Source organism: Pseudoflavitalea sp. G-6-1-2, assembly GCF_012927185.1.
Taxonomy (GTDB): Bacteria; Bacteroidota; Bacteroidia; order Chitinophagales; family Chitinophagaceae; genus Pseudobacter.
This window is the reverse complement of record NZ_JABBGB010000002.1, coordinates 1,326,442-1,384,112: the sequence shown is the minus strand read 5'-3', so window position 1 is coordinate 1,384,112 and position 57,671 is coordinate 1,326,442. Positions and strand designations below refer to the sequence as shown.

Annotated in this window: 40 protein-coding genes (2 of these 40 only partly in view); 22 read left to right on the top strand and 18 right to left on the bottom strand. The window is 47.5% G+C overall.

Annotation, left to right across the window (positions count from 1 at the left end):
• Positions 1-1,224: the 3' portion of an MFS transporter gene (locus HHL16_RS15215; RefSeq protein ID WP_206022440.1), read on the top strand. Its footprint begins 216 nt before the window's first position; only the last 1,224 of its 1,440 coding nucleotides appear in the window; the start codon falls outside the window, past its left edge; the stop codon is at positions 1,222-1,224.
• A gap of 81 nt (positions 1,225-1,305) precedes the next feature.
• Here HHL16_RS15215 and HHL16_RS15210 read toward each other — a convergent pair whose 3' ends face one another.
• The gene (locus HHL16_RS15210) at positions 1,306-3,756 is read right to left on the bottom strand and encodes a TonB-dependent receptor (protein ID WP_346766843.1); all 2,451 of its coding nucleotides are present in this window, start codon (positions 3,754-3,756) and stop codon (positions 1,306-1,308) included.
• A 221-nt stretch (positions 3,757-3,977) separates the two neighbouring features.
• Here HHL16_RS15210 and HHL16_RS15205 point away from each other — a divergent pair, with 221 nt between their 5' ends.
• Positions 3,978-5,024 carry a LacI family DNA-binding transcriptional regulator gene (locus HHL16_RS15205; protein WP_346766842.1) on the top strand — a complete coding sequence of 349 codons (1,047 nt, stop codon included), beginning with the start codon at positions 3,978-3,980 and terminating at the stop codon, positions 5,022-5,024.
• Positions 5,025-5,060: 36 nt separating this feature from the next.
• Entirely contained in the window at positions 5,061-6,086 is a 1,026-nt protein-coding gene (locus tag HHL16_RS15200) for an aldose epimerase family protein (RefSeq protein WP_169426034.1), read from the top strand.
• A 1-nt stretch (position 6,087) separates the two neighbouring features.
• Here HHL16_RS15200 and HHL16_RS15195 read toward each other — a convergent pair whose 3' ends face one another.
• On the bottom strand, positions 6,088-6,993 hold the full coding sequence (locus HHL16_RS15195; protein WP_169426033.1) for a LysR family transcriptional regulator: 906 nt from the start codon (positions 6,991-6,993) through the stop codon (positions 6,088-6,090).
• A 68-nt stretch (positions 6,994-7,061) separates the two neighbouring features.
• Here HHL16_RS15195 and HHL16_RS15190 point away from each other — a divergent pair, with 68 nt between their 5' ends.
• On the top strand, positions 7,062-7,967 hold the full coding sequence (locus HHL16_RS15190) for a DUF1338 domain-containing protein (protein WP_169426032.1): 906 nt from the start codon (positions 7,062-7,064) through the stop codon (positions 7,965-7,967).
• 78 nt (positions 7,968-8,045) lie between these two features.
• Here HHL16_RS15190 and HHL16_RS15185 read toward each other — a convergent pair whose 3' ends face one another.
• A complete protein-coding gene (locus HHL16_RS15185) occupies positions 8,046-8,876 on the bottom strand; it encodes an MBL fold metallo-hydrolase (protein ID WP_169426031.1) in 831 nt (276 codons plus the stop codon).
• A 151-nt stretch (positions 8,877-9,027) separates the two neighbouring features.
• Here HHL16_RS15185 and HHL16_RS15180 point away from each other — a divergent pair, with 151 nt between their 5' ends.
• From HHL16_RS15180 to HHL16_RS15170, 3 genes are all read left to right on the top strand, one after another.
• Positions 9,028-11,793, top strand: a complete 2,766-nt coding sequence (locus HHL16_RS15180; RefSeq protein ID WP_169426030.1) for an outer membrane beta-barrel protein — start codon at positions 9,028-9,030, stop codon at positions 11,791-11,793.
• Positions 11,794-11,810: 17 nt separating this feature from the next.
• Positions 11,811-12,575, top strand: a complete 765-nt coding sequence (locus tag HHL16_RS15175) for a GLPGLI family protein (RefSeq protein WP_169426029.1) — start codon at positions 11,811-11,813, stop codon at positions 12,573-12,575.
• A 138-nt stretch (positions 12,576-12,713) separates the two neighbouring features.
• The gene (locus HHL16_RS15170; protein WP_169426028.1) at positions 12,714-13,466 is read left to right on the top strand and encodes a glucose 1-dehydrogenase; all 753 of its coding nucleotides are present in this window, start codon (positions 12,714-12,716) and stop codon (positions 13,464-13,466) included.
• A gap of 434 nt (positions 13,467-13,900) precedes the next feature.
• On the opposite strand, the gene HHL16_RS15165 is transcribed toward HHL16_RS15170, so the two are convergent.
• The gene (locus HHL16_RS15165) at positions 13,901-14,761 is read right to left on the bottom strand and encodes a hypothetical protein (protein ID WP_169426027.1); all 861 of its coding nucleotides are present in this window, start codon (positions 14,759-14,761) and stop codon (positions 13,901-13,903) included.
• Between the two features lie 420 nt (positions 14,762-15,181).
• Here HHL16_RS15165 and HHL16_RS15155 point away from each other — a divergent pair, with 420 nt between their 5' ends.
• Both HHL16_RS15155 and HHL16_RS15150 read left to right on the top strand, forming a co-directional pair.
• A complete protein-coding gene (locus HHL16_RS15155; RefSeq protein ID WP_169426026.1) occupies positions 15,182-15,760 on the top strand; it encodes a hypothetical protein in 579 nt (192 codons plus the stop codon).
• 955 nt (positions 15,761-16,715) lie between these two features.
• Positions 16,716-17,201, top strand: coding sequence for a hypothetical protein (locus HHL16_RS15150; RefSeq protein WP_169426025.1), 486 nt, complete (start codon positions 16,716-16,718; stop codon positions 17,199-17,201).
• Positions 17,202-17,304: 103 nt separating this feature from the next.
• Here the strand turns inward: HHL16_RS15150 and HHL16_RS15145 are convergent, their stop codons facing one another.
• The 10 genes from HHL16_RS15145 to HHL16_RS15100 form a co-directional block, all read right to left on the bottom strand.
• Positions 17,305-18,111, bottom strand: coding sequence for a DUF4350 domain-containing protein (locus HHL16_RS15145; protein ID WP_169426024.1), 807 nt, complete (start codon positions 18,109-18,111; stop codon positions 17,305-17,307).
• Positions 18,112-18,121: 10 nt separating this feature from the next.
• A complete protein-coding gene (locus HHL16_RS15140; RefSeq protein ID WP_169426023.1) occupies positions 18,122-19,171 on the bottom strand; it encodes a Gfo/Idh/MocA family oxidoreductase in 1,050 nt (349 codons plus the stop codon).
• 59 nt (positions 19,172-19,230) lie between these two features.
• Positions 19,231-20,010, bottom strand: a complete 780-nt coding sequence (locus HHL16_RS15135) for an SDR family oxidoreductase (RefSeq protein WP_169426022.1) — start codon at positions 20,008-20,010, stop codon at positions 19,231-19,233.
• A gap of 33 nt (positions 20,011-20,043) precedes the next feature.
• A complete protein-coding gene (locus tag HHL16_RS15130) occupies positions 20,044-20,898 on the bottom strand; it encodes a fumarylacetoacetate hydrolase family protein (RefSeq protein WP_169426021.1) in 855 nt (284 codons plus the stop codon).
• Positions 20,899-20,931: 33 nt separating this feature from the next.
• On the bottom strand, positions 20,932-21,495 hold the full coding sequence (locus HHL16_RS25055; protein ID WP_169426020.1) for an LUD domain-containing protein: 564 nt from the start codon (positions 21,493-21,495) through the stop codon (positions 20,932-20,934).
• On the bottom strand, positions 21,492-22,877 hold the full coding sequence (locus HHL16_RS15120; RefSeq protein ID WP_169426019.1) for a lactate utilization protein B: 1,386 nt from the start codon (positions 22,875-22,877) through the stop codon (positions 21,492-21,494). Before HHL16_RS15120 ends, HHL16_RS25055 begins: the two co-directional genes overlap by 4 nt.
• A gap of 11 nt (positions 22,878-22,888) precedes the next feature.
• Complete coding sequence (locus HHL16_RS15115; RefSeq protein ID WP_169426018.1) at positions 22,889-23,626, bottom strand: (Fe-S)-binding protein; 738 nt, start codon at positions 23,624-23,626, stop codon at positions 22,889-22,891.
• Positions 23,626-24,390, bottom strand: coding sequence for an SDR family oxidoreductase (locus HHL16_RS15110; RefSeq protein WP_169426017.1), 765 nt, complete (start codon positions 24,388-24,390; stop codon positions 23,626-23,628). Before HHL16_RS15110 ends, HHL16_RS15115 begins: the two co-directional genes overlap by 1 nt.
• A gap of 68 nt (positions 24,391-24,458) precedes the next feature.
• The gene (fucP, locus tag HHL16_RS15105) at positions 24,459-25,697 is read right to left on the bottom strand and encodes an L-fucose:H+ symporter permease (RefSeq protein WP_169426016.1); all 1,239 of its coding nucleotides are present in this window, start codon (positions 25,695-25,697) and stop codon (positions 24,459-24,461) included.
• Positions 25,698-25,709: 12 nt separating this feature from the next.
• Positions 25,710-26,042, bottom strand: coding sequence for an L-rhamnose mutarotase (locus tag HHL16_RS15100; RefSeq protein WP_240966178.1), 333 nt, complete (start codon positions 26,040-26,042; stop codon positions 25,710-25,712).
• A 229-nt stretch (positions 26,043-26,271) separates the two neighbouring features.
• Here HHL16_RS15100 and HHL16_RS15095 point away from each other — a divergent pair, with 229 nt between their 5' ends.
• The 12 genes from HHL16_RS15095 (at position 26,272) to HHL16_RS15040 (ending at position 50,683) form a co-directional block, all read left to right on the top strand.
• Positions 26,272-26,418: a hypothetical protein gene (locus HHL16_RS15095; protein WP_169426014.1), complete on the top strand. Its 147-nt coding sequence runs from the start codon at positions 26,272-26,274 to the stop codon at positions 26,416-26,418.
• A gap of 4 nt (positions 26,419-26,422) precedes the next feature.
• The gene (locus HHL16_RS15090; RefSeq protein WP_169426013.1) at positions 26,423-28,672 is read left to right on the top strand and encodes a glycoside hydrolase family 95-like protein; all 2,250 of its coding nucleotides are present in this window, start codon (positions 26,423-26,425) and stop codon (positions 28,670-28,672) included.
• Positions 28,673-28,700: 28 nt separating this feature from the next.
• Positions 28,701-31,154 carry a glycoside hydrolase family 2 TIM barrel-domain containing protein gene (locus HHL16_RS15085; protein WP_169426012.1) on the top strand — a complete coding sequence of 818 codons (2,454 nt, stop codon included), beginning with the start codon at positions 28,701-28,703 and terminating at the stop codon, positions 31,152-31,154.
• A 47-nt stretch (positions 31,155-31,201) separates the two neighbouring features.
• The gene (locus tag HHL16_RS15080) at positions 31,202-33,754 is read left to right on the top strand and encodes a glycoside hydrolase family 95 protein (RefSeq protein WP_169426011.1); all 2,553 of its coding nucleotides are present in this window, start codon (positions 31,202-31,204) and stop codon (positions 33,752-33,754) included.
• A gap of 6 nt (positions 33,755-33,760) precedes the next feature.
• Positions 33,761-37,021, top strand: coding sequence for an alginate lyase family protein (locus HHL16_RS15075; RefSeq protein ID WP_169426010.1), 3,261 nt, complete (start codon positions 33,761-33,763; stop codon positions 37,019-37,021).
• A gap of 44 nt (positions 37,022-37,065) precedes the next feature.
• Positions 37,066-38,937, top strand: a complete 1,872-nt coding sequence (locus HHL16_RS15070) for an alpha-L-fucosidase (protein ID WP_169426009.1) — start codon at positions 37,066-37,068, stop codon at positions 38,935-38,937.
• A 27-nt stretch (positions 38,938-38,964) separates the two neighbouring features.
• The gene (locus HHL16_RS15065) at positions 38,965-41,517 is read left to right on the top strand and encodes a sialate O-acetylesterase (protein ID WP_169426008.1); all 2,553 of its coding nucleotides are present in this window, start codon (positions 38,965-38,967) and stop codon (positions 41,515-41,517) included.
• 248 nt (positions 41,518-41,765) lie between these two features.
• Entirely contained in the window at positions 41,766-43,331 is a 1,566-nt protein-coding gene (locus HHL16_RS15060) for a glycoside hydrolase family 28 protein (protein ID WP_169426007.1), read from the top strand.
• Between the two features lie 126 nt (positions 43,332-43,457).
• Entirely contained in the window at positions 43,458-46,613 is a 3,156-nt protein-coding gene (locus tag HHL16_RS15055) for a TonB-dependent receptor (protein WP_169426006.1), read from the top strand.
• A 17-nt stretch (positions 46,614-46,630) separates the two neighbouring features.
• On the top strand, positions 46,631-48,352 hold the full coding sequence (locus tag HHL16_RS15050; protein ID WP_169426005.1) for a RagB/SusD family nutrient uptake outer membrane protein: 1,722 nt from the start codon (positions 46,631-46,633) through the stop codon (positions 48,350-48,352).
• Between the two features lie 18 nt (positions 48,353-48,370).
• Positions 48,371-49,513, top strand: a complete 1,143-nt coding sequence (locus HHL16_RS15045; protein ID WP_169426004.1) for a glycoside hydrolase family 88 protein — start codon at positions 48,371-48,373, stop codon at positions 49,511-49,513.
• Between the two features lie 153 nt (positions 49,514-49,666).
• Complete coding sequence (locus tag HHL16_RS15040) at positions 49,667-50,683, top strand: LacI family DNA-binding transcriptional regulator (RefSeq protein ID WP_169426003.1); 1,017 nt, start codon at positions 49,667-49,669, stop codon at positions 50,681-50,683.
• Here the strand turns inward: HHL16_RS15040 and HHL16_RS15035 are convergent.
• Together HHL16_RS15035 and HHL16_RS15030 are read right to left on the bottom strand one after the other, a co-directional pair.
• Positions 50,680-51,930: a glycoside hydrolase family 88 protein gene (locus tag HHL16_RS15035; protein ID WP_169426002.1), complete on the bottom strand. Its 1,251-nt coding sequence runs from the start codon at positions 51,928-51,930 to the stop codon at positions 50,680-50,682. The genes HHL16_RS15040 and HHL16_RS15035 overlap by 4 nt on opposite strands.
• A gap of 32 nt (positions 51,931-51,962) precedes the next feature.
• Positions 51,963-53,507 (bottom strand): hypothetical protein, encoded by a 1,545-nt coding sequence (locus tag HHL16_RS15030; RefSeq protein WP_169426001.1) that lies wholly within the window; start codon positions 53,505-53,507, stop codon positions 51,963-51,965.
• Positions 53,508-53,688: 181 nt separating this feature from the next.
• On the opposite strand from HHL16_RS15030, the gene HHL16_RS15025 reads away from it, so the two are divergent.
• Positions 53,689-55,746, top strand: coding sequence for a hypothetical protein (locus HHL16_RS15025; protein WP_169426000.1), 2,058 nt, complete (start codon positions 53,689-53,691; stop codon positions 55,744-55,746).
• A gap of 70 nt (positions 55,747-55,816) precedes the next feature.
• Here HHL16_RS15025 and HHL16_RS15020 read toward each other — a convergent pair whose 3' ends face one another.
• Both HHL16_RS15020 and HHL16_RS15015 read right to left on the bottom strand, forming a co-directional pair.
• Positions 55,817-56,902, bottom strand: coding sequence for an alkene reductase (locus HHL16_RS15020; RefSeq protein WP_169425999.1), 1,086 nt, complete (start codon positions 56,900-56,902; stop codon positions 55,817-55,819).
• 106 nt (positions 56,903-57,008) lie between these two features.
• On the bottom strand, positions 57,009-57,671 hold the final stretch of the coding sequence (locus HHL16_RS15015; RefSeq protein ID WP_346766841.1) for a glycoside hydrolase family 3 N-terminal domain-containing protein. 1,743 nt of this gene lie beyond the right edge of the window; the window shows 663 of its 2,406 coding nt (coding positions 1,744-2,406); its start codon lies beyond the right edge, outside the window; it ends in the stop codon at positions 57,009-57,011.

Sequence of the window (57,671 nt, the reverse complement as noted above, 5' to 3'; positions counted from 1 at the left end):
GATATGCTCGGCAGAAAGAAAATTTATCTGCTCGGATTTGCCGTATTCACATTGGGGTCTTTGTTCTGCGGATTAAGCTGGAACCTCATTTCGCTGGTAGGTTTCAGAATTGTGCAGGGGCTTGGCGCTGCCATGATCTTTGCAAACGGTCCTGCCATTGTGAGTGATGTATTCCCTCCCGACAAACGCGGTCAGGCATTGGGCTGGATCGGTACCGCCGTTGCTGCAGGCAGCAGCACTGGTCCGGTTGTTGGCGGCATTCTGCTGCAGAATTTCGGATGGGAAAGTATCTTCTATGTGAATGTTCCTGTTGGACTGATTGCCATCTGGAGAGCAGCCGTAACATTGCCTCCATCGATTCCATCAGTTGACAGGCGATTTGATCTGCCCGGCGCCCTATTCTTTTTGTTTGGTGTAACCACGCTGCTGATGGGTGTGGATTTTGGTCCTTCTCCGGCTTATGGATGGACGCATCCGCTGGTGTTATCGCTGATCATAACAGGACTTGTATTTCTCACTGCATTCATCTGGTGGGAGCGGAGGGCGCCTTCGCCAATGCTGCAACTCAGTCTCTTTAGAATCCGTTCGGTGAGTGCTGCATTGGCAGCGGCAGTATCTGGTTTCATTGCGAGCGGAGCAAATCTGTATGTGCTACCTTTCTTTCTTCAACTGATATTGCATTTTGATCCGCAGCATGCGGGTTTCATTATGCTGGCTGGTCCGCTAACACTCAGTGTGGCGGCACCTGTTGGTGGATACCTCTCGGATAAAATAAGTACCCGGTATATTTCAACATTCGGATTGCTGATCACAGCAACCGGATATGTGATGCTGAGTTTTCTGAATGCAGACTGGCAGTGGCATGATGTGGTATGGCGAACGGCGCTGGTGAGCCTTGGCTTCGGATTTTTTCAAAGTCCCAACAGCAGCAGTGCGCTGAATGCAGCGCCACTTCCGCAACGTGGCATTGCCAGCAGTCTGATTGCCTTTATGCGCAATCTCGGATTGGTGTTCGGCATTTCAGTAGGCGCAACGGTATGGTACAGTGTTCGGAATCTGTTTGCTGAAGATAATGGGGTGGATGTGTTTTCGACGGATGCACAGGTAAGCGGCATGCAGATGGTGTACCGCGTATGTGCCACGCTGGTGCTGGCTGGCGCAGTGATCAGCTTTCTGCGCGGGAAGCCAACTTCAGTGAGTTCTCCGGTAGCTAAGAATGTGTAGGAGTGGTTCAACAATCTATACGCACAAAAAAGAGGCTGCCTTTTGGGCAACCTCCTGCATACTTTCCGAAACAAAACTTTCTTAGAACTTATACGCAACCGTTGCTACGAACTGGCGTGGAGCAATTGGGTTTACGCTATAGTTTTCGTGCACATTATAGTTAAGAGTGTTGGTGAGGTTGGAAACCTTTCCAAGTACTGAAATATTTTTCCAGCTGTAACCTGCAGAGAGATCGAGGGTGAAGTAACCATCGATAGGAATACGTCTTTCGGGGCCTGGTACTACTTTTTTGTCTTTATCCAGAGCATACTGAGTATTCCATCCTGCAACACGGTCTCCGATGTAAACCGCAGTGGCGCCGAGTTTCAGGCCTTTGATGCGGCCGTTGCCGAAGGTGTAGAATACTGATCCGTTGGCAGTATGCGCAGGGCTGCTTACCAGTCTTTCGCCTGTCAGATAGCTGCCCTGGAGAGTAGATGTTTTAGTGTAGCGCATATTGTTGTAGCTGTAACCTGCGATGATGTTCAGACCGGTTACAGGATGTGCAGCGATATCCACTTCAACACCATCGCTGGTAGTTTCACCAGTGAGTTCTTTGATGTCTGTTCTGCTGTTTGGATTGCCATTGGCATCAAATTGTGCCATCTGTGCAAGGTTATGATTGATGATCCTGTAAGCAGTTACATTTACAGAGAGTCTGCTGTTGAAGAAGTCGTTCTTCACACCCACTTCAAACTGGTCGATAATAGAAGGCTTTACAGGTACCATGTAAATATCTGTACCGGTATTGGTGGTAAATGAATTTGAGTAGCTCGCGAAGAGTGAAGTAGTTGGGATTGGTTTGAACACCAGACCCACGCGTGGGGAAAATGCTTTATCAGTTCTTGTAATAGTTTTTGTTGTGCTGTCTGCTTTTCCACCAGCGCGGTTGAAGAGGTAACCCTTCACTGGATCTGTTTCCTGAATAGACCAGCGGATACCGGCCAACAGATTCCATTTCTCACCAAGTGAGATCAGGTCCTGTACATAAGCACCGAAGCGGGTTACAGGGGCCTTGGTGCGTCCATTGTTGATGAGCGTAGGTTCGTCTGTGCGCCTTGGAGCCTTGGGAGTATGGATATTGATCACATCGTAGATAAGGCCAGACTCATATTGTTTGGCATTCGCAACAGTGTAATCTCCGTCAACACCTGCCAGCAGTTTGTGATTGAGAATGCCTGTTTTGAAATTACCGTTCACAAAAGCCTGTGCCAGAAAATAATCTTCGTTGGTGTAGTTCTGTCCCAACGGGCGTTTCCAGTTGCCGTTAGCTTCCCACTGAATACGTTCGATAGATTTATAATCACGGATGTAATTCTGGTATGAAGCGGTTCCGTTGATCACCCAGTTTTCGTTCAGCTGATGTTTGATAGTTGCACTGGCTGTAGCCTGCTGTGTTTTTGTGTACTGCCATGGCGCTCCAAAGAATTCGTTTCTTTTGGCAGGAGCGAGTTTGGTATTGTCTAATGAACCGATACCGAAATCAGGAGTGAAATCGTGATACAGATAATCACCTTCCAGAATCAGATCAGTTCTTTCAGAGAGTTTGAAGAGGAATGATGGGTTCACATAATAGCGGGTAGAATGCACATCATCGCGGAAGCTGTTAGCCTTCTCGAATGTGCCATTCACGCGATAAGCAACATTCTTGCTCATGGGGCCGTACACATCGAATGAAGGTTTGTAAAGATCGTAGCTTCCCACGCGCATATTCACTTCACCTCCGAAATTGAATTTCGGTTTTTTGGTCACCATGTTGAGGATACCTCCCGGCGCTACGTTGCCATAGAGAATGGCAGCGCCTCCTTTGAGGATCTCCACTCTGTCGAGTCCGCTGATCTCAGGCATTACACCTGTGTTCACACGTGCGCCATTCTTGAACATATTGTTGCTGCCGAAGCTGTAGCCTCTGGCGAAGAAAGTTTCCTGTGTGCTGCCGCGGGTGGTGCCTACGTAAACGCCGTTCACGTTTTTGATCACATCGCTGAGGCGTTGCGCCTGCTGATCTTTCAGTGTTTGAGCAGAAACGATAGTGATGGCCTGTGGCAGATCGAGCGGATCGATATCGAGTTTGCCGATGGATACCGGGCGGCCATTCAATGTTTTTCTTGCTTCCACCACCACTGCTTCCAGCTGTTTGGAAGTTTCTTTGAGTGAAATGCTCAGTGCAATCACTTCTTTATCCTGAATGGTAATATTCTTTTCCTGTGATTCAACACCTACCTGTGATACCACCAGCACATAGTTGCCTGGTTTCACATTGTTGAGTTGAAAAGTTCCTTCTTCGGTAGTCATGGTCGATTTGTGTGTTCCTTTCAGCGAAACAGTCACAAATGGGGCGGGGTTGCCGTCCGTGGTAGTGATCTTTCCTTTTACTGTAGCATTTCCTTCCTCAGTAACCGGGGCAGTTGCTTCAATGGCAGCGAGTTGCTGGGCATTGACCATTGCAGTTCCGGAAACCATCATTGTAAGCAGTGTAAAAAAGTATTTCACGTGATCTTTTATTTTGCCTGCAAAGGTGCAGGAGAAGCAGGACCGGGTAGTTTCTAAATCGGGAAAAGGGTTTACCCGATCGGGAAAACATAGGTGTTATATTGTATGTAAATCAGGCGCAAAGAATGTTTTTGCCGCATTCAGGGGTGGTGGGGTGTAAATGCGAAATAGTTGTAAAAGGCATTTTACGGCTTGAAACACGGCAAATAAACGCTACATTCGTGCAAACGTTTGCACCGTTGTCCCATAAGGTTACCATTGCTGATATTGCCCGTAAATTGTCGATAGCCCCGGCCACCGTTTCCCGCGCTTTGAACGGGCATCCGGCTATTAGTGAAAAAACCAGAAAGCTGGTGGAGAAAACTGCCCGCAAACTTCAATACAAACGGAACAATATCGCATCCTCCCTTCGTTCAGGAAAAAGCAATCTCATTGGTGTGATCATTCCCAGTGCCGAGATCAACTTCTTCGGTTCGGTAGTGCATGGCATCGAAAAGCTGGCCAACGAAAAAGGTTACAACGTGCTCATCTATCAGAGTAACGAAAGCCGGGAGCAGGAGAAGAAGGGACTCGAAACTTTTCTGCATGCACGCGTAGACGGCATTCTCGTTTCCATCGCCAAAGACACCACCGATTACGAACACTTCCGCGATATTCAGGAGCAGGGCATTCCCATTGTTTTCTTCGACCGGGCAAAGGAGGAATTGAATTTTCCTGCTGTAGTGGTAGACGATTTCAAAGGCGGTTATGCCGCCACTGAGGAATTGCTGAAGCAGGGGTTCGATCGTATTGCGCATATTTCCGGTCCGGCGCATATGGATGTTTTCCATCATCGCCTGCAGGGATACAAAGCGGCGCTGAAAGCATGGAAGAAGGAATTTATTCCGGAACTGGTGGTGGAAGGATATGTGTCCATCGAGTCCGGACAAATAGCCACCGAAAAACTCATGGCGCTTCCGCATCCTCCCGACGCCATTTTCGCTGTGGAAGATTTCACGGCATTAGGCGCACTTAAACAACTCAAGGCATTCGGAAAACGTGTGCCCGCAGATATAGGCGTAGTGGGCTTTGCAAACGAAATGTTTGGAGAGCATATAACGCCATCGCTCACCACATTCGATCAGCAGACAGTACTGATGGGCAAAGAAGCTACCGGACTGTTGCTGCAATTGCTGGGAGGAGATACCAATACCGTAACTCAGCAAAAGATCATGCTGGAACCCATTCCCGTGATCCGCGATTCGAGCCGGAAAACCAGACAGGCATAGAAACTACAGCATTATCATAATAACAGTCAGCAGATCATGAGCAGCACAGCACAAGCGGTACAATCATCACCTATCATTCTCAGAAATAAACAGAACGTTACAGCCACTTTTCTTCGCGAAGGAGCAAGACTGATCAGTCTGAATGTTCCCGATAAAAATGGAGCGCTCACCAGCGTAGTGCTTGGCTTCGATACTGCTGAACAATATGCAGCATCCACAGAGCCTTACTATGGTGCAACCATCGGGCGATATGCGAACCGCATCCGCGACGGAAAATTTTCTATTGCCGGAACTAAGTATCAGATAACGGTGAACAATGGCCCCAATGCATTGCATGGCGGAACCAAAGGATTCCAGCAGAAATTGTTTGCAGCCACTCAACCGGATGAGCAAACAGTTGTATTCAGTTATATTTCAAAAGATGGGGAAGAAGGTTTTCCGGGAAATCTTTCCGTGCAGGTTACCTGTACACTCACCAACGATAATGCCCTCGAAATAAATTACGAAGCCACTACCGATAAAACCACTGTGCTGAATCTCACCAATCATGCATTCTTCAATCTGAATGGTGAGGGGAGCGGAAGCATCATCAATCACCTGGTGCAGATCAATGCCGATACCTATTTGCCGGTTGACAGTACATTGATCCCACTCGGTAAAGCTGAACCGGTTGCTGGTAGTCCATTTGACTTTACTACTCCTCATACCATCGGTGAACGCATTGGCGAGCCGCATGCGCAGCTGCTCATCGGCAAAGGATACGATCATAATTTTGTGCTGAACGGAAGCGGCATGCGCTTCGCAGCTTCTGCCATAGGAGATCGATCGGGCATCGAACTGAAAGTGTTCACCGACGAACCCGGTATGCAACTCTACACCGGAAACTGGATGCAGGGAAAGAATGCACTGCGCGGAGGCGCCGACGGTTTCCGTACCGCTTTTTGTTTTGAAACGCAGCACTATCCTGATGCTCCGAACCAGCCTGCATTTCCGACAACCTTGCTCGAACCTGGTAAGACATTCCGTTCGCGCAGCATCTATGCTTTTTCGGTGAAGCAGTAGATCACTTTATTTTCTTTACATCCAGCATCTGCAATAAATATTTCAATGCAGGATTACTGTTGTCTTTTTTCCAAACCGCATAGAGTTCCGTTTGTTGCGGAATGTTTTTCAATTCGATGAACTTCACGCCGGGCGTATGTTCGTTGGAAAGAGAAGTAGGGAGGATGGACAGTCCCATTCCGTTTTCCACCAGTTTGTAAATGGCAGGTGCATGGATGGCTTTGTGTGAGATCTTCGGAACAAAACCATGATCTGCGCAGAGATGCAGTATCTGCTGGTAATAGAGCTGACTCTGGTCGTTGGGAAAGAGAATGAAACTTTCGTCTTTAAGCTGTCCGATATTTTTGAATTTGCGCGCCGTCATCGGATGGTTTTCCGGCAGCACAATGGAGAAGGTTTCGCGCAGTACGCTTTTGATCATCATATTGTCGGCCACCTGATTGGAGCGCATGAAGCCTATATCGATCTCATCTTGCTGAAGGGCAGCGAGCTGTTCTTTGTTGGTGAGTTCTTCGAGCTGGAATTTTATATCCGGACATTCCTTGTTGAATCTCTTCAGCAATCCCGGCAGTACAGATTGCACTGCCGATGCCACAAACCCGATACCTATTTGTCCGGTACTTCCTTTCTTCAGCAATTCCAGATTATTTACTGTGTTGCTCAGTTTATTGAACAGCTGTGTAACTTCTGTGTACAGTAATGTGCCTGCATCGGTTAACGTTACTTTCTTATTGGTTCTTTCAAAGAGGGGCGTATGCAGAATATCTTCCAACTGGCTGATCTGCTGGCTCAGGGCAGAAGGGGAGATGAACAGTTTCTCGGCTGCCTTTCTGAAATGCAGTTCCTCTGCCAGCACCTTGAAATAGGAGAGATGCCTGAACTCTATTTGATTAATGATACTTAACATTCGTTTACCAATATGAATTATTACTAATGATAAAAGTAGCGAAATTTGTTGTCTGAAATATCATTATTATGAACTTCAATGCACAAACCCCGCTCGATCAGTTTCTCAGCGTACTTTTTGAACGCTATATGGAAAACGTGCCCGATGTGAAGAAAATAACACAGGCAATGATCAGCAAGGGTATCATCGGATCTCAGGATGAGATCGTGAACGACCATATTGCTTTCAGAACCCTCGGCGTGCCTCATCTTGGTCTCGCTTCACTGGAGAAGATCTTCCTCGCCAATGGCTATAAAAAAATGGATCCTTATTTCTTCAAAGAAAAGAAACTGGATGCTTACTGGTATGCACCGCCATCACCTGCCTACCCACGTATTTTTGTGAGTGAGCTGCGTGTAAAAGACCTGAGTGCCGAAGCACAGGCCATCATTCATAAATATACAGACGGCATTACTTCCGACCCTGTGGATGCGATCGATCTGAGCAATGGCCAGGCAATCGGAGAGTTCCTGCACCAGCCGCTCTGGGAAACACCTACTAAAGCAGAGTATGCAAGATTGCTCGAAGAGAGCGAGTATGCTGCCTGGGTTATCTACAACAGATATTACCTCAATCACTATACCATCAGTGTGCATGCGCTGAAAGAAGGTTATAATAAACTCTCACAGTTCAATGCATTGCTGGAGTCGATCGGTGTAAAGCTGAACACTTCCGGTGGAGTAATAAAAGAAAGTGCAGATGGATTGCTGTTGCAGAGCAGCACAGTTGCTCCGGTGAATGAAGTGGAATTTGCAGGCGGTGAGAAAATGGCCATTGCCGGAAGTTATGTGGAGTTCGCTGAACGCCGCGTGCTGCCCCAGTTTGCGCACCTCAATGCTGATGATGTGACCAGAGAACACCGTCGTGATGGATTTGAAGCGAACAATGCAGACAAGATCTTCGAGAGCACGTACACGGAGCAGATCAATAAGTAGTCTCTAAGTTTAATTCATAAGTAGTTTACGGAAAGTAGCCACCTCAGCAATGGGGTGGTTTTTTATTGGCAACACACACTAAAACAATTGCAATTGTCCGTTTTTGCCGGATTTCAGCATCGGAGCGCGGCCTTCAACCGGTTGCCCATCCACCAGAAACAATTCTGATTCTTTGTATCTCGAAGCCACTACGATCTTTGTTCCACCTGCACACGCAGTGAACAATTCGTTTACCAGTTCGGGTTTGTTATTGTTTTGAGAGAGATGCGATAATATCAGCAAGCTTAACTGTTGTCCTCTGTATTTATTGAAAAGTTCCAGCGCTTCTTTGTTGGACAAGTGGCCTTCATTGCCTGAGATCCGCTTTTTGAGATAGATGGGGTAGCTGCTTAATGCCAGCATATCATCACAATAATTCGATTCGAGAAACACCGCATGGCATTGACTGAAACATTCTACCACTTCTTTGCAGGCATGTCCGATATCTGTGATGATGCCGATATTCACTGTACCATCAGTAACCATAAAGCTGTGCGGATCGATGGCATCGTGGTATTTTCTGAAACCCGTGATCATCAGCTGACCGATCTGTATGGGTTGTGCTGCTGTAAATGCATATTGCAGATGAGGTTCCACTTTGATAGAGCTTGCGCGCAGTGTGGCTTCTGTGATATAAACAGGTATCTCGTGTTTTTTGGAGAGCACAGTAATTCCCGTGATATGATCCGAATGTTCGTGCGTAACAAAAATGGCTTTCACCTTTTTGAGATCGAGACCGAGGTTCTTCATTCTGCGCTCCGTTTCGCGGCAGGAGATGCCTGCATCGATGAGCACCGCTTCGGTATCATTGCCGATATAGTAGCAATTGCCATTGCTGCCGGAATTGAGAGATGTGATGTAAACTGCCATTCGGGGATCAAAAATAAGTACTTCCCGCGCTTCGGAAAGAATATGTGATAAAATGGCTATATGTTAAATATTTCTAAACCGCTTCACCATATTTTGCACCTGCTGTGTCTATTACGAAGAGTTCGTAGTTTAATGGACTCCTTACCATACTATGCAAACAAGTTTCGCCAAAACCGTACTGCCGCTGCTTATCATGTGCCTGCTGTCGATCACTGCCTTTTCACAGAACAGTTTGAAAGGCAAAGTGGTTGACTCATCGGAAAACAAAAAACTGCAACATGCCATTGTTGCACTGATCGATCTGTCGGATACCACACTGTATCGCTCCTGGCGTACCGATGCGCAGGGCAATTTTTCCCTCACTGAAATTCCCAAAGGTCATTATCAGCTGATGATCTCCTATCCTAAGATGGCAGATTTTCTGCAGACCATTCCAGTGGATGCCAATACTCATCTCGATCTCGGCAATATCAACATGCTTTCAGAAGCCAAACTGATGGAGGAAGTGATTGTTACTGCCGGGAAGGCCATTCGCATGAAAGGTGATACGCTTGAATATACTGCCGACAGCTTCGCTGTTCGTCAGGGTGCCAATGTGGAAGCGTTGCTGAAAAGATTGCCGGGCATTCAGGTAACACGCAATGGTCAGTTATTGTCGAACGGACAGGAGATCAGAAAAATGCTGGTAGATGGCGAAGAGTTCTTTACCGATGATCCCAGGTTTGCCATGCAGTATCTCAAAGCGCATGCGGTAGATAAAGTGCAGGTGTACGATAGAAAATCCGACGAATCGATGCTCACCGGATTTGACGACGGACAGAAAACCAAGACCATGAACCTGAAACTGAAAGATGGTTACAACAAAGGATATTTCGGCAGGCTAGCTACTGGCGCAAGTGGCGAGGGACAATACCGCTATGAAGGCATGATCGGTGCATTTCAGAAGAGAAAAAGAATGGGTGTGTATGGCATAGCTGCGAAAACGATGGATCGTTTCCCAGGCTTTGGTATGACCAGCCGCATCGGTGGCGGAGGAATAATGACGATAATCGATGATGGAATTATGGGCTCCTTTTCTTCAGCAGACCACGACAGAGTGGATGGTGGATATGGTGGAGCCGGCATTCCTTCCACTGTGAATGGCGGAGCGCATTTCTCCGACAAATTCAGCAAAGGCAAAAACGCAGTTACTTCTTCCTACAACTACAGCAATTACAGAGGCAATGGCTGGAGCGGCAGTACCAGCTACACCAAACTTACCGACAGTACATCGATACTGGACGATCAGCATTTCGCGGATAACGGCAACGGCACCTCACATATGGTTAATGCAAGCGTGCAGTTCAATCCTGATTCTGCTTCACAGATCAATATCCGCCTCGATGGTGGTATCGGTAACAACGAAACTTTGCGTGAAACCAATTCCTCATCAGTCAATCAGCATGGAATGCAGGTGAACAGCAGCGATATGGATGAGCGTGCGCGTTCAGAAGAAAAGAAATTCAATACTTCCATCAGCTATTTCAGAAAACTGAAAAAAATAAAATCCAGCCTGTCTTTCCAGTTCGATCAGCTCTATGGCAATTCTGAAAAAGACAATAATCTGCTTTCTGTAAACAAATTCTACAATCCTGGTGTCGGCTCTGAAGAGACGCAGACGCTGGACCGGCTTCAGGCTAAGAAAGATAATTATCAGTCGTATGGAGGCAGATTGAAATTCACTTCGAGGCTGATAAAAGGTGTTGTTACGCAGCTTGAATATGGCATGAAGTCGAGAATGGCTTCCAGCCGATTCAATACGCTGAACGGATCAGCAGGGAAGTACGAAGACAAGGTAGACAGTCTCAGCAACAATTACGATCTTACCACACTTACACAGATCATCGGTGGCGGTATTCAGCTCGATAAAAAAGGGTTCAGTTTAGTGATGGGAGCCAACACTTATTTATCTGGCTATCGTCAGACCGATGTTGATAATAACAAAACCAGAAGCCGCAATTTCACCAACCTCGCACCTTACCTGAGGTCTGAATATCGTCTTACTAATAGCAGCAGTGTGTCTTTGGGTTACAACGGCAAAACTATTCAGCCTACACTCGATCAGATACAGCCGTTGCAGAGAAGCTCCAATCTGCTGTTCATTCAGGAAGGTAATCCTGATCTGGCACCAGGCTTCACGCATGCCGGAGGATTCCATTATAATCTGTCGTTAGCGAAAAAGAATCTTTTCATCACTATCGGACCTGCTTTTAGCATCAGCACCCGCACCATTACCAATTCAACAGTGTATGATGCACAGAACCGGAGAGTAAGCAAATATGTGAATGTGGACGGGCTGCCTTCGTATTCCGGCAACATCAACATTACCAAAACCTGGAGGAAGAGTGGATGGAATACAGGTGGAAGGGTTTCTTACTCGAAATCCGGATTTTACCTGCTGCAGAATAATCAGCAGTATCGCTCAAATTCTTCCAGCTGGAATTTTTCAGGTGATCTGGGCTACAGGCTGAATGAAGATCTTTCTTTCAGGCTTTCTTCCGGTGTGAACCTGAACAATGGTACTTCTACATTATCAAGCGCAGCAGTTACGCGCACCCTCACACATTTTCACAATGTGAGCATGGATGGAGTGCTGCCTGGGGACATTGAATTCAGAACAGATTTTTCTGCGAATTTCAACCCCTCCAACAATTCGTTTGCAAAAAGCATCGATGTGTTTACCTGGAATGCAGGTTTCAGCAGAAAGTTTCTGAAGAACAAAGAACTGATGGTGAGTCTGCAGGCCTATGATCTGCTGAACAATAATACCGGATACAAGCGCACTGTGGATGGCCTCAACTGGTCTGAGCAGAATGGCTTTGTATTGAAAAGATATTTCATGCTTACAGTTTCCTGGGATTTTGCAGGATCACTTTAATATTAACTCATACTATCATGAAAATTTTTCTCTTCATAATATTGTCCCTTACCTGCTTTGCAGGTGCACAGGCGCAGCGTTTCATTCAGCATGGCACCATCACATATGAACAGCGGGTGAGCCAGAAAAAATTGATGCAGGCCGAAGATCCTACGATCAGCAAAGAAATGCTGGATGCGACTTCCGAGTCATTCATCATCAATAACAGACTGATTTTTTCCGGCAATAAGACATTGTACACCGGCATGCCGGGACAGGAAGAATTCATGTTGATGATTATGAAATCCCGTGTATGGTCCGATCTTGAAACCAGGAAAGCGGTATTCAAAACCAATAGCATGCACTTCAAAGGCATATATGAAGACAGCTTGTTGAAAATGCGTTGGCAGATTCAGAATGAAACCCGAAACATTGCTGGTTTCAAATGCCGTAAAGCAATCGGTACAATGCTGGATAGTGTAGTGGTGGTGGCTTTCTATTGTCCGGAAATAGTACCACAGGGCGGCCCTGAAATTTTCAGTGGCTTACCCGGTATGATATTAGGCATTGCGATACCGCGTTTCTACACCACATGGTTTGCTACGAAGGTAGAAGTAGGGGAGCCTGGTGCCGAAGTATTCAATATACCATTTGAAAAAGGAGAAAAAATTGTTCCGATTGAAGAGTTCAGGAAAGATTGGAGAAAAACTCATGATCAGAAGAAAAAGATGCCTGATGATCATGTAAACATCATTATCAAAGGAATGCAATACCAGCTACCATCATCGATGAAGGAATTTTAATAGCGGGGCTTCGTAAGCAACCGGTCGTATCAGGGAATTTCGTATCTTTTAACTCTCTGAACACCTGCTCATTTAAACTACAAGCATAATCCCTTCGATAAACCCTGACCATGTTTTGATCATCAAAAAACATTTTTTATGGGTTTACTCAGCAAGAAAACAGCTATCGTAACCGGTGCCGGATCAGGCATCGGACGCAGCATTGCAGAATTGTATGCAGCGAATGGCGCCTCCGTTATTGTAACGGATATCGACGAAAAAGGTGGCCAGGCCACAGTGGATGCTATCCTCAAAGCCAATGGGCAGGCGCATTTCATTAAAGCAGATTCTTCCAAAGCAGGGGACAATGAAAAGATAGTCCAGGAAGCGGTTGCGAAGTTCGGCAAGGTCGATATCGCATGCAACAATGCAGGCATTGGCGGCCTCGCGGCACCCACAGGTGAATATCCCATCGATGCATGGGATAAAGTGATTGCCATCAATCTCAGTGGTGTATTTTATGGCATGCGCTATCAGATACCCGCCATGTTGCTGAACAAAGGAGGTGTGATCATCAATATGGCCAGCATTCTTGGGCAGGTGGGTTTTGCAGGTTCTCCTGCTTATGTAGCTGCGAAGCATGGTGTGGTGGGTCTTACAAAAACTGCTGCTATCGAATACTCTTCCAAAGGCATACGTGTGGTGGCTGTAGGCCCCGGCTTCATCGAAACACCTTTATTGACTGATAAGCTCCCTGAAGAAAAGATGAAAGCGCTGGCCACTTTGCATCCTATCGGAAGGTTGGGCAAACCTGAAGAGGTAGCAGAGCTGGTGCTCTGGCTCAGTTCTGAGAAAGCGAGTTTTGTAACAGGAGGATATTATGCGGTGGATGGGGCGTATCTGGCACCATAAAGAGATTCACATACAGCAATCATGAATTGCGTACGGATAAACCATGGACAGACCTTGGTGTAACCATAGATAGACCATGGATAGGAGTCGAAGCACTAACGAAGTAAGGAGGGAGTAAGGTCTGAGTGAGGTCCGGATCAACGTGGATATGACGTGGACTTGATCTGGAAGTGAGCTGGAATTGAGGTGAACATCTTTTCGGAGGTGTTTGGAAGAACTGCTTTGCAGTAGCATGATGCATACAGCATCTGGTGGAGTAAAATGGATGGTGAGTACAATAACATTTCGGAGAGATTTGGAGTGGAATTGATCAAAAAACGATGGTTGAGATAATAAGGGTTCGCGGAGGCTTGCTCCGGAGAGAAAAATTAAATCAGTTCATCATAAAATTCTTCGCTTAATTATTCAACGAAGTGCTGAAAGAAAGGAATGTGCTATTCCCTTTGTTCTTTCAGACGAGTATCGTGAGATAATTGGTCGCGTATTGAATCAGGCAACTGTTGCATGCTTTCTTCACTATCAGATTGCCGCGAATATTGTGCCAGTACTGCGTTTGAGGCAGGTTGATTTGCCTGTTGTTTTTGCTGCTGTTGCTGACGTTGTTGGTAACGAAGTTGTCTACGCTGTTTATTGCTGAGCGTATCAGTTGGTGGTACTTCTACCTTGATGATCTCAGTACAGTGGAATCGTTTATCGTACAAAGGATATTTGCCCTGATAAGGATTGGCCTGCAACACTACCATCAGTGTGCCTTTGCCGGGAACATTCGCATCGAATATCAGGGGATTTTCCAGTGGCTGATCTTCGTGCTTTGCTGTAAATTCATGAGTAAAAGCCTGCTCCCTGAGGTTATTCACTTTGCCTGTTGCCAGATCAAGCCTCATGGCAATGAGTTTGATCTCCATATGCGTAACACGCAAAAGCCTGGGAGGTATGATGTATCTGATGCGGAGGATATTGTCAGCATCTAATATATGGGAGGATACGAAATTTGCTATGCGGGTTTGCTGATTGAAACGAAAACCGCGTAATCCTTCTACGCCCTCTTCGATGAGTTTTTTGTTCAGGCGGTTTACATGACTGCCATCTTTCTTTCCTTTCAGGTATGGCGCTAATGCCTGTCTTATGAGCTTGCCGGTATGGCTCGCATCTCCGAATGCCTTCGCTGCCTTACGTGTAGAATCAGTTTGTGATACATGCTCAGGCATGCTGCGCAGACAATGTTTTCCATTTCGTTTGTAGCTGATGAGATCACCGAACCTGCCGGTGAATTTCAGTTTTCCAGATAGTTTCATGTGATAATGGTTAATGTATTAGTGATAATTTATATGAATCTAACGAAAACATGCAGGAATCGGCTGTGGGAAATTGTTAAAATGTGGGCTGGATGAAGGTTTTGTGGTTTTCTATTACAGCAGAGGATGGTGTGATATAGCGAAAGAGATATGGGTTTTCTTTCTCCAAAATCAGCAAGCAGGTTCCCGAGAAACATAATGAAAAAGAGACGAGGTAATGGGCTTGGGAGGAGTTTTATTTGCCAAATAATTTAGTGGTTTAGCATCTGCATTACTGTTATTTAAAATTTAGTATCTATACACCTTCAGATGGCACTTACACGCCTTACTCTGGAAGTACGAAAAAAGACGCGATGGAACCTGTAATTATTACGTTCCCACGGAAAAAGAAAACAAGTAATTAATGTTAATTTTGATTAAATGTTAAGACTAATAATAAATATACCCTGCTTGCTATTATTAGTTTCTTTCTCTTTCAATTGCAAGGCACAAGAGAAGATAAAGAATTTGAATAATGAAATCTCAGAATTTAAATTTGAACGATATAAGCCAGATACGTGTTTAATGGATTTGTTAACTGCGATTACTGAAGCAGATTCGTTACATATTCGTTTTCCTAAAGAATTATACTACTTCTCTCTCCAAATAACACGCAATACCAGCTATGAGTCGCTTGTTATTGTCCCAGAACAATGGTCTGAATATTTGCCAAACGATTGCTCAGGATTAATCGAGATCAATGGTATGGACTATGTGTGTTGTGGCGACTTACGAAAAAACTCCTTGTTTACTCGTCTTGGCGAGATTAAGAGAAAAAGAATTAAGATAAAAACGTCTTCAAAATATGATTCACTTGATATGAAAGATAATTTTACACATTGGGACAATGCCCCTTTTGCGGTAATTGGCAATTTAGGAACGTGCTCACCTAAAATTGTTGAGATATATGTAAATATTGGACTTAGGCTAGATGGATTTAAGAGTGCAACCAGGAAGTGAAAAAGAAGCGCGGAGACGAGCACGCAGATACTTTAGTACATATGTACAATTTCATATTTTGTTTTTTTTATACTTTTTTAAAATGGAGAAAGGGGTTTGAATCTATTTCGACCGCTGCTGCCGTTGTGGGGTTAACATTAATAATACACGTTGTTTTCCTTTATTCCCTTCTAAGATATTTTGTGGGATTTTCAATAGGCCCTTTCGGTGAAGCTTTTAGTTATGGACAGAGAAAGCTTTTGTTATTACCGTTGCTCCTACTTTTTCAATATTTAGTTTACTTGCTGTATTACAAAAAAAATGGCCCTGCTATTCTTGAAAGGAAAAGTGGAATGAATTTCCGAACCGTCAGTAACGTACTTAAGGTTGTTTGTTTAATTGTTGTTCCGATTATCGCCATAATAGTATTTACAAAACTTGCAATACCAGGTTAAAGAATTAAGATTCTTATACGTGGCAATGTGACTGCCAACTCTATCAAGAAATAATTTGATGATATCCTAAGTTTTCCAAAGACCATGTGATACAAACCAGGTCACAAAATATCACCAATGGTGTGGATGTTGTGACAACGCAGTATGCCTGGAATGGAAAACCTCTTGTGATAGTACAAAAACAGGAAAAGGCTGCTCCTAATGCACAGTCTCATGTGATCGTTACCAAATTTACTTATGATGATCTCGGTAGATTACTCACGGTTAAAAAGACAGTAAATAGGTGGAGATAATACAATAGTTGTTTCAACTAAAGTTGCCGGAGGTTGGGGAGGTGCTTGGATAGGGGCTAAGGGCGGAGGTGCTACTGGCGCCTTTATTGGCTCTTTTATTGGCCCGGTTGGCACAGTCGTTGGAGGGTTTATTGGAAGTATTGTAGGAGGAATAGGAGGTGCCATTATTGGTTCTAATGTCGGGGAGACAGTAGGTGAAAAAATTGTTGAAATCAAAAATTAATAAGCATGATGAAATATATAGAAAGTAATGATAAAGGTGATATTATTTATGTTCATACTGGACATGATACAGTTCTGGAGTTGAAGGATGTAGAGGACTACTATTTCAAGATACTATGCCTGATTTTTTTAAAAAGCCCGATAGTGTTGATTACAATCAAGCCTCAGAATTATTCTTTTACTCAAGGAATGGAAAATAATTACATCCTTAAAGCGAATAATACTGAGTTGTTAGTCAGCGAAATATCAAATTTCGGTTCCGAACTTTTGAATGCAATTTGTCAAGAGGAAGAATTTAAACGTGGGCTGTTGTTACTTGTAAGTTCAAAAAAGAAGGTAAATGAGGGTGAAATTTCGTCAATTTTATCGGCGGTTAATAACAACGCCCAAAGCTTGCCCTTAGATATTAAGGTGGCTTATTCAGAAAGTGATGGAAACACTTTGTGTTTATTGAATTCAGGCCTTAACTCGGAGACTTTATTAGGGTTATAGCTTATTCCAAATTTTTGTAGAAATTAGCAGGTCCTTGTATTTCTTTTATAACTAATCGACGAAGTTTGTTTAGACGTTGAGTAGAATTATGGCGATTTTGAAATTATTTTCTAACCTGCTTCAGCAACCAGTTCGCCAGATCTGTAGCTGCCTGCGGATTCTCATACTCAGCCGGTAATTTCTTTCCATCGATATACTCATTGTACACCCATGGATCGCCGATGGCGAGCACCGTGCCTTTACCGTATTTAGCTACCGCCATAATCACATGGCCGTTATCGGTGAATATAGAACGGGCTGGTTTCTCCACTGTAAGCGTGCTCAGCTCTTTGAGGAAGATCTTCTTTGCATTGGGCAGCAATTCATGTCCCGATGGAACTGCAAAAGCTCCTTGTTCGTATTGGTTGTTGAATACGAGATGATATCTGTCTTCATTGAAACGGATGCCGAATTTTGTACTGAGATCATTGAAGTGTTTGAATTCGGCATTGCCGCTATCGTTTGCGAGCATCACCAGTACGCCACCTTTCTTTACCCATGCAACGATGTTCTCGATATCTGCCGATTGAATGTAATTCGGTTTCGCTGTTTCTTTTTCAGTATCTGCGTCTACGATAATGTACACATTTGCTCTTGCAAGATTGTCTGCGGTTGGTGCAACAGACAATGAATCCGTTACTGCACCAGCGGCACGGAAACGATCTCCCCACATGCTGAAGCCGCTGCTGGCTTTGTCTTCCCAGGTATAATGCCAGCGCGCCATTTCGCCTGCTGCATTTTTCTTGTACTCGTTGTTGAAATAATAATCGAGCATCACTACCGGCGCCGATTTGCGGGCAGGTTGCGCTGTTGCGCAGGAGTACAGACCGAGCATGCTGCTCAATGCAAGGATGGAGAATACAGGTTTCATTGCTGCTTGTTTATAGTTCTACGATCTTTTTTTCGTCGCGGCTCTGGTAGGCCGCTTCAATGATGCGGATCACATTGGCGCCGTCGCCGGCAGGCACAAAATGTCCGTCGTAAATATTTGAGCTGATGGCATTGTACAGGCCATCATAGAATTCCATGTAATTGCCCTGTTCGGAAGGCACAAGCTCTTTCTTCGGTTGTCCGTTTTCCATGAGCACGAGCAAACCCTTTGCTGATGCCGGTTCGGTACCCCAGTCGCTGCCTTCGGGCTTGTGACCCGCAATCAGCATAGCCTCCTGCACATCGGCATGTGATTTCAGGAAAGATCCTTTGGTGCCATGCAATACATGCGCAGGCACAGGTTCAACAATAAGATAACCACCTTTGAGCCGCACACGCATATGAGGGTAGAAGAGCAGTATCTCAAAGTAATCGTCTACCTGCGAAATGCTGCGTTGTATCTGAATATCGCCAAATACTGCTTCCGGCATTCCGAATAACGTTAAGGCCTGATCGATGATATGCGATCCGAGATCGTACACGATACCCGTTCCTTTCACAGCGGTTTCTTTGTGCAACTTGGGACTGATATTGAGGTTGTATCTGTCGAAATGGAACTCTGCTTCCTTGATCTCGCCCAGTACACCACTTTCGATGATGCGTTGCAATGTTTTGAATCCGCTGTCGAACCGGCGGTTGTGATAAACAGAAATGATCCTGTCCTGTTTGTCGGCCAGTTGCTCCAGCTCGAAAGCCTCGGCTACTGTTGCTGTGAATGGTTTTTCCACTACCACATGCTTGCCAGCCAGCAGTGCCTGTTTAGCATGTTCGTAATGCGTTACATTCGGCGTGTTCACTACCACCAGATCGATGTTGCTGTCTGCCAGCATGGCTTCATAGCTGTCGTAACTGATGATGTTGGGATAGATTGCTGCTGCGGCTTTTTTGCTTCTTTCCCATACTGCATAGAGCTGAAAGCCCGGATGCAGGTCGATGAAAGGAGCATGGAAAACCTTTCCACTCATTCCGAAAGAACAGATTGCTGTGCGGATCATTTGCATACCATTCAGTTTTATTCAGCGCAAGATACCATCATTGTGGCTTCATTGCAGCATGCTCATCAGAGTGATCTGTCGAGATGCACATAACCGCCATCCACATGAATCAGCTGGCCGGTGGTATGGCTGCTGCGTTCCGATAACAGGAATGCGGTGGTGTTGGCGATCTCTTCGGCCGTTGTCATGCGATTGCCCAGCGGGATCTTCTGCACAATGCTGGCCAGTTTTTCTTCGGGATTGGGCAGGCTTTTGATCCAGGTTTCGTAGAGCGGCGTATAACATTCGGCTACTACAATGGCGTTCACACGGATGCCATATGGCAGCAATTCTACTGCCCACTCGCGCGTGAGCGCGTTGCGGCCACCGTTGGAGGCTGCATAGGCAGAAGTGCCGCCCTGTCCGGTTTCCGCTGTCTTCGAACTAATATTCACAATGGCGCCCTTGCTGGCTTTCAGTGCCGGCAATGCGTAGTGCGCCATAAGATAATAATGCACTAAATTCTTGTGAAGAGAAGCCATGAATGCTTCGTAGCTGCCGTGTTCGAGGTTTACACCATCGTTCACTCCGGCATTGTTCACCAGTCCGTCTATGCGGCCGAATTTTTCGAGGATGGCTTTGATGGCGGCTTCGCTCGATGCAGGATCGGTGAGTTCCGCTTCCACCTGCCATGCTTTTCCTCCTTCGGCTTCGATGGCCTGCACCACTTTCAGGTTATCGGCAGCTTTTCTTCCGATGATCACAGGAATAGCGCCTTCTTTTGCAAGTACAAGCGCAATGCCTTCACCGATTCCTTTGGCGCCCCCTGTAACGGGGATCACTTTATTTTGCAACTGGAGATCCATAGCGTAACAATTTTTGAATAAAGAATAGCTGACTTATGGTTTCCATGCCTGTGCGGTCTGAGTGCTGGTGCCGAGTCCGTCGATGCCCAGTTCCATTACATCACCCGGCTTGATGTACCATGGTTCCGGCTTCTGGCCGAGACCTACGCCTGCAGGGGTTCCTGTGGAGATCACATCTCCGGGCATGAGGGTCATGAACTGGCTGAGATAATGTATCAGGAATGGGATGTTGAAAATGAGGTTGCTGGTGTTGCCGTCCTGCATCATCTTTCCATTCACGGAGAGCCACAAACGAAGATTGTGCACGTCGGCCACTTCGTCTTTGGTAGCGATCCATGGTCCGATAGGAGCGAAGGTGTCGCAGCTTTTGCCTTTCACCCATTGTCCACCTCTTTCGAGCTGGAATGCGCGTTCGCTGTAATCGTTGTGGAGACAGTATCCGGCCACATGGTCGAGTGCGTCGGCTTCTTCCACATAGCTGGCTTTCTTTCCGATCACTACACCGAGTTCTACTTCCCAGTCGGTTTTGGTGCTGTTGCGTGGAATCACCAGCGGATCATTCGGGCCAACGATTGCGCTGGTAGATTTGAAGAATACTACCGGCTCCTTGGGAGGCTCCATATTGCTTTCTCTGGCGTGGTCTGCATAGTTGAGACCAATGCATACGATCTTGGAAGGCCTGTGCACAGGGCATCCCCAGCGGATATTGTCCGCCACTTCTGTGAGTGTTGGGTTTTTGCTCAATGCATCCTGCAACAACTGAATGCCGTTGCCTGCAAAGAAATCTTCGTCGAATTCTTTCACCAGATGGCTTACATCATAACGTTTATTGTTGATCACAACGCCCGGTTTTTCTTTGCCTGGCTCTCCGAATCTGATCAGTTTCATGTAGATTATTTTTTGAGAATGTTTACGTATTTGTTATGCCAGCAATACCAGCAGGCTCTTTGCGCCGTGTGCGCCGATTACGAGCGACTGCTCAATATCGGCAGTTTTTGACGGACCGGCAATAAATACACCGAATCCTTCTTTCATGGTATCGATGGTGGCATATGCATCGTGCATATCATGTACCAGTTTGCTTTTGTCCAGCACCAGTACAAGATTATGTGTGATGAAAGGCAGCGCCCTGTTCACACAATCCGATTCGTGCAGAAAGATGGCGCCGTTCTCGGCTACACCGAGTTGTCCTTCGAGGACCGTTACTTCGATACTGGCAGCATCGTGCAACAGATTCTGATGGCTGTTGCTGGGATGATGCACAAAGTCTGCAACGATACTGGCCTGCGGATAATGTTGCTGCACTGCTGCTGCGATCTCGTTCCTGCTGCTTAACTGCTGCACTGTTCCTCCCGCTCTTTCAACGGATGTTCTGAATGCAGTGATGGTATCTGTATCAGATTTAACCGAACTATAGGGCGCAGGCGCCGCAATGGTTTCGGGCTTATTCTTACGGATAGCTTCGAGTATGGATTGCCTGCTCACTTCGTTTCTTTTTTATGTTGTTTGTACCATTCTCTGAAACTCTGATCGGGTACCTTAGGAAGCTCGCGCTGACGGCCCCATGGATTGAGTGTGCCGTTCACGGCGAGTTTGGGGAACCAGCGAAGCATTCTGCGGGCCATCTTTCCGGAGAACGAAAATTTTTTCGGACTGGCCAGTACGGAAGCCATCATCTTCATTCCCGCTTTCTTGGCTGCCGGTGCATGGCCTTCGCGCGTGAGCACCTGACGCCATTTGTAGAGCTGATTATGGATATCGATCTTCACCGGACATACATCTGTGCAACTGCCGCAGAGCGTAGATGCGAAGGGAAGATCGGCGTATTCTTTCATGTCGATATTCGGAGCGAGTATCGCACCGATGGGACCGGCAACGGCATTGTGGTAGCTATGTCCGCCGCTTCGGCGGTAAACCGGACAGGTATTCATGCACGCACCGCATCGGATGCACTTCAGCGAATTGCGAAAGTCTTCTCTGCCGAGCTGTGTACTGCGACCGTTGTCTACGATCACTATGTGCATTTCTGCGCCCGGCGCGGGTTTTACAAAATGACTGGAATAAGTGGTGATGGCCTGTCCCGTTGCACTGCGTGCCAGCAATCGCAGAAAAACTCCGAGATCCTTTGTCTGCGGAATCACTTTCTCGATGCCCATGCAGGCGATATGCAGTTTGGCCAGATGTGCGCCGAGGTCTGCATTGCCTTCGTTGGTACACACCACAAAACCACCCGTCTCTGCGACAGCGAAATTAACGCCGGTGATGGCGGCATCGGCTGCCAGAAATTTCTGACGCAGGTGTTCGCGCGCAGCATTGGTGAGGTATTGCGGATCTGCAGATCCTTTTTTTGTTCCGAGGTGTTCATGGAACAACTGACCCACTTCTTCTTTTTTAATATGGATGGCAGGAAGAACAATATGGCTCGGTGGTTCGTTCCTCAGTTGAACAATGCGTTCACCGAGATCGGTATCCACCACTTCAATGCCCTGCTTTTCGAGAAAGGGATTGAGGTGGCATTCTTCTGTGAGCATGCTCTTGCTTTTCACAATTTTTGTAGCGCCCACTTTTTGCAGCAGCTTCAATACAATGGCGTTGTGCTCTGCGGCATCGGCTGCCCAGTGTACGGTAACGCCGTTGGCAATGGCATTTTCTTCGAATTGCTGCAGGTAGGTATCTAGTTTCGAGAGCGTATGTGCTTTGATCTCAGAAGCCTGCTGGCGAAGCAATTCCCAGTCGGGAACTGTCTGAGCAATGCGATCCCGCTTGGTTCTGATGAACCAGAGGGCTTCATCGTGCCAGTTCATCCGGTTGGTGTTCTGCACAAATTCTGCCGCTGCTTTGGGATGTGATGTATGAGTGAATGACATGCTGCTAAATCTTAACTGTTGCCGCAAAGTATCTCTGCAATATGCAAAACCCTGATGGGGAGTCGCTGTCTTCTGATCAAACCTTCCTGATGCATGAGGCAACTCATGTCGGTACCGGTAAGCACCTGAGCATTGTGTTGCATGTAGTCGCTGATCTTTGAATTACCCATAGCTGCAGATACTGCTTCTTCCGTAACACAGAAAGTTCCGCCGAATCCGCAGCATTCATCGCCACGAAGCAGGGGAACCATTTCGATATCCTTCACCATTTGCAGCAATTGCATGGGTTTGGAAAAAAACGGAAGCATGCGTTCGCTGCTGCTGCCGAGCTGTAAGCCGCGTTGTCCGTGGCAACCCTGATGCAGCGCCACTCTTCCGCGGAACGATACATCGAGTTGTTTTACTTTCAGCACGTCTGTGAGAAATTCGCAAAGCTCGTATACACGCGTGCGAACAGTGGTAGCTGCTGCTTCGTTGGATGCATCGTGTAAATGATCTTTCACATGCAGCACACAGCTGCCGGATGGGCTCACCACATAATCGTAACCAGTGAAGCTGCGGATGAAATTCTTGTTGCATCCTGCGGTATAATCTTCAAATCCTCCGTTGGCCATGGGTTGCCCGCAACAGGTTTGCTGTTCGGGGAAATCCACGTCCACTCCCAGATTCTGCAATAGCTGCATGGTTGCGATGGCCACATTGGGATAGAACTGATCTACATAACAGGGAACAAATAGGGCAACGCGCATCAGTTGTTCAGTTTAATGAAACCACCGTCGATAGGATAATCGCAACCGGTGATGAATCCTGCTTCATCGCTCACGAGATACAGCACCAGCGCCGCGATTTCATCGGGATGCGCCATGCGGCCGATGGGCTGGGTCTTGGAGAGTTTTTCGAACATCTCTGCTTCCTGACCCGCGTAATTATTTTTGAGGAATCCGTCCACGAACGGCGTATGCACTCTTGCAGGCGATACGGAGTTGCAACGGATATTGTCTTTGATATAGTCTTTGGCTACGGAAAGGGTCATTGCCATTACAGCGCCTTTTGCAGTGGAGTACACAAAACGATCTGCCAATCCAACCCATGCAGCGATGCTGGCCATGTTAACGATAACGCCGCCACCGGCAGCTTTTATCTGTGGAATGGAGGAGTAGAGGCAGTTGTACACGCCTTTCACGTTTACGTTCATTACACGGTCGAAGTCGGCTTCCTGTGTGTTGTCGGCTTTGCCGATATGCGCAATGCCGGCATTGTTCACGAGAATATGATGTGGTCCGATCTTTTCGAATGTCTGCAATACTTCCTGCTGACTGGTTACGTTGCAGGCATGCACGAATGCTTTTCCACCTGCGTCGGTAATGGCTTGCAGTGCATCGGCGCCACTCGCTTCGCTCAGTTCGATGATGTGCACAGTAGCGCCCTGTTTCGCAAACAGGGTGGCGATTGCTCTTCCGATTCCGCTTCCGCCGCCTGTGATTACTGCCTGTTTGTTTTGTAATGAGAACATGATATGTATTTGATGTAAGCCTGAAATTAGTATGATGTTGTTATTGAACTGCTATGTAGTAGCCTTTGTTACACAGACTTCACTTTGTATCCTTTCCATCCGAATAACGCTACTACTGCGAAACAGAGAAGCGGTACGATAAAAGAGGTGGCAAGTGATTTCTCTGAAATCAATCCCATCACAGGTGGAACTAATGCGCCGCCTACAATTGACATGATGATAAAACCTGATGCCCTTTTGGTATGAGCTCCCAGATCTTTTACTCCCAGTGCGAAAATTGTAGGGAACATGATTGACATAAAGAAGAATACAACCATTAATGCGTACACCGCCGTTTGTCCGGGCATATACACAATAACCGCACAAAGCAAAATATTGATGATAGCATACACAGTCAGCAATACATTAGCTGGAATCCTTTTCATGAGTGCAGTTCCGACAAATCTACCGATGGTGAACAGCAGCAACGCTATGCTAAGTAAATAGGCTGCCTGTGCATTCGTAATATCTTTTCCGTAATGAGTAGCATAATTGATGAACAGAGCTCCTACGCCTACTTGTGCGGCAACATAGAAGAATTGAGCAACAACTGACCATGTGAAATGAGAATAAGACCAGAGTTTTCTCACAGGGACTGAATTGTTCCCTGCTGTTTCTCCTTCTTCTCTGATTTCAGGAAGTTTGGTGAGATAAAACATCAGCGCTATTGCCAGCACCACAAATGTGATCACCAGATAAACAAAACTCACATTGGAAAGGTCACCACCAGTGTTGCCGCCTTCATTAAAGAACAGCTTTCCTCCGATTATAGGTCCGAAGAATGAACCAACTCCATTGAAAGACTGTGAAAGATTTAATCTGAAGGTAGAGCTTGATGGGGGACCCAATACAGTAACATAGGGGTTCGCAGCCGTTTCAAGAAAGGTCAATCCGGCTGCAAGGATAAACAATGCGATCAGGAACCAGTCAAAGTTTCTTACTACAGCAGCAGGGTAGAAGAGCAATGCTCCCAAGGCATACATGCAAAGTCCCATGATAATCCCAAATTTGTATCCCCGCTTTTTCATTACCCATCCTGCTGGTAGAGCCATCAGAAAGTAAGCCCCGAAATAGGCTCCCTGTAATAGAGTGGACCTCATTTTGGTGATGTTCAATGCCTCTTGAAAATGCTTGTTGAGAACATCCAATAATCCGTATGCAAATCCCCAAAGGAAGAAAAGACTGGTTACCAGAATAAATGGAAGCAGCAGTTTCTTTCCTGTGCCTGCGCTGATATTGGTTTGTTGTGTGGGTGAAGCAATCGCCATGTATGGGTGGGTTTAGAGTTGAAATATTTTATTCATCAGCATCCATTTCTCTCCGGGCTTTGCAGTGGGAAGCGCCTGCTGATAATTCCACATCAGCGTCTCCCATTTCTGCACCACCGGATCTGCTGCATCGGCTTTTCCTTTTTCTTCGAACGAAAAATGCTCGTTCACTTCCATGATCATGAACAGTCTGTTCTCCACACGATAGATCTGCAGATCTTCAATACCGGAATTCTTTATAGATGTAATGATCTCAGGCCACACCGCCTGATGGTAAGTCTCATATGCAATGATGAGATCGGGTTCATTTTTGAGATCAAGCGCAAAGCAATATCTGTGGCTCATTTTCATGCAGTGTTTCAGGATTTTCTAACCTCAATATTCATACATTTTGGGATATAATAATACCCATTGCCAAAATAGTTTACTACAATGGCAATTGCAGCAAATCTGCTCAATTAAATAGTAACTTATCTTGCAACAGACTAAATTTAAACCTTTTCCGGTATTGATTTTCGACGGGTTACTGAAGCCGGAAAAGTTTGTTCTCATTCACCTAAATTGCGACTGCTGTATGAAAAAGATCTGCCCTGCTTTTACACCGGCATTCCCATCCCTTGCCTGGGCGGGCGTACAGCTGATATTCGTCAGTACTTCCCGCTATTGCAAAACCACAAGCTTTTCCATCCAGCATTTCAGGGAAGTAACTTATTCAAAATAATACGATGGCAAGGTTCTGTTTTTTTCTGCTCACTTTATTGCTTTCAAAATTCTCCTTCGCCCAGCTGAATAAAGCCGGGTGGCAGAGTTTTATGGTGGATCAAAACATGGTATGGGACAGTCTCAGCACCAAATGGGAAGAGGGTGTTCCCCTCGGAAACGGATTGCTGGGAGTGATGATCTATCGGGAATCTGCCAATTCCATCAGATTCGATCTCGGCCGTACTGATGTGGTGGACCATCGCGAAGGCATCAATCCTTCACTGGGAAGATGCCGCCTGCCCATCGGGAAGTTCCTCCTCAATTCCAGCAGCCCCATCACCCATATCAAATTAGAACTCCATCTGCTTGGTGCAGAACTGACCGGAACCATCACTACAGAAAAGGGAAGTATCCGGCTCAGAGCAATTGCTGCGAAATCTGTAGAGGCAATGTTATTTGCCACACAAACCAGTACAGACGGGCTTTTTAACTGGGAGTGGAAACCTGAGCCATCCAAAAGTCCCTTTGCCACTTTGCGCGATTCAGCCGGAACGTATCAGCCCAACCCTCCGGGAAGGGATTCTGTTAGCGGAGATCTTCATTTCTACATTCAACCTTTGCTGGTAGGGGGCAATTATACTACCGCATGGAAACAGTTGAAAGCTGAGGATGAACAATTGCTGGCGGTGACTATCGCCAATTCGTATCCGGATGGCCATTCACAAAATCTGGCAGTTAGGCCATTGCTCCAACTTACACAGAACAGCATCAAAAATATCTGGACAGAACACAAGAAGATATCTGAGGAGACAGCAACCAGAAGTTTTATTTCAATCCCTGATGCACGGCTGCAAAGTTTCTGGTATACGCAGCAATACAAACTGAATGCAGCTACCGGCCGGAACAATTATCCCATCGATCTAATGGGCCCATGGTATCGCATCACTCCATGGCCGAAGTACTGGTGGAACCTCAATATTCAGCTTACCTATTACCCCGTATTCAGTTCCAATCAGATCGATCTGGCTATTCCATTGCTGAACATGGTGACCACTCATCTCGATAATCTCGCAAACAATGCGCCGGAGCAATATCGCCACAATGCAGCAGCATTGGGCCGTTCAGGGCCTTACGAAATGACCGGCGGCATTAAAGTGGTGAAAGGAAACGACAGCACCGGCAATAACAGCGGGTCTGCTTCACTCGAACTGGGAAATCTCACCTGGCTGCTGCACGTTTGCTGGCAGGCTTATGAGTACACGCGTGATCCACGCATCATGCAACAACTTTTTCCCGTACTGAAACGCAGCATACAATATTATCTGAACATCATGGAAAAGGAGTCGGATGGCAAATTCCATCTTCCTTACACCTATTCTCCCGAATATCCCAAAGGTGTTACACGCGATGCCAATTACGATCTGTCGCTGCTTCGCTGGGGATGCAAAACGCTGCTCTTCATCAACGGGCAACTGAATTTGAAGGATAACACTGCTGAGCAATGGAGTACAGTGCTAAGAGACCTCACACCATATCCGCAGGACGAATACGGACTGAAGATCGGCCGCGACGCCAGCTTTACGCTTTCTCACCGGCATTACTCGCATCTGCTGATGATCTATCCTTTGCACGAGATCAACTGGGAGCAGCCGGAAAATCAAAAACTGATCAGAACATCCCTCGAACAGTGGGAAAACAATAACAGCGCCTGGCGCGGATACAGCTACAGCGGTGCTGCCAGCATCTACGCCACTATGGGCAATGGCAATAAATCTTTACAGCTGCTGAATGATATGTTCGATAAAGGCCGGTTTGCCATCAAGCCCAATACCATGTATCTCGAAGCCGGTCCTGTGATTGAAACACCGCTGTCTGCCGTAACTTCCATCAATGAAATGCTGTTGCAGAGCTGGGGAGATATCATCCGTGTTTTTCCGGCTGTGCCTGATACATGGAAAGATGCATCATTCGATAAACTGCTTGCGCAGGGGGGATTTGAAGTAAGCGCTGTTAGAAAGAACGGACAAACCAGTTTCATCCGCATCAAAAGCAAAGCAGGTGCGCCCTGCCGCATCAGAACCGGATGGAATGGAAAAATCAGAACGAAAGGAGCCCGTGCATTCCATATTGAAACTAAAAATGGCATCACTGCTATCGACCTCAAAAAAGGCGAAGAAGTGACCATCTTCACCGGATCGACACCGGAAGATCTCACAGTAAAACCTGTAGCTACATACGGCCGCAAAAATTACTGGGGACTTCACAGCAACTGAGTACGTAAATGAAAACCTATAAGTAAGCATGAACAGGCACTTTTTGATGGGGATGACACTGCTGATATGCAGCATCCCCGCCGCTGCACAACAGGTAACACGTTTAACTAATCAATGGGAGTTCCTGAGACAGGATCTCGGAGGTATCTGGGAGGCAGTTCGCCCGGTGGGCAAAGGTAATCCTGAAAGTGTGCCGCTCTGGCAAACGGTAACATTGCCACATTGCGTGAATGCCATCGATGGTGTAGATCCTGATCAGAATTATTATCAGGGTCCGGCTTGGTATCGCACGCAAATGGTTATCAGTAATCCTTACGCCAATGGCAGAACCCTGCTGCATTTCGAAGGCTCAGGACAGAAAACCTCTGTGTACGTGTACAACACGCTGATCACAACACATGTTGGTGGTTATGATGAGTTCACTGCCGATATCACAGAGGCAGTGGCGAAGTTTCAAAAAGACTCTGTTTGCATAAAACAATTCAAGGGAAAGATTCCCATTTCAATCCGTACAGACAATTCAAGAGATCTGGAAATGATCCCTTCCAGTTTGTCTGATTTCAATATTTACGGAGGTATCTATCGTTACCTTAATCTGGTATATACACCTGCACTGAGTGTAGATAAACTCTTTGTGCTGCCAGAAACAGATAAAGATGGTAAGACCGGGAAACTCAGTGTGAGAGCGCGTTTCTACAATCCAGCCGGAATAAATGATGCGACTGTTGAACTGAAACTGATCGATCCTTCTGGTAAACTGGTTCAGCAAAAATCAGTGAATGTATCAGCAACAGGAGATCAGCAAATCGCCAATTTCGAGATCAGGAAACCGCGTGTATGGACAACCGAAACGCCGGTGTTGTACACCGTAGAAGCTGTTGTGAAATCTTCCGCTGGTGAAGCAAAAGAAATCAGCAAAGTTGGTTTCCGTCATTTTGAGTTTGTGGAGAATGGACCATTCATGCTTAATGGAAAGAGGCTTTTGCTGCGCGGTACGCATCGTCATGAAGATCATGCCGGCGTTGCTGCTGCCATGACGGAAGACATGATGCGCAAAGAAATGGTGATGATGAAGGAGATGGGTGTAAACTTCATCCGACTCGGCCATTATCAGCAAAGCCGCATCATACTTGATCTCTGCGATAGTCTCGGTATTCTTGTATGGGAAGAAATTCCCTGGTGCCGCGGCGGTCTCGGAGGAAATATTTACAAAGATCAGGCACGCCGGATGCTGGTGAATATGATTGAACAGCATTACAATCATCCTGCAGTAATCCTCTGGGGATTGGGCAATGAGAACGACTGGCCCGGCGATTTTCCCACTTTCGATAAGGAACTGATCCGTGCTTTCATGAGCGAACTCAATGACCTCAGCCATAAACTTGATCCTACACGCAAGACGGCCATCCGCCGATGCGATTTCTGTAAAGACATTGTGGATGTGTATTCTCCTTCGATCTGGGCAGGTTGGTATCGCGGGATCTATACGGAATACAAGTCCGTGTCGGAAATGGAAATGAAACGCGTGAAACATTTTCTGCACGTGGAGTGGGGCGGTGATTCTCATGCAGGCCGTCATTCTGAAAGTCCGGATAATGCTTTGATAAAAATAAAATCAGGTGGTGGCGCAGATGAGCGCGCAGGTGATGCATCGCTCTATGGCGGCGCAGCGCGCGTTTCAAAAGATGGGGACTGGAGCGAGTCTTATATCTGCAATCTCGTAGACTGGCATCTGAAAGAACAGGAAACCATGAGCTGGCTCACCGGCACAGCACAATGGCCGTTCAAAGATTTCTCTACGCCTGTTCGTCCGGATAACCCTGTGCCTTACATGAATCAAAAAGGAGTGGTGGAGCGCGACTTCACTAAGAAAGAAGCCTACTACGTTTTTCAATCATACTGGACAACCACTCCAATGGCGCATATCTACGGACATAACTGGCCCGTAAGATGGGGTGCCGAAGGAGAAGAAAAAATGATCAAGGTTTATTCGAACTGCGATGAAGCCGAACTCTTCCTCAACGGAAAAAGTCTGGGAGTGAAAAAACGCAGCAGTCAGGATTTCCCTGCAGCGGGACTCAGGTGGACGGCCGTTTTCAGCAAGGGTCAGAATGAAATTCGTGTAATCGCTAAGAAAGGAAAGATCACTGTTGCAGATACTGTTTCATTCCGTTATCAGACAGAGAAATGGAGCAAGCCTGCAAAGCTCAGCCTGCAGAAAGTTTCAGAACGCGACGGGGTTGTTACACTCGAAGCCAACCTGCTCGATGCAAGCGGCGTCAATTGTCTGGATGCAGCCAACTGGATCCGTTTCAAACTGGCAGGAGATGGCAAGCTGATCGATAACCTCGGAACATCTTCCGGTTCAAACTATGTGCAACTCTATAATGGAAGAGCCATTATCCGTGTAAAAACGAATGGCGGAAAATCTGTAGTCAGTGCAACGGTTGAAACAGTGCCTTCGGCATTTATAGAATTCTAATGATGCATCAGCATTTGATCATCGTTTGGTTAAATAATCATACGCTCATGAAACACTTCGTTCTATCCTTTTTTATTTTTTCTGCACTCGGTGCTGCAGCGCAGCAGGATCCTGCGTTGAAGCTCTGGTACAATCAACCGGCTACTGCCTGGGAAGAAGCTCTTCCGCTGGGCAATGGAAAAACCGGCGCCATGGTTTTCGGTGGCGTGCAGAAAGAACATTATCAGCTTAACGACAATACGCTCTGGAGCGGATTTCCCGATCCCGGCAATAATCCCAATGGCCCAACTGTTTTGCCACAGGTAAGACAGGCAGTGTTTGATGGAGACTATCTCAAAGCAGCGGCTCTCTGGAAAAAAATGCAGGGACCCTATTCTGCTCGTTATCTTCCGCTCGGAGACCTCTGGCTGGAGTTCAATCACAAAGATTCTACAGCCACTCAGTATTATCGCGATCTCGATCTCAATAACGCCATTTCTACTGTTCGTTATACAAAAGACGGCGTGGCGTATACCCGAGAAACATTCGTGAGTTTTCCTTCAAGAACAATGGTGGTGCGCATTTCAGCCAACAAGAAAGGTGCACTGAATTTCAACGTGGGGCTCACCAGTAAGCTGCATTTCGAAACCAGTACAGATCCAGCCAACCTGCTGGTGTTGAAGGGAAAGGCGCCGAAGTTTGTTGCCAATCGTCCATACGAACCGAAACAGGTGGAGTATGCCGATGATCCGAAAGGAGAGGGCATGACCTTCGAAATTCAGGTGAGAGTAACAACCAATGGTGGTTCAGTGTATGCCGAGGGCAATCAACTGAAAGTAAGCAATGCCGATGTTGCAGTGATCTATCTCACAGAAGCAACCAGTTTCAACGGATTCAATCGCTCACCGGTATCGGAAGGAAAAAATCCAACTGTCGAAGCCAGGTCCAATATGACCAAGGTATTTCCGCTGCCATTCGATCATTTGAAGAAACTGCATGTGAACGATTATCAGTCGCTCTTCAAACGTGTTCAACTTAATCTCGGTAAGAATGATGAGCTGCTGAAACAGCCTACAGATGAGCGTTTGAAGCAATTTGTTTCTCATAAGGGTGATAATGCACTGCAATCTCTCTACTATCAGTTCGGAAGGTATCTGATGATTGCGGCATCACGTCCGGGATCGAGACCTACCAATCTGCAGGGCATCTGGAACGAGCATGTGCAGCCACCATGGGGCAGCAACTACACCACCAATATCAATACAGAAATGAACTACTGGCTTGCAGAGAATACCAATCTCTCCGAATGTCATCAGCCATTGTTCAATTTCATCAAAGAGCTTTCAATAAACGGTGCAGTAACAGCAAAGGTGAATTACAATATCAACGAAGGCTGGACGGTGCACCACAACTCCGATCTCTGGGCTAAGACATCGCCACCCGGCGGATGGGAATGGGACGAGAAAGGCATGCCCCGCTGGAGTTGCTGGCCGATGGCCGGTGTTTGGTTCAGCACGCACCTCTGGGAACATTATCTCTACACAGGTGATCTGAAATTTCTGAGAGAGACCGCGTATCCGCTCATGAAAGGCGCCGCACAGTTTCAGTTGCAGTGGCTCATCAATGATCCGCAGAGTGGTTTCCTCATCACCAATCCTTCTACTTCTCCGGAGAATACGCTGAAGAAAGACGGACAGGAATATCAGGTGAGCATGGCCACCACTATGGATATGTCGCTCATCAGAGAACTGTTCACAGCATTGATCACAGCATCGGATCTGTTGAAGACCGATGCAGGTTTCAAAGCAAAACTCGTTGCAGCAAAAGCAAAACTCTATCCCTATCATATCGGCCAGTATGGCCAGTTGCAGGAATGGTTCAAAGACTGGGATCAGCCGACCGATAAGCATCGCCATCTTTCACATCTGTTTGGATTGTATCCCGGAAGTCAGATCACTCTGAACCGCACACCGGAACTGGCGGCAGCTGCAAAGCAAAGCCTTATTCACAGAGGTGATGTGAGTACAGGATGGTCGATGGCATGGAAGGTGAACTGGTGGGCGAGATTGCAGGATGGAGAACATGCATACAAAATACTCAGCGATGCGTTCACCTACATCAATCCCCGCGAAGTGCGGGAAGTGATGGGCGGTGGCGGAACCTATCCCAATCTCTTCGATGCGCATCCTCCGTTTCAGATCGATGGCAATTATGGTGCAACTGCGGGCATGACTGAAATGCTGCTGCAGAGCCATGATGGCCGCATCAGCCTGCTGCCTGCGCTTCCTGCTGCATGGCCTACAGGATCTGTACGCGGAATCAAAGCCAGAGGCAATTTCACTTTGTCCATCAACTGGGCAGATGGAAAGCTGGCTAAGGCCACCATTCTTTCGGGATCAGGAGGCAATTGCAGAATCCGCACCACCATCCCTGTGAAAGTAGTGGAAGTGAATGCAAAACCAGCTGCCGGTGAAAATGCGAATATGCTTAACACCGCATACGGATTACCTCCTTACGAAGTGGTGAACAAATCTGCCATTACACCACTTGCAACCGTAACTGAATATGTGATTGAATTCCCTACAGTAAAAGGCAAAACCTACACTGTTGTTCCTAAATAATCTGGTATGAAAATGTTTTCACGATATCTCTCCGTTCTTGTTCTGCTGGTTGTTCAGCTGGCTGCATTCAGCCAGCAGCCTATGTTTCAGCAGGTAGCTCCCGGCGTATGGAAAGCCGTAATCGGCAAACCCGAAGCCTATAACTTATTGAATGCCGCAGGCACAACACCCAATGCAGCTGCATTAGGTAAGATGAGCAATGCGAAATTTCCTTTGCCACAAACAGAGATCAACGCTTTTGTGCGCGATGGAAAAACCTATCTGCGTTTTCCGCTTGCAAAACAGGAGCAGCTGTATGGCTTCGGACTGAATTTTCAGACAGTGCATCAGCGCGGAAAGATCTTACAACTGCATGTCGATCACTTCGGCGGAAAAGACAATGGCAGAAATCATGCGCCTACTCCGTTCTATGTGAGCAGCCAGGGCTATGGCGTATTCATCAACTCAGCCCGCTATCTGAATGTATATGCAGGATCGGCGGTGAGAAAGGATAGCAAAAATCCGCCGGAAGCCAGAGACCGTAATCTCGATAAAAGCTGGCAGGCGCGTCCGTATTCCGATGCAGTGGAAATTCTGGTTCCGGCAGCAGGAGTGGAGATCTATGTATTTGGTGGCCCCAATACCCTCGATGCTGTTCGTCGTTTCAATCTCTATAATGGTGGCGGATGTCTGCCGCCCAGATGGGGATTGGGTTTCACGCAACGCGTGCAGCGTTTGTACAATGCTGATGATGTAAAAAAAGAAGCCGATCAGTTTGAAGAAAAAGGATACCCGCTCGATTTCATCGGTCTCGAACCAGGATGGCAGAGCAAATCTTACCCCTGCACATTTGAGTGGGATAGCACCCGCTTTCCGCAATCAGCTAAGTTTGTTGCTGATATGCGCAAACAGGGAATCCGATTGAATCTGTGGATCAATCCATATGTATCGCCATCGAGCCCTATTTACAAAAAGATACTTCCCTATACCGGATCTCACACGGTTTGGGTAGGAGCGGTGCCCGATCTCAATACACCGCAGGCACGCAAGCTGCTGTTCGATCAATTCAAAAAAGATCAGGTGTCTATCGGCGTTAGCGGATACAAAATAGATGAGGTGGATGGCTATGATCATTATCTGTGGCCGGATGTGGCAACCTTCCCTTCGGGGCTTGCAGCCGAGCAGGAACGCCAGACCTACGGACTGCTGATGCAACGCTACAGCACCGATATGTACCGCGAGCTCAATCAGCGCACATTTGGACTGGTGCGCGCATCCAACGGAGGCGGCAGCCGCTTCCCTTATGTGATCTACAACGATTACTACAACCACGAAGACTTTATCACAGCCCTTATCAATAGTGGATTTGCAGGTGTACTCTGGACGCCCGAAGTACGCGCCAGCAAATCAGGAGAAGAATGGCTCCGCCGTTTCCAGACGGTGGTATTCTCACCTATGGCGATGATCAACGCATGGGCCAGCGGCACCAAGCCATGGTCTTATCCCGAAGTGGCAGAGCAGGTGAAACAATATTCGCAACTGCGCATGCAGATGATGCCTTACTGGTATTCTTCTTTCGCGCGTTATCATTTTGAAGGTACGCCGGTGTTCCGCGCCATGAACCTCGAAGAAGGTTTCTCTCAGGAGATCAAAGAAGAGAAAGTGGATCATAACCTCGAACAGAACCCATACGCAGAGGCGCTTTCAAAGGAATGTAAAGATCAGTACATGGCTGGTGAATACCTGCTGGTAGCGCCGCTTTTTGCAGGACAGACCACCCGCAAAGTGATTCTGCCCAAAGGAAAATGGTACGATTTCTACACCGGTGAACTTGCCGGTGATGGAGAAGTGATCACTGTTACTCCCGGTCTCGATAAAATTCCTGTGTATGTGAAAGATGGTGGCATCATTCCGATGATGGCTCCACGTTTGCACACACCGGCGAAAGGAGAAATGGTAGTCCTGGAAGTAAGACATTACGGAACCAAACCAGCTGTCTACAAACTCTACGACGATGATGGTGAAACCTTCGATTACGAAAAAGGATCTTACAGCTGGCGAACCATCAACGTAAGCCGCAATGCTGCCGGTCAGTTGCAGGGCGCGATCTCTGCTGCTGAAAAAGGAAAGCCCAATACCATCGGAAAAGTTAGTTTCAAATTTATGACGCAGCCCGCGTCGAATGCATCCATAAAACAACAGGCCATCGAGGTGTTGCGTGAGCAGGTATTGATCGATGCTGCGAAAGCGTTGAAAGAGCAACCCATTACAGTTACCGCTTCCAGTTCACCACGCAGTGCAGGAGGATTGCACGATTTTTTTTCTGAGGGGGACTACTGGTGGCCCGATAGCCGGTCCGCAGATAGTCCCTATGTGCAGAAAGATGGCATGACCAATCCTGATAATTTCACTGCACACCGCCATGCAATGATCCGTCTCAGTCAGCTCGTTGGCACACTTGCTTCCGCCTGGCTGATCACCGGAAACCCCGAATACCGCAACCATGCACTGCTGCATTGCAAAGCATGGTTTGTAGATGAGGCCACCAAAATGAATCCGAACCTGCTCTATGCGCAAGCCATCAAAGGCAGGGCAACAGGGCGTGGCATCGGCATCATCGATACCATTCAGCTGCTGGAAGTGGTGCAGGCGCTGATGCGCATGGATACTGTGTCCGGCGCGGATCGCGAGCTGATCGATCAGATCAGAAAGTGGTTCGAAGCCTACCTGCAATGGCTTACTACGCATCAATACGGGAAGGATGAAATGAATGCAGCCAATAACCACGGCACATGCTGGGTGATGCAGGTATCTGCATTCGCGAAGTTCACCGGCAATCAGCAGATACTCGATTTCTGCAGAGATCGCTACAAGAACGTACTGCTGCCGGATCAGATGGCTGCCGATGGCAGTTTCCCCCGCGAAATGAAACGCACTAAACCATACGGGTATGCGCTGTTCAATCTCGATGCCATGACCATGACCTGCGAGATCTTATCCGATTCTAAAAACGATCTCTGGAACTATACTACCAGCGATGGCCGCAATATGCAGAAGGGCATCGCATACATGCATCCTTTCATTGCAAACAAAAACAGCTGGCCTTTGAAGCCGGATGTGATGTACTGGGAGAACTGGCCTGTAGCGCAACCCGCACTGTTGTTCGGCGCGCAACAGTTTAATCAGCCGGCATGGTTCGGAACATGGCGAAAGTTGGAACATTTCCCCAAAGTGGATGAAGTGATCCGCAATCTGCCGGTACGCAATCCCATCATCTGGCTGAACTGATCAACCAAACAATTAACTCATGCTGCCAAAACCCTGACTAAAAAATGAGAAAGTCAATCATCTATACCACAGCTCTGATCAGCAGCCTCATATGGGCAGATCTGAAAGCACAAAGCAAAGGCGACGAAGATACCGATCTGGTGATCCGCGCAAAAATGCGCGACAAACAGGCAATCGATGAAGCGAAGAATGGCTGGTGGACTGCATCGCAGAGGAATCTGAATGAACGCATCGCCTGGTGGCAGGATGCCCGCTTCGGCATGTTCGTTCACTGGGGTATCTACTCGCTGCCCGGCGGTGAATGGAAAGGGCAAAAAGTAAGCGGCTATGCCGAACACCTGATGCGGAAAGAAAAGATCAGTCGTGCAGAATATCTCGAACTGGCCCATCAGTTCAATCCTGAAAAATTCAATGCAGAAGAATGGATCAGACAGGCGCAGCAGGCAGGCATGAAATATTTCATCATCACATCCAAACACCACGATGGGTTTGCGATGTTCGACTCGAAAGTGTCTGATTTCAATATCATACAACAATCGCCATTCAAACGCGATCCCATGGCCGAGCTCGCAGCAGCCTGCAAAAAGCTCGGAATGAAATTCGGATTTTATTACTCGCATGCGTTCGACTGGGAGCATCCCGATGCGCCGGGAAACGACTGGGAATACAACAATCCGGGAGGTGATAAACAATTGCACGGAGGCGTAAACTGGTTCGATGTACATCCGGAATTATTGCCGAAGGCACAGAAATATGTAGATGAAAAAGCGATCCCGCAGATCAAAGAACTGCTCAATAAATATCATCCTGATATTCTCTGGTTCGATACGCCGAGCAAACTGCCTTTGTCTGAAAACATCAGGATCCTCAAAGCCATTCGCGAAACTGATCCTGCTGTAGTAGTGAATGGGAGGCTCGTGCGTGGCTCCGGCGCGGAGTTGGGCGATTACAAGAATACAGCCGACAGGCCTGCAGAATTTTTTCCTGTAACAGGCAACTGGGAAGCGATTCCCACTACCAATGAATCTTACGGTTATTCAAAATATGATCTCAGTCATAAACCGGTTTCGCATTTCATAAGGCTGATGGCGAATGCTGCATCACGCGGAGGAAACCTGCTGATGAATATCGGCCCGAAAGGAGATGGTACCATCGATACGCGCGATCAGCAGATATTGCAGGGCATCGGAAAATGGATGAAAACAAATGGTGCATCCATTTACGGAAGCAGTGGCACTGCGCTGCCGAAGCAGAACTGGGGCGTGATAACGGAGAAGAAGAATACAATCTTTCTGCATGTATTCGATTGGCCTGCCGACAAAAAAGTAAAACTCGGCGGAGTGAATGTGAAAGTAAGCAAAGCTTATTTCCTCGCAGATCCCACAAAACGCGCATTACCCGTTCAGCAATTGAAAGATGTTTTGCAGGTAACTGTCCCGGTGAATGCTCCTGATTCTGTGAACACCGTGATAGTGCTGGAAACAACCGGAAAAGCAACTGCTGATTCTGTGATGTATCTTGCTCCCGACGTGAAACTCACCCGCCTGCTGGCTTTCGACGGAAAGCTGGAAGGAAAAGGATGGAAGTATGGCGATGGAAAAACAGATAAGTTCTATGTGGAAGGATGGAAAGATGCGGATCAGTCGGTAAGCTGGCAATTCAAAACAACGGAGAAAGCCAGTTACAAAATAAAGATCAGGTATATCGCCGGTGGTGGCAATTATGTTGTTACCATGGATAAGAGCCTGTTTGAAAAACCGGTGAGTACTGGTAAAGGAGTGGTGTCGGAAGAGGTGGGAACCATCATTGCTCATCCCGGATGGCATGAGATGCGCATTCGCGCTAAAGATGTACAAAGGGCAGAACTAATGAAGCTGCTCGAAATTCAACTGGAAAAAATCGTACCCGGAAAATAATCGGTAATAATGACTAAAACCCGAATCATGAAACACGTAAGCAGTCTGCTGGCAGGTATGGCCATATGCGCTGCAACGCAGGCACAGAGCGTAAATGTGAGCACTGTGTTTGCTGATGCAGAAAAACAAACGGAAGTGATGCTCAGGGAAATTCCTGCTGCAAGAAATGGCAAGTCTGAATTGGTATCGCCACGAACGCTTGAGCATGGCCAGTTGAAAATGGTGGCGAGCCGCGACTGGACCAGCGGCTTCTGGCCCGGCGTTCTCTGGTTTCTCTATGAGTATACCGGCAAACAGCAATGGAAAGATCGAGCAACGGAATATACTGCACTGATCGAAAGAGAAAAGACCAATGCAGGAACACACGATATGGGATTCAAGGTGTACTGTTCATTCGGACAGGGGTACCGGCTCAACAACGATCCGCATTACAGAGAAGTGATCATCGAATCGGCCAGAACCCTTGCCAGCCGCTTCAATCCCACTGTTGGATGTATCCGCTCTTGGGATCACAGCAAAGACAAGTGGGACTTCCCAGTGATCATCGATAACATGATGAACCTCGAGCTGCTCTTCGCTGCTACGCAACTCACCGGAGACTCGGCTTACTATCGCATTGCCGTGTCGCATGCGAATACCACTATGAAAAATCATTTCAGACCCGACTATAGTTCTTATCACGTGATTGCCTATGATTCAACAACCGGCAATGTGGTGAAAAAGAATACGCATCAGGGATACAGCCACGAATCTGCATGGAGCCGTGGACAGGCCTGGGGACTGTATGGCTACGCGATGTGTTATCGCTTTACACGCGATAAGAAATATCTGGAACAGGCTGAGCATATCGCGAAATATATTCTCGATCATCCGCGACTGCCGAAAGATAAAGTGCCTTATTACGATTTCGATGCACCGGGCATTCCAAATGAACCGAGAGATGCATCGGCTGCAGGCGTGATTGCATCAGGGTTGTACGAATTGAGCAACTACAGCAAAAATGCAGCGACATATACGGCTGCTGCCAATACTATTCTCGCAAGCCTTACCAACAGTTATCGCGCTCCAATCGGTGAGGCCAAAGGATTTTTGCTGCTGCACAGCACCGGATCAAAACCCGGCAACAGTGAAGTGGATGTGCCGCTCAACTATGCAGATTATTACTACCTCGAAGCGCTGATCAGAAGCAAACATATGCACGATAAAATGTTTGCGCTGCCGAAAGTTGCATTGAAACTGCCGGCCATCATTGGCAGCAATATGGTATTGCAGCAGCAGACAAAAGCGCCGCTTTGGGGAACAGCAGCTGGCAATGCTGCGATCACTGTAACAACCAGCTGGGATAAAAAAGTTTATCAGACACGCGCCAATGCAGGCGGGCAGTGGAGAGTAGAAGTGCAGACGCCGAAAGCCGGTGGTCCGTATACTGTTACTATCAGCGATGGCAAACCTGTAACGTTAACCAATGTACTCATCGGAGAGGTTTGGTTCTGCTCTGGACAGAGCAATATGGAAATGCCGGTGAAAGGGTTCAGAAATCAACCCATCATTGGTGCAGAGCAGACAGTGCTTGAATCTGATATTCCGAACCTTCGGCTCTTTCGTGTAGAGCGCACCAATACAATCGAACCCGTGAGTGATGTGCAGGCGAACTGGGAAGCATCAGCGCCACAGGGCGCACGTGAATTCAGTGCAGTGGGATATGAGTTTGCGAAGATCCTGCAAAAGCAACTGAAAGTGCCCGTAGGCATTATTCAGGCAACATGGGGCGGAACTCCGATCCAGGGCTGGATGAGTAAAGAAAATCTGCAGGAATTCCCGGAAACGAAATGGGCTCCGCATAGAACTGTGATCACAAAAAATCATCCGGCGGTATTGTACAATGGCATGATCCATCCATTGGCAGGCTTTGCCATCAAAGGTATGCTCTGGTATCAGGGAGAATCTAACAAGGAAGAATATGCGCGTTACGAAAAGCTGATGCCATCGATGGTGCGCAGCTGGCGTTCAGAATGGAAAGGCAATCCATGGGCATTTTATTTTGTACAACTGGCGCCATTCAAATATCCGAAAGCAGGTGAGACTGTTCCTTATATGCGCGAAGCGCAGGAATTGGCTTTGAAGAATATTCCTGATGCAGGAATGGCGGTGTGCATGGATGCAGGTGATTCCACTACCATCCATCCTGCCAATAAATCCGTAGTAGGCAGGAGGTTGGCGTATCTCGCGCTGGGCAAGACTTACAAGGTATCCGGCATCTCTTATGCCAACCCTGTTTACAAAGCCATGAAAATTGCAGCCGATACAGTGAAACTGAATTTCGACAATGCACCGATGGGGCTCACGTCTTACAATGAAGCCATCAAAGGATTTGAAATAGCAGGGGATGATCAGCAGTTTTATCCGGCTACAGCATGGCTTGCGCCTGATGGTGTTCATGCAAAAGCAGAGCAGGTGAAAAAACCTGTGGCTATCCGTTATGCGTTCAAAGATTATGTGATCACCAATCTGTATAATCTGGATGGATTACCGGTGGCACCATTCCGTACTGATAACTGGGCCGGACCAGCATCGAAATAGTCCATCTACAACAGACGCCAATATTATTGACCGCTCCTCCGGGAGCGGTTTTTTATTGCGTACAAGCAACATTTCCTGCGGCTTATTGCGGCTCATATATTGATTTTTGACTGTTTTTGGCGCGCGGAGTGCAGTCCCCTGCTAATAAAGCTTAATAAAAGGTCAATCCGGTTACATCCGTGAGGCGGATTATTGTGTTAGTTGCTTGCTGAACTGGTTAAAATTCCGGAGACAAATTATTTGCTTTCATGAGAACTGCCATTTTAGTGATTGCTGCCATATGCCTGGGCCATCTTTTGCATGCCCGGCAACTCGCTGTTAACATCAAATCTTTTGGAGCTACCGGTGACGGAACTACGCTCAATTCAACATTCATTCAACGTGCAATAGACAGTTGTTCTTCCGCAGGCGGAGGAAAAGTAATTGTTCCTGCTGGAAGGTTCCTTACCGGTACCATCGCGCTGAAAAGCAATGTTACACTGATGCTGGAACGTGATGCTGTTATTGTCGGCAGTACCAATGTAAACGATTACAGAAACCTCGATCCGTTCACCGATGGGTTGGGTGTGGATGTCGGTTGGGCATTGGTGGTAGCCGTTGATGCAAAAAATATTGCCATCGAAGGCGAAGGCGCTATCGACGGGCAGGGCAAACAATTGAAAGAAGTACAGATTGCAACCGATACACGTCCCGAAGGAGAACGATGGGGCAGGAGACCTTTCCTGCTTCGCGTGGTTCGTTGTGAAAATGTGAGGGTGCAGGGCGTAAAATTAATGTTCTCTGCAGCATGGACTTCTCATTACTTTCAGTGCAATCGATTGCACATTGAGGATGTAAAAATCATCAGTCATGGTGTAGCACACAACGACGGAATGGATATCGACGGATGTCAGAATGTGCGCATCAGCAATTGCGATATCGAAAGCGGAGACGATGCGCTCTGCTTCAAAACAACCAGCAGCACCATGGCCTGCAAAGACATTGTAGTTACGGGTTTGCGGTTGAAGAGCGGGCACGGCGCCATCAAGATGGGCACCGAATCCATGGCGCCTTTCGAGAACATCAAGATCAGCAACTGCCATATCTACAACACTAACAATGGTGGCATCAAACTGCTTACCGTTGATGGAGCGCACCTGCGCAATGTGGAGATCAGCGATATCACCATGGTGAATGTGAAAACTCCTATTCTGCTGAGGCTCGGTTCCAGATTGAGTGTTTTCCGAAAAGGGAAAGATGTACAGCAGCCAACCGGCACTTTTGAAAATGTGGTGATCAGAAATGTGAAGGCTGAAGCCGCTGCGGATGCTCAACTGAAACCGCCATCGGGTATACTCATCACGGGTGTTCCCGGACATTACATCTCCAATGTTACGCTCGACAATATCTCCATCAAACTGGCCGGAGGCGGCAATGCTGCCCATTCGAGGCAGGTAGTGCCCGAAGCCATCGACAAATATCCTGAGGTAAAAACTTTCGGTCCGCTCGTACCTGCCTACGGTATCTGGGCAAGGCATGTAAAAGGATTAAAGCTGAACAGAATTTCGTTTACGCTTGATAGTAATGATGTTCGCCCGGCCATCATCTGCGAAGACGGCGATGCTATTTCCATCACCAATTGCGATATCCCTTCCACCACCGGAGCAGAAGCGGTTATCAGGCTCGAACAGGTGAACAAAGCCACCATCACCGGAAACAAAGTGGAAGGAAACGCTGCTGCACTCGTGCGGGTAGAAAAGAGTGATGGCAAAAAAATAAAAGTTTCCCAAAACCGGTTCAGCGCTACTTCACCGGTAAAATATATTCACCATTAATGTATGCTGTATGCCCAAAAACCAACTTAGTAATCACTGTAAACGTCCGCCATGAATTAAGAGCACCTGCACAACCTGCTTTATGACTGCTCTCAAACCTATTGTTCCAGTAAAACTTGCCTTATTATGAATCGTCAAAATTCTTATCCGGACAGATCCGGAATGCAGTGGCAGAACATGCTCCGGCATGTGATTGCCCTCACCTGCTTTCTGACGGCACTGCTGCTTTCGCAGCCTATGCTGGCTCAGGAGCAAAAAATGGTCACCGTTAAAGGGGTGGTTACCAGCCAGCGCGGCGAACCGCTGCAAGGCGTAACTATTCTCATCGGAGAGAAATCAGTAATCACCGGCACTGACGGAAGCTTCAGTTTTGAAGCGCCTGCCGGCTCCACTGTTTCATTTTCCTACACAGGGTTCGTTGAACAGAAAATAAAAATCGGTCAGAACGCACAGGCGTTGAAGATCGAAATGCAGAATAAAAAAGACCTCGATGAAGTGGTAGTGGTTGGTTACGGTACACGCCGTAAATCTGAAGTTACCGGTTCGATGGTTTCTGTGAACGAGCAAAGCATCAAAGACATTCCTACTGCCAACCTCGCACAGGCGCTGCAGGGCCGCGCTGCCGGTATCGATATCCAGAAGATCAACGGCAACAGCAAACCCGGTGCAGGTGTGAGCATCCTCATCCGTGGCGCCCGTTCTGTACGTGCAGGTAACGAGCCATTGATTGTAGTGGATGGAATTCCGTTCAGTGGCGGCTTCAACGATATCAACCAGAACGATGTAAGTTCAGTGGAAGTGCTGAAAGATGCATCTGCCACTGCCATCTACGGATCGCGTGGTGCAAACGGCGTTATCCTCATCAGTACACATCGTGGTAAAACAGGTAAGCCTGTGATCAGTTACAGCGGCTACGCCGGAACATCGCGTCGCCGTGGCGATTACAAAATGATGAACGCTCAGGAGTTCTACGACTTCAAAAAATGGGCTTACTACAACGGCCGTTTCGACGATAAGAGCAATCGCATTTATTCTGGTCCGGATGATCCCATGATCATCGAGAAAGAATTCAGCAAAGAAGAGCTCGACATCATTAAAAGAGGTGGTACGGTAGATTGGCAGGATCTTGTGTACAAGAACGGTATGACCACCGAACATCAGTTAGGTGTTACCGGCGGTTCAGAACAGACACAATATGCACTCAGCGGTGGTTTCTTCAGAGAGACCGGTGTATATCCAGGTCAGGGTTTCGATCGTTACTCACTCAAAGCGAGTGTAGATCAGCAACTCAGCAAGAACTTCAAGATCGGGCTCAGCTCACTGAACACTTTTGCCAATACAATGGGAGGAAGCATCAACCCGATGGGACAGGCACTTCGTGCTTCGCCAATGGTTTCTCCTTACGATGAGAACGGAAAACTCCGCAATGATTTCGTTCCCGGAAGTGCAGCACAGGTGTGGAATCCGCTGGCCGATTTTCTTCCCGGCGCAAAATCTGAAAGAAGAAAACGCCTCAATTCATTCAACACTTTTTACCTCGATGTAAACCTCAACAAACTGGTAAAGGGTCTTCGTTACCGTTTCAATGCCGGTGCCGAGCTGATGAATGAAACCTACGGTAGTTTCGCTGCCAGCAAAACCACCAACAATTCGGGTGGTCCATCTTCAGCTGCCAATGAAACCGATCAGCGCACCAACTTCACGCTGGAGCATATCCTCAACTACGACCGCACTTTTTCGGACAAACATAAAATTCAGTTCACCGGTCTGTACAGTGTGCAGGAACAAAAAAGTCAGAGCACAGACTTCGCCTACGACGATGTACTCGATGATGCGCTCGAATATTTCAATCCCGTGTATGGCATCAACACTGCCGGCGACGGAAGCTGGAGCCAGTGGGCACTCGTGAGCTACATGGGGCGGCTGAACTACAGCTACGACGATCGTTATCTCATCACCGGTACGGTTCGTACAGACGGATCATCGAGACTCGCACCGGGCAATAAATTCAAGACATTCCCTTCTGTTGCCGTTGCATGGAATATCCACAACGAGAAATTCTTCAAAGTGAATGCCATCAACAACCTGCGTCTCCGCGCATCTTATGGTCAGGTTGGTAATGCATCGATCAGTCCATACCAGACAATGGCAAGGCTGAATCCATTGCTTACCAACTTCGGCGACGTATTCACAACCGGCGCTTATCTCGCAGGTGTAAAAAATCCCAATCTCTCATGGGAATACACGGCTACTGCTGAAGTGGCGGTGGACTTCGGTATCCTCAATAATCGGATCAGCGGTACAGTGAGCCTGTACAAGCAGATGACCAGCGACCTGTTGCTGCCTCAGACGCTTCCTCCTACATCAGGCATTCAGAACGTTTCTCTGAGCAACGTAGGTGCAACCGAGAACAAGGGTATCGATATCACCATCAGCACCAATAATATCATTGCCAAATCGAGAAATTCATTCAGCTGGTCAACCGATCTCAACTTCTTCATCAACCGTGGCAAGATCACGAAACTGAATGAAGGTGTTACGAAAGATGTGAGCAACAACTGGTTTGTAGGTGAGCCGATCGGTGTGATCTACGACAGAGTGAAACTCGGCATCTGGCAAAATACCAAAGGCGATTCTGCCGAAGCAGCACGCCTGAAACAAACGCTCACAGGTTCAGGTTCCGTGATCGGTACCATCCGCACAGCAGATGTGAATGGTGATGGTAAACTGGACGACAATGACCGCGTGATCCTTGGCTCCAGCCAACCTAAATGGCAGGGCGGTATCACCAACCGTATCGGATACGGCGGATGGGATCTCACCGTTGTTGCATTTGCAAGATGGGGCAGCCTGTTCAGAAGCACATTGCATGGTGGCGGATTTGCCAATACCTATCAGGGAACATACAACAACCTGAAGCAACGTTACTGGACGCCTTTCAATGGGGAGAATGAATATCCCAAACCCAATGCCGACAGAACCAATACCCAGAACAATGCACTGCTGGGCATTTTCGACGGAAGTTATCTGAAGATCAGAACCATTTCACTGGGTTACTCTTTTGCACCCAACCTGCTGAAAAGATTCGGACTGAAAAGCCTGAAACTCTACAGCACCGTTGAAGATCCGTTCATCTTCTTCTCTCCGTTTGTTCGTAATACGTACGGCGGACTGGATCCCGAAACCGGTGGTGGTGCAGATAATCCGGCTACTGGCGGGCAACTCAATGTAGATACGCCTCCAAGTTGGTCAATCATCTTTGGTCTCAGGGTTTCATTCTAAAACACAAAAAAAGAGTTATGAAAAAATATATCATAGCCGGTTGCCTCGCGGCTTCTATGCTGGGTGCCGGTTGCAACAAAATGCTGGATGAAGAGCCCAAGTCTTTTCTCACTCCGGAATTTCTCAAAACGGAAAAAGGTGTCAAGAAAGGGCTCGATGCAGTATATGGCGGTACCCGATATGTATGGGGAAGCCAGGATCTCTTTGTGCTGCTGGTAGGCGGTACAGACGAATTCAGAAAAGGGCAGGATGGAAATGCCGATATCAACAACTACGCCAGCGGTTATACTTCAAGCCAGGGCAATTGCCTTACGGTCTGGAGAGAATGCTACCGTTATATCAATGCAGCCAATGGTGTACTTTCGTTCGTAGACGAAGTTGATATGCCGCAGGAAGATAAAGACAGGGTAAAGGCCGAAACTAAATTTCTGCGCGCACTCTATTACTCCACCCTGGTTCAGTTCTTCCGCGATGTTACGGTAACTACCAATTTCAATACGGAAGCACTTACCACAGCAACGCGCCATCCCCTGGCTCAGGCATTTGATCTTATTTTCAAAGACCTCGACGAAGCCATTCCGCATCTTCAACCCGGCCCCAAAAGCACAGGCCTGCTTCCCGGCAAAGCCAATGCAGCAGCGGCCCGCCATCTGAAAGGAAGAATGCTGTTATATCGCGCATCCACTACTGCTGCAAAACCAGACGATAACGAGAATGCTTATCTCACACTGAAAGCTGTGATCGACGATCGCAATGCCGCAGGTGTTGATCTGCTGCAGGATTTTGGTGATGTTTTCAAAGAAGGCAATGAGAATAATCAGGAAGTACTCTGGAATGTACAACATACATCCAACTACACTTACAATGGGCCAAACAACAGCACACTCGGTGACAATGTGATGAACCATATGTTTGTGGGACAGTACGAAAGACGCCCGACCATGATCAGAAGCATGGCCTATGGCCGCCCGTACATCCGTGTGATCCCAACAAAATGGACAACCGATACGGCATTCAAAGAGAGAACCAACGATACCCGCTATGCGAAAACATTCCAGACGGTATGGTATGCAAATTCTCCTAGTGCACCTGATTATCAGAAATTCGTATGGCCGAATCCGTTACCTGCCGGTGCTCCGGCATGGGCACAGCCCGGTCAGCCAAGGATCAGGCAGAAAGGCGATACATCCATCTACATGCCCGGCAGAAAAGTAACAGCGGCTGAGATTGCAGCAGCGCCTTATTTGTTGCTCGGCGAAGGAAACTGGGATGCCGCACTCGGACCAACAGTAAAAAAATACTTCGATAACAAACGTGCAGATCTGAACGATCAGTCTGTGAGACCAGTGATCGTATTCCGCTTTGCAGAAACCTATCTGCTGGCAGCAGAAGCTGCCATACTCACCGGCAGGCCGCAGGAGGCAGCAGACTACATCAATGTGGTAAGAAGAAGAGCTGCTTATCCCTCGGGCAATGCAGCAGCAATGGAGATCACGGCAGCACAGGCTACCATGGATTTCCTGCTCGATGAGCGTACGCGCGAACTGCTGGGAGAAAACACCCGCTGGTGGGATCTGGTGAGAACCAAAACATTGATCCCGCGCATCGCGCTTCACAACAACGATGCAGCGAAAAATATCGAGGCCAAACATATGGTGAGGCCGATTCCGCAAAGCCAGATCGACAATACAAAAGGAGAGAAGTACAACAACAGTATCTACTTCCCCGGATGGAACTAGTTTTTAAACTATACGATTATGCGAAAAAGTATTTCAAGGTACCTGATGATTTCTTTGCTTGGCATTGCTGCGGCCGGTCCCCTGGCTGCACAATCCGGCAAGGATACCGATTTGAAGAATTGGCCGAAGGGCGCATCACCCAGGGAGGTCGGTAAAAAAGTTGCCGGGCTGTTTGTGGTAACCCCGCATCCTAATTTCGGCAAACCAACACCGCCGGTGCGGATCTCTTATCCGGAGATCTGCGCATGGTATGGCTCTCTCACTTTTGCCAAAGTGAGTAAAGACAAGGAGCTGACCCAAAAGCTGGCCATCCGCTTTGAGCCTTTGTTCGGCAATGAAGATTCATTGGTTCCCATACCCGATCACGTAGATCATACGGTGTTCGGCGCTGTTCCTTTTGAACTGTACATGCAAACCAAAGAAGCGCGCTACCTCGATATGGGAAAGCATTTTGCCGACAAACAATGGGGGCCTCCCGAAGGACCAAGGGTAAAACCTGAAAGTCATAATTTCTATGCAAAAGGGTTTACCTGGCAAACGCGCATGTGGATCGACGATATGTTCATGATCACGGCAGTGCAGGCACAGGCCTATCGTGCTACCGGCGATCAAAAATATATCGACAGGGCCGCCAATGAAATGGTGATGTACCTCGATTCTTTGCAGAAACCAAATGGACTTTTTTATCATGCTCCCGATGTGCCTTACTACTGGAGTCGTGGTAATGGATGGATGGCTGTTGGTATGGCCGAACTGCTTCGCTCTTTGCCGAAGAACAATCCAAACCGCGAACGCATCATGAAAGGATACCTCACCATGATGAAATCGCTGTTGCAGTACCAGGCTCCCAACGGTACCTGGCGTCAGCTGATCGACGGCGAAGACTCCTGGTCTGAAACATCCGGAACCGGCATGTTCGCCTTTGCGATGATCACCGGCGTGAAGGAAGGATGGCTCACCGACCCCGCTTACAAGGCAGCAGCCCGCAAAGCATGGCTAGGACTGATCAGCTACCTCAACGAAAAAGGAGAGATCACCGAAGTGTGCGAAGGCACCAATAAAAAGAACGATCGCCAATACTATCTCGACCGTAAAAGGATCACCGGCGATATGCACGGGCAGGCACCCATTCTTTGGTGCGCCACCGCATTGCTGAGATAGGCCAAATATTGCTAATGTGTAATTCGAAGCCTGTCAGAAACTTTATGTTTCCGACAGGCTGTTTTTATGCCTGTCTGCCGGAAATTTTCCGGAATCGTTTCCGAAACCGCCCAATTTTTTATATTTGGAACAACCATTTCAACGATTGTTACCATGCCAAATGTTGACCTGAAAAGACTGGCGAAAGAACTCAACCTCGCAGTTTCCACTGTTTCCCGTGCGCTGCGCGACAGCTACGAGATCAGTGCCGAAACCAAACAGCGGGTTTTTGAGCTGGCACGTAAACTCAATTATGTGCCCAATCCTTACGCCAGCAGTCTGCGTAAACAGAAAAGCAAAACCATTGCTGTGGTGGTTCCCGAAATCGCCAATAACTTTTTTGCACTGGCCATCAATGGCATCGAAAGCATTGCGCAGGAAAAAGGATATCATGTGCTCATTTATCTTACTCACGAACAATTCAGCAGAGAAGAATCTATTGCCCGGCACTTGCAGAGTGGTCGCGTAGACGGAGCACTGGTAAGCCTTTCAGGGGAAACCAGCAGTTTCGATCACCTCAACGATCTCAAGCAAACCGGTGTGCCCATCGTATTCTTCGATCGTGTTTGTGAAACGTTGAACAGCGGAAGAGTAACCACCAACGATTTCGAGAGTGGCATGGTGGCTGCCGAACACCTGGTAGAAAGAGGATGCCGAAAGATCGCTTACCTGAGTATCTCCAATAATCTTTCCATTGCCAGCAAACGCATGGATGGATATCTGAAAGCCCTCGAAAAAGCAGGTGTACCACACGATCCGAAACTGGTGCTGCAATGCAGCGCCAACGACAATGAAGCCAATTACAAAGCCATTGTAAACCTGCTGAAGAAGAAGAACAGACCCGACGGAATATTCGCATCTGTTGAAAAGCTCGCCATTCTTAGCTATCAGGCCTGCGAAGAATTGAAACTGAAGATTCCTGAAGACATCAAAATACTGGGTTTCTCCAATCTCGAAACAGCTGCCTGGCTGAATCCATCACTCACCACCATCACGCAACCCGCATTCGAGATCGGAAAAGAAGCAGCAGCGCTGCTCTTCAAAACACTCGAAAAAAAGAGCATGAATTTTTCAGATGAAAAAATCATGCTCAACTCAAAATTGATTGTTCGAAAATCTACCGGGAACTAGCGACGTTTGTTGATGTCGACCAGCTTATCTTTTGCACGAAGCATTTCTGCACCTGCCATCAGGAAGGCGCCGAGCCCATGCGTATCATTCGTTTCTTTGGGACGGGTGTAGTAATAACGGATATCTTCTTCCACCGAAGTGCCGATACAGATATCTTCTACCTGTCCATCTGCTGTAACCTTCTTTGCCAGTGCATCCCAGCCGTTCTGTGCAATGGAGATGAATCGCTTGTTGATCCATCCTTCATTCACTGCTTTCGCTACTGCATACACATACATCGCCGTTACGGATGCTTCTGCATAAGAATCCGGTTTGTCTACCAGCTGATGCCACATGCCATCGATATCCTGGTAACGGGAGAATCCAACGATCTGCCTTTGCAGCAATCTGATCAGCTCCGGACGTTTCGGATGATTCGCAGGGAGATTGTTCAGCAGCTCCACCTGCGCCAGCGCTACCCATCCATTGCAGCGGCCCCAATGTGCAACGCCATTCATGTTCTCATCATTGTAAAATGTATGGAAGTAGAGACCAGTGGCAGAATCGTAAATGTATTTGTTGAACTGTTCAACCTGTTTGATGGCGAAGTCGAAATAGGATTGTTCTCCGGTGAACTTGCCCATGCGCGCAATGTAGGGAACGCTCATGTAGAGATCATCTGCCCAGAGGGTCATGTTGCGCGGGCCAGTACGGGCGAGGGTTCCGTCAGGAAATTTAGATTGCTTTTCGATGATATGCGTTGATACACGTTTGAGATAAGCCATGTAATCTGCACGCTTGTCGGCAGGGTAGAGGTCGAGCAGACCGGCCGCCATTGCACCGCAATCATCCAGTGAACCCATTCTGAAAACCGGACGATACTCTACATTCTTGTTTCCTGCATCGTATTGTTTTTTGAAATAATCGAGGTTATCGAAAATGAAACTGAAATTCTTCTTCGAATAATCGAGATAGGCCTGATCTTTCAGTACCTCAGTCATGCGTACCATGCCTACGGTAAGTACGCCATTCACATACATCCATTTATTGAATTTGCTGTCTGCTTTTACGTTTCCCGATGTATCCTTCCCTTTAGTGCTGGCAAAGGTTTCACCGGTTTTGCTGTTCACGAATTTAAAGCTGGTACTGCGAATGATATTGTCCGCCACCTTCCGCACAATAGCTTCTGTCTGTGCAGGAGTGGTTTGCGCAATCGCAGCGCTGCATGTTGAAAGAGCGGCAAGCCCTGATAATAGAAAACGTTTCATGTAAACTTGTATTCTTGATGAGTATGGATGTGTTACTTCTTTTTCTGTCTTGCTTCCAGCTGTGCCTTGTACAATGATGGAGGTTGAAGTCCGCTCTTGTTCAGCCCTTCCCATTCTCCCGGCAGTCTGTCTTTGAATCGACCTTCTGCCTGACGGCCGGTGGTACCGATGCTGTAATTCTTTCCGGCTACCCATGGGCTCTGCACAGCAGCTGCTTTCACTTTGCAGTTCCAGAGCACCTGCGTTACGCCTGCCCAACCATGGCCGCTTCCATAGTTTCCGCGATCCTGCACATTGATCTCTCCGTCTGTAGTGATATTGTCGTACAGCGTTCCAACAGCCCAGCGATGGTGCGGGCCGATATCTGCATGCGTGATGTCTGAGGAGCAATTGGTGAATACATTCGGACCGAGTGTTTTGGCGCCGGTTACGTAATCGTGACGTCCATCGGAAGTGGTGCAGTTCATGATGAGGTTCTGCTGTCCATCGTTGTTGAACGAATAACGGCGGCCTCCCGTGATTTTGCTTTTGTGATCGAAGCAGCGGCTGTCCGATACTGTTATGTTCTTTGCCCATCCGCTGAGATTAACGCAGGAATAAGAAAAGTAACGAGCGGTTACTTTAGTGATCCAGCCATTCTCGATTTTGTCGAACGATACTGCATCCCATGCATGATTCTCCGCAGTGTCGGAACTGGCGGGCGATTCGCAGTAGATGTTCTCGATGCCTACATGCTGAATGCGTCCGTCGAAAGTATATTTGTAAAGATAGCCACCTCCGTATTTGCTGTCGATGGCCAGCATCACGGGGTTATCCAGTTCGATGGTATTTCCTTTCACACTCACCACTTCGCGCTGGAAGCTGAGATTGTATTGATTGGCGCTCCACTGTTTGGTGCCGGGCCTTTCAACGATCTGATCCATTTTAAGATCGGTGATCAGCTGATCATTGGCAGGTTGATAGATGATCACTTTATCGCCTTTGGCGAATTTGGATCCGTCCTCCACGTTGAAACTTTTAGCGCCTGTAGGAACATAGTTGTCTGTGATGGCTACGCGTGAACGGGCAATTTCTTTCAGCATACCTTTCCCTGCTACATCGATCAGTGGTTTCTGAGTGGGAGCCAGTGCAATCAGTTTTGTTCCGTCTTCCGTATTGCCTTCTCCGCGCAGCACAATGCCACTGGCGTTGATGAAGATCGATCCGGGGATATTGTAGGTGCCGCGTTTCAGCAGAATAGCGCCACGGTATCCGTTGGCATCGGGTTGCCTGGCAGATAGTTTGTCGATGGCTTCCTGGATCTGCTGCATGGCATTATCCGAAGGACTGATAGTTGTCACAACAGGAATAACAGGAATGGCTTTATCACCGTGATAAAAACCAACTGCACTGAAGTCGGGAATGATATTGCCCTGCTGATCCGGAGCATATTCGAGTGATCCGTTCGGCAATTGTTTTACAAACTTCGATTCCCATGCAGGCATTGGGCCGGCAGCGATGGAAAAAACAATGGCGGCAGTTGTAGCTGTTGCAGCTAAACCGGCAAGCAGTGAGGTGGTCAATGGCAAGGATTTCATGAGCTGAAAGAGTTTACTTCTTTGCATAATATTCCAACAAAAAATGATGCCTTGCACCCCTATGCCAGAATTGTTGAATAATTGGGTAATTGCATCAAGGATACCCTGATCATATGCAGTGTTAATCAGATAATTTAGCAAAAGTTACTGAAACCTGCTACTATCACTGCAACTCAACTGTATGACGAAAACCAATTCACTGAAATTACTGGGGTTGTCCTTTTTATTTCCGGCTGCCCTCTTTGCTCAATCCCAGCCGCCGATTGCTGTACAACAGGACAGATGGGCGATTCAACCCGATGGCAGCATCAACTGGACCATCGATAACCGTCTTCCGCACAACGATCATATCGAGATGAGCGGGGAGAAAGTTTCGCTCTGGGTGCAATACGGCGTGGATACTTCCGGCCGCGCTACTCTCGATCGCACCATGGTGTTCCCTACATTCAGGTTACTGCCTGTGCGCACGCTCGCCAGCATGACCTACAACGTAACCGACAATGATCTTCCTCGATTTCTCATCAACGATAAACTCTTCCGGTACGGCGTGTATAATGCAAGCATAAACACGCCCATGCAGGAGCAGGTGACCAGCATCAGCCAGCATGGCATTATGCAGGTGAACAGCACCATCGGAAAAGATCAGGGCGTGAAATTGCGCAGAACCCTGTTCCCATCGGTGAAGCAGCCGCTTGCGCTGGAGCAGTGGGAATTCACCAATGCAGGCAAGCAGCCATTGAAAGTGGAGATGGAGTATCTGCGCCGCGAAGTGAAACCTGCCAAAGAACGCAACACACCCGATCAGCATAGCTTCTTCATAACAACAGTGAATGAAGGATTGAAAACATTGCAACCCGGCGAGTCCGTTACATTCGTGATTGCCTATTCTGCAGCAAGTGCAGACAGACCCGAAGTGAAATTCTCCGCCGATGATGAGCTCGCTGCAAGAAAAGCGAGAGTGAAAGAGATCTCTTCAAAGCTGATACTGGAAACACCCGATCCTTTGCTGAACACAGCATTTGATTTTGCTAAACTCCGTGGCACTGAAAGCATTTTTCTCACCAAAGGAGGTTACATGCATGGTCCCGGTGGATTGCGCTACTATGCCGCTATCTGGGCGAATGATCAGGCGGAGTACATCAATCCATTCTTTTCGTTTCTGGGGGATGATGTAGGCAACAAATCTGCGATGAATGCATACCGCTGGTTTGCGAAGTATATGAATCCTGATTACAAACCAATCCCCAGTTCCATCATTGCAGAAGGAGATGGCATCTGGCATGGAAGGCGCGACAGGGGGGATATGGCAATGATCGCTTACGGCGCAGGCCGCTACGCGCTTGCCAACGGAAATGCAGACTCGGCAAAGGTTCTATGGCCATTGATCGAATGGTGTCTCGAATACCTGCATCGTCAGATCAACGCAGATGGTGTTGTTGCGAGCAACAGCGATGAACTGGAAGGAAGATTTCCCGCAGGTGATGCCAACCTTCACACAAGCATTTTGTATTACGATGCATTGCGTTCCGCAGGTATGCTCGGCAAATCACTTTCACTTCCAGCGAAGCAACTGAAAGAATACGCAATTCGTGAGAAGAATATCCGCGCCAATATCGAAAAATATTTTGGTGCAACTGTGGAAGGCTTCAATACCTATCGTTACTACAAAGGAAATGATACGCTCCGCGCCTGGATCTGCGGGCCTCTCACTGTTGACATCTTCGACAGAAAAGAGGGAACCATTGCGGCGCTTTTCTCTAAACGCCTCTGGACGGAAGACGGGCTCGCTTCACTTGCAGGCAACAAAACATTCTGGGACCGGTCTACGCTCTATGCGCTTCGTGGTGTATTTGCTGCCGGCGAAACACAGAAGGCGCTTGAGTTCTTACAGTATTATTCAAGAAGAAGATTGCTGGGAGAGCACGTGCCCTATCCGGTGGAAGCTTTTCCCGAAGGGAATCAGCGCCATCTTTCAGCAGAGAGCGGATTATATTGCCGCATCTTCACGGAAGGTGTATTCGGTATGCGTCCTGCAGGGTTCAACAGCTTCGATTGCAGCCCCAAATTACCTGCTGAATGGAACACAATGTCTTTGAAGAATATCCACTCCTTCGGGCATGTATTCGATCTGAAAGTGATGAGGGCAGGTGCAGGCAAATTGCAGATAATCGTAACACAGAACGGTCAGGAAAAAAAATACGCCATCAAAGATGGCGCTACTGTAAGAGTCGTTCTCTAAGAATATTTACACTACAGCACGCTGTTGCAGAAAGAACGGAGTATCGTTCCGACTGCAGCAGCGTTTGTTTTTATTGTTGTGGCTGAGGCATTTCGTTCATCAATGGATAGTCGGTGTATCCAACAGCTGAATTGCCGTACATGGTTTTGAAATCAACCGGATTCAGCGGAGCCTGATGTGCGAAACGCTGCGGCAGGTCTGCATTTGCAAGGAATGGTTTTCCGAATCCTATGAGGTCGGCAGTTCCTTCTTCGAGTAATTGTTCAGCGCTTGCGGCATCGAATCCATTGCAGACAATGATGGTGCCCTTGAAAGTTTCTCTGAAGAATTTCAATCGCTCTGGCGTCGTCATCGGATTTCTGGAAATATGCAGGTACGTGAGTTCGAGTTTGCTCAGCTCTCTCACCAGGTACTGATACGTTGCATCCACTTCGGCTTCTTCATACGCATGCATATCATTCAGTGTAGAGAATGGGGAGATGCGGATGGCGGTTCTTTCTTTCCCGATAGCAGCAATGGTTGCAATAGCTGTTTCGATAGCAAACCGGCTTCGGTTGATATGGTTGCCTCCATAAACATCTGTGCGGTTGTTCACATGCGGATTGAGGAATTGCTCAATCAGATAGCCATGTGCACCATGCAATTCCACTCCGTCGAAACCTGCTTCCATTGCCAGCTCTGCGGCTATTGCATGTTGTTTTATCGTTTGCTTTATTGCTTCTGCGCTGAGTGCAACAGGCGTAGAATAGTTAAAGGCTCCGTTTAATGTATGGATCTGCCCGGACATGCCGATAGTTGAAGGCCCCACCACCTGTGCACCTGCCGGAAGATTATCCTGATGCGATACGCGCCCGGTGTGCATCAGTTGAACAAAGATCTTTCCTCCGTTGGCGTGTACTTTGTCGGTAACCAATTTCCAGCCTTCAACCTGCTCCTTGGTGAAGATGCCGGGGATACGCTGGTAACCCAGTCCTTCAGGTGCAGGCGAAGTTCCTTCGGTTACAATCAATCCCGCAGTTGCGCGCTGCCCGTAATATTCTGCCATCAGTGCATTCGGAATACTGCCGATAGCGCGGTTGCGTGTCATCGGCGCCATTACCATGCGGTTGCTGAGCGAAAGCCCATTCTTTTGATAAGGAGATAATAAAATGCTCATATTGGAATACGTTTTTGGTTAATATTGGAGCAGGTGGGAAGAAGAACAGCCGGACCCGCGATTTGTTCACGATGGCCCGGCTGTTGACAAACAGTTAACGAAGTGTTTATTTCACCAGAAAACTTTTTTTGATTCGAATGTCCGCAGAACTGCTTCCCATCTGTATTTCAAACTCTCCGGGTTCCACCACAAAGTTCATGTTCTTATCGAGCAGCGCCAGATCTGAAGGCTTCAATTGAAAACTAACCTTCTTTGTTTCTCCCGGCTCCAATGTAATCCGTTCGAACCCGCGAAGCAGCATTTCGTACTGCGTTACACTGCTTACAACGTCTTTGAGGTAAAGCTGTACCACTTCATCTCCTTTTCTTTTTCCGGTATTGGTGATATCGACAGAAACTGAAATGCCTTGTTGAGTACGCGGGCTATCTGGCGTGATCACCAGATTGCTGTAACCGAAACTGGTATAGCTTAGACCGTGGCCGAACGGATAGAGGGGACCATTGACAGCTGTTTTTCCGTAGCCATTCGGCCCATCTCCGGGTTGACCCGCATGCGAGCCGGGTTTGTAAGGGAAGTTCAGTTCTATTTGTCCGATCGTTTTCGGAAAAGTGACTGCGAGTTTTCCTCCGGGATTGTAATCTCCGAAGATCGATTCAGCAATGGCCTTTCCTCCGGTTGCGCCGGGGAACCATGCTTCGATAATGGCCGGTGTATACTTCTGCGCCCAGTTTACTGTGAGTGGGCGACCATTGATCAGTACCAGAATTAC

Excerpts from the sequence above, each read along its gene's own strand:
- HHL16_RS15200 (WP_169426034.1), top strand. The coding sequence starts at position 5,061 with ATGAGCAGCACAGCACAAGCGGTACAATCATCACCTATCATTCTCAGA.
- HHL16_RS15195 (WP_169426033.1), bottom strand. The coding sequence starts at position 6,993 with ATGTTAAGTATCATTAATCAAATAGAGTTCAGGCATCTCTCCTATTTC.
- HHL16_RS15190 (WP_169426032.1), top strand. The coding sequence starts at position 7,062 with ATGAACTTCAATGCACAAACCCCGCTCGATCAGTTTCTCAGCGTACTT.
- HHL16_RS15185 (WP_169426031.1), bottom strand. The coding sequence starts at position 8,876 with ATGGCAGTTTACATCACATCTCTCAATTCCGGCAGCAATGGCAATTGC.
- HHL16_RS15180 (WP_169426030.1), top strand. The coding sequence starts at position 9,028 with ATGCAAACAAGTTTCGCCAAAACCGTACTGCCGCTGCTTATCATGTGC.
- HHL16_RS15175 (WP_169426029.1), top strand. The coding sequence starts at position 11,811 with ATGAAAATTTTTCTCTTCATAATATTGTCCCTTACCTGCTTTGCAGGT.
- HHL16_RS15170 (WP_169426028.1), top strand. The coding sequence starts at position 12,714 with ATGGGTTTACTCAGCAAGAAAACAGCTATCGTAACCGGTGCCGGATCA.
- HHL16_RS15165 (WP_169426027.1), bottom strand. The coding sequence starts at position 14,761 with ATGAAACTATCTGGAAAACTGAAATTCACCGGCAGGTTCGGTGATCTC.
- HHL16_RS15155 (WP_169426026.1), top strand. The coding sequence starts at position 15,182 with ATGTTAAGACTAATAATAAATATACCCTGCTTGCTATTATTAGTTTCT.
- HHL16_RS15150 (WP_169426025.1), top strand. The coding sequence starts at position 16,716 with ATGATGAAATATATAGAAAGTAATGATAAAGGTGATATTATTTATGTT.
- HHL16_RS15145 (WP_169426024.1), bottom strand. The coding sequence starts at position 18,111 with ATGAAACCTGTATTCTCCATCCTTGCATTGAGCAGCATGCTCGGTCTG.
- HHL16_RS15140 (WP_169426023.1), bottom strand. The coding sequence starts at position 19,171 with ATGCAAATGATCCGCACAGCAATCTGTTCTTTCGGAATGAGTGGAAAG.
- HHL16_RS15135 (WP_169426022.1), bottom strand. The coding sequence starts at position 20,010 with ATGGATCTCCAGTTGCAAAATAAAGTGATCCCCGTTACAGGGGGCGCC.
- HHL16_RS15130 (WP_169426021.1), bottom strand. The coding sequence starts at position 20,898 with ATGAAACTGATCAGATTCGGAGAGCCAGGCAAAGAAAAACCGGGCGTT.
- HHL16_RS15120 (WP_169426019.1), bottom strand. The coding sequence starts at position 22,877 with ATGTCATTCACTCATACATCACATCCCAAAGCAGCGGCAGAATTTGTG.
- HHL16_RS15115 (WP_169426018.1), bottom strand. The coding sequence starts at position 23,626 with ATGCGCGTTGCCCTATTTGTTCCCTGTTATGTAGATCAGTTCTATCCC.
- HHL16_RS15110 (WP_169426017.1), bottom strand. The coding sequence starts at position 24,390 with ATGTTCTCATTACAAAACAAACAGGCAGTAATCACAGGCGGCGGAAGC.
- fucP (WP_169426016.1), bottom strand. The coding sequence starts at position 25,697 with ATGGCGATTGCTTCACCCACACAACAAACCAATATCAGCGCAGGCACA.
- HHL16_RS15100 (WP_240966178.1), bottom strand. The coding sequence starts at position 26,042 with ATGAGCCACAGATATTGCTTTGCGCTTGATCTCAAAAATGAACCCGAT.
- HHL16_RS15095 (WP_169426014.1), top strand. The coding sequence starts at position 26,272 with ATGAAAAAGATCTGCCCTGCTTTTACACCGGCATTCCCATCCCTTGCC.
- HHL16_RS15090 (WP_169426013.1), top strand. The coding sequence starts at position 26,423 with ATGGCAAGGTTCTGTTTTTTTCTGCTCACTTTATTGCTTTCAAAATTC.
- HHL16_RS15085 (WP_169426012.1), top strand. The coding sequence starts at position 28,701 with ATGAACAGGCACTTTTTGATGGGGATGACACTGCTGATATGCAGCATC.
- HHL16_RS15080 (WP_169426011.1), top strand. The coding sequence starts at position 31,202 with ATGAAACACTTCGTTCTATCCTTTTTTATTTTTTCTGCACTCGGTGCT.
- HHL16_RS15075 (WP_169426010.1), top strand. The coding sequence starts at position 33,761 with ATGAAAATGTTTTCACGATATCTCTCCGTTCTTGTTCTGCTGGTTGTT.
- HHL16_RS15070 (WP_169426009.1), top strand. The coding sequence starts at position 37,066 with ATGAGAAAGTCAATCATCTATACCACAGCTCTGATCAGCAGCCTCATA.
- HHL16_RS15065 (WP_169426008.1), top strand. The coding sequence starts at position 38,965 with ATGAAACACGTAAGCAGTCTGCTGGCAGGTATGGCCATATGCGCTGCA.
- HHL16_RS15060 (WP_169426007.1), top strand. The coding sequence starts at position 41,766 with ATGAGAACTGCCATTTTAGTGATTGCTGCCATATGCCTGGGCCATCTT.
- HHL16_RS15055 (WP_169426006.1), top strand. The coding sequence starts at position 43,458 with ATGAATCGTCAAAATTCTTATCCGGACAGATCCGGAATGCAGTGGCAG.
- HHL16_RS15050 (WP_169426005.1), top strand. The coding sequence starts at position 46,631 with ATGAAAAAATATATCATAGCCGGTTGCCTCGCGGCTTCTATGCTGGGT.
- HHL16_RS15045 (WP_169426004.1), top strand. The coding sequence starts at position 48,371 with ATGCGAAAAAGTATTTCAAGGTACCTGATGATTTCTTTGCTTGGCATT.
- HHL16_RS15040 (WP_169426003.1), top strand. The coding sequence starts at position 49,667 with ATGCCAAATGTTGACCTGAAAAGACTGGCGAAAGAACTCAACCTCGCA.
- HHL16_RS15035 (WP_169426002.1), bottom strand. The coding sequence starts at position 51,930 with ATGAAACGTTTTCTATTATCAGGGCTTGCCGCTCTTTCAACATGCAGC.
- HHL16_RS15030 (WP_169426001.1), bottom strand. The coding sequence starts at position 53,507 with ATGAAATCCTTGCCATTGACCACCTCACTGCTTGCCGGTTTAGCTGCA.
- HHL16_RS15025 (WP_169426000.1), top strand. The coding sequence starts at position 53,689 with ATGACGAAAACCAATTCACTGAAATTACTGGGGTTGTCCTTTTTATTT.
- HHL16_RS15020 (WP_169425999.1), bottom strand. The coding sequence starts at position 56,902 with ATGAGCATTTTATTATCTCCTTATCAAAAGAATGGGCTTTCGCTCAGC.